We start from the raw sequence: 55482 nt of genomic DNA, 5'->3' as shown, positions 1-55482 counted from the left end.
CCGACGGTAAGCGCTACCTCTGGATGGTCACCGCAATTGATGCTAATGGCGCTATTATTGGGACCAGTCCCGCGAGGGAGATCCATAAACCCTAGGCGTCCTGAGGCCCGTCCCGGGCCTGTGGCCGCCGCCAGCCACAGGGGCTACTCTTGACAGAAGACGATCGAGAGCTGCTGAGCCGAATGGCGAACGGCGACGAGTCGGCGATGGACGAGTTTTATCGCCTCTACGAGGGACGCGTTTTCCGTTTTATTCGTTCCAAATTGAACGATTCCTTCGATGCCTCCGACGTACTCAACGAGGTCATGTTCGAAGTCTGGCGCAGCGCCAGCCGCTTTGAAGGCCGATCCTCGGTGAGCACCTGGGTTCTAGGCATCGCTCACCACAAGGCGATCGACCGGATCCGGCGGCGTAAACCAGGAGAGAGCGTGGAGCTGGATCCGGAGATTGCAGAGGACGAATCTCCCAACGCAGCAGAAACGCTCTCAGCGGCCCAGGATGCGGAACAGGTGCGGCACTGTGTTGATCAACTCTCAGAGGCGCACCGCAGCGTGGTCCATCTGGCTTTCTTCGAAGACCTCCCCTACGGGCAGATCGCCGACATCGTCGGCTGCCCCGAGGGCACGGTGAAGACGAGGATGTTTCACGCGAAAAAGGCACTGATGAAGTGCCTTGCGGGGCTCAAAGAGATGGGATTGTCATGATGGCTGACAACGGAAAAAGAGACGAAAACCTGGACCTGCTACTGCCCTGGTACGTCAACGGCACCTTGGAGGCCGGAGAGCGCCAGGCGGTCGAGGCCTACCTGGAAGAAAGCGCCCACGCGCGCGACGAGGTGGAGCTGCTGCGCCAGCTGCGCCAGCAGGTCAAGGAGCAGGCCTTCGAGAACAGCCCCGGCGAGCTGGGCCTGCAGCGCCTGAAGCGCGAGATCAAGCAGGATGCCGAACAGCAGAAGGGCAGCGCCGACAGGATGACCGGCAAGGTCCTGACCGTCGCCAGTTTCTGGCGCCCCCTGGCCGTCGCCGCCTGCCTGGCGATCGTGGTCCAGGCCGGCGTCATGGTCGGCATGAACACCGGCATGATCCCCACGGGTGGCGACGTAACCATCGCCCGCAAGGCCCCTGCGGTGATGCAGGTGACCTTCGCGCCCGACGCCACCGAGCAGGACATCCGCGAAGTGCTGCAGTCGGCCGGCGCCTCCATCGCCGACGGCCCGACGGCGCTGGGCATCTACAACCTGCGCCTGGTCGACCCCAACGCCACCACGGTTGAGGAAGCCCTCGCCGCCCTGCGGGCCAACGACACGGTCGTCACCTTCGCCGACAGGTACTGACTGCCATGGCCGCCGCGCGCGCAGACCGGCTGTCCCGCCTTCGCGGTGGCCTGCTCGGCGGCCTTCTGGTCGCGGCGCTGGCGGCGGTGCTGCCTGCCCAGAACACCGCAAGGGCGCAGAGCTCCACCAGCGCAGCCCAGCAGCCGGTCATCATGGGGATCGGACATACAGGCTGCCTGGAATTCGGCGACCGCGTGAAGGTGCGCGGCCGCCACCTCGGCCGCGCCGCCGGGCGCCTGCTGGTGATCCGCGATCCGAACATCAGCATCGCCCTGCCGGTCTCCTCCTGGAACAACAGGGTGATCCGCGCCACGCTGCCCAAGAGCAAGAAGCTGGAACGCGGCAAGTGGTACGTCCTGGGCATTCAGGAAGCCCGCACCGGAAACTGGCTGTCCGGCCAGGGCCGCCCGGTGCAGATCTGCGAGCAGGCGGACACCCCCGGCATCGACAAGAACAACTCGGCGCAGGTCGACCCCGGCGCCGACCGCGGCAAGGGCCGCGATCCGCTAGGGCGGGAACCCGAGCCCCGCCGCCCGGCGGGAAGCTCGACCACCCCGCCGCAAGGCGCGCAGCCACAGCCCGGCACGCCCCTGCCGCCGGCCAATCAGCCCGCGGCGACCAATCCCGATATCGTGCCCGACGAGGTGCTGGCCATCACCGCCTCGATCGCCGATGCCACGGCCCTGGCTCAGCAGCTCGCCAATCTCGGCTACGCGGTACGCTCGCTGCAGGAGCTCCCGGCGCTGGGTTTCGCCCTGCTGCGCCTCGGCGTGCCCGGCGGCCAGGACGTGCCGGCGGCGCTCGATAGCCTGCGTCAGACTTTCCCGGCCACCCTGTTTGACGCCAATACGCTCTACGAGCCTGATGCCGCATCGCAGACCGGCGCCGCGCCGCGACACTACGCCAAGGCGCTGATCGGCTGGCCCGACGAGAAGCACGCCTGCGAGACCTCCGTCTATGTCGGACTGATCGACACCGCCGTCGACATCGGCCACGAGGCCTTGGCCGACCGCCAGGTCACGGTGCGAAGTTTCATCGCCGGCGGCGTACCGCCGGCGCCGCCCGACCATGGCACCGCCGTAGCCGCCATCATCGTCGGCGCGCCCGGCACGAGCTCCAGCGGACTCCTGCCCGCCGCCCGCCTTTTCGCGGCGGGAATTTTCTCGTTGCGGGACGACAACCGCATCGTCGGAACCACCGACGCCATCGCCCGCTCGGTCGACTGGCTGGGCCAGCAAGGTGTGCGCGTGGTGAACTTAAGCCTGTCGGGACCCGGCAACCAGGTCATGCGCCTGACCGTAGAGCGCGCCCACCAGAGCGGCATGGTGCTGGTCGCCGCGGCCGGCAACGAGGGGCCCAACGCGGCCCCTGTCTACCCCGCCGGCTATGCGCCGGTGGTGGCCGTCACCGCCGTTGACGCCGCCCTGCAACCCTATTCCGAGGCGAACCACGGCGACTACGTAGACTTGGCGGCGCCGGGCGTCGACGTCTGGAGCGCCCGCGGCGGCAAGGGCGGACGCTACAACAGCGGCACTTCCTTCGCCGCGCCCTTCGTCTCGGCCGCGGCCGCCCTTTCGCTCTCCAAAACGCCGGACGCCCCACCCCAGGCGATCCGCGAGAGCCTGCAACAAAGCGCGCGCGACCTCGGCACGCCGGGGCGCGACAGTACCTTCGGCTGGGGCCTGCTGCAGCCCACCGGCGGCTGCTAGACCCACGCCGGAGCGTCTCCACCACCCTACTAGGCACCGCTCCTGGGACATTTTCCGGGCCGCCCCTGTGGCACCGTAGAACCTTCCTCAGAGAATTCGCCGAGAAAAAGCAGGCGAGGAAACGCCATGAGCAAACCCTTCGACGTCGTTGCAAGCCGCCTGAAAAACATGCTGACGCGGATCTCGGCCAAGGACGCCGATTTCGAGGATCTCTGCGCCCAACATGCGCAGCTCACCGCCGATATCCGCAAGCTCAATCCCCAGGAAGACCCGGCGCACGCCCAGCGTGACGACCAGCTGCGCCGCCGCCGCGCCGACCTGGAGCAGGAGATGTTCGCCATCATGCAGGCGAACACGCGGGTCTGAAGTCGGTATCTAGCCGCTGACGCAGTCGAGCAAGGGGCCGAGCTGGCGGATGCGCGTGCGGATGACGCGGGCCCGGCGCGCGACGTAGTCGCTGGGCGGCACCGGCCGCCATTCCAGGGGGTTGGGCAACACGGCGACGAGTTGCGAGGCCTGGCGCGGCGTCAGGTCCTCGGCAGCACGTTTGAAGTAGTGCTGCGCCGCCGCCTCGATGCCGTAGATGCCCGGGCCCCACTCGGCGATGTTCAGATAGACCTCGAGAATGCGCCGCTTGGGCCAGAGCATCTCGAGCATTGCCGTCAGCGGCACCTCCAGTCCCTTGCGGATGATGCTGCGCGACGGCCAGAGAAAGAGGTTCTTGGCGGTCTGCATGGAGATGGTACTGCCACCGCCGGCGCGCTCCCCCGACGCGTAGGCCTTGGCCGCCGCTTCCAGGGATTGCCAGTCGAAACCGCTGTGCTGGCAGAAGAGATTGTCCTCCGACGCGACCACGGCCTGCCGCAGGTGCGGTGAGATCTCCTTCCACGGCACCCAGTCCTTGTCGAGCCCCTGCCCCTCGACCAGCCGGATCAGCATCAGCGGCGTGACCGGCGGCGGCACTACCCGGTAAAGCAGGATCAATCCCAGGGGCAGCACGACGAAGACCAGCAGCAGCACCAAGATCACGCGCTGGCCCCAACGCCGCAGCCCCTCCGGAAGCGCAGGCAGCTCCGGCAGCGTAGGCCGCCACCGCCACCAGGGCTCGCTCTGGCGGCGGCGCTTCTTTCCGCCACCGCGCCTCGAGGCCTTGCGCGCCGGCCCACGGCGACGCTGGGACTTAGCCAAGTGTCGACTCCTCCTGGCGCTCTGTCCCCTCGCCCCAGCTTTCCCGCCACTTGGCCAGTACTTCCCGCGCAATGGGCCGCGGTAAACGGTCGTACATGCGCAGAACCTCCGCCGCCCGCGCTGGATCCTCGTCGGCGTCGCCGCCGCGCAGCGGATCGGTCAGCAGGAAGATCGAGCCGAAGAGCAGCTTGTCGACGCCGACAGCGCGGCAGACGACCAGCAGGTCTTCGCCCTGGCCGCCGTAGACGACGCGCTGTAGCTGCGGAGTGCGCAGGCCGCTGATCTCCCCGAACAGCAGTTCGAAGAGCGGCAGGTTGCCCTTGCGCAGGGCCTGCACCATAGGATGCGCGGCGGCTTCCGCCTCGCGGACCTGGGGTGTCGCCCCGCCCGCCTGGGCCTCGACGGCCTGGGCCTTGGCCGTGCTGGCCCGCAACGTCGCCTTGGCTTCCGGCGTTATCGGCGGCACGCCGCTCACCTTGATCCGCGCAGCCTCGCCCGGTTCGAGGCGCAGGCGCGGCAGCTCCGGCGGCTCCGGGGCAACCGCAGGGGCCGGCTCCGCCATTCTGGCGCTCTCGGGGGCACTCTCGGGCACCTCGATGATCGGGCGCTGTGGCATGGCGCCGGACGCCGCGGTCGTCAGCAGCAGCGGCGCCTGTGGCTCGTCGACCGCCAGGACCCGCCGCCGCCCCCGCAGCCAAATCAACAGCGCGACAAGGAAGATCACGCCGACGGCAATCATGATGTAAAGCTGGCGCTGCTCGATGCGTGAGAGCATAGGCGCCAGGGCCCCGGGAGACGTGATCTCGGGAGAGGCGGTCTCGGCAGACGTGGCCTCGGCGGCGGTAGGTTCAGTGGGAGGCAGCGCCGCTTCGGATTCGGCTTCCGCTGCGGCCAGGCGCGCACGCTCGGCCGCCAGAGCCCTCTCGAGCCGCCGGGCCTCTTCGCCACGCGCCGCCAGTTGGCGCTCCATATCGGCCAGCCGGCTTTTCAGCGCGCTCAGTTCGCGCACTTCGGCGGAAAGAGATTCGGCGGTGGCCGTCTGCGCGGCGGCGCGCTGTTCGGCATCATCCAGGCGCGCGCGCTCCACGGCCAGGGCCGTTTCAAGGCGCTCCGTCTCAACTTCGCGCGCCGACAAGGTCGCATCCAACTCGGCGACGCGGGCCTCCAAGGCGGCCAGCTCCTGGCGCGCGGTATCAAGCTCTTCTTCGCGCTGGGAAAGAAGTTGTTGCGGGTCGGGTTCGTCAACGGCCTCCGCCGACGGTACCGCCGTTTCGAGAGGCGCCCCGAGGCGAGCCTCCGTCGCGGTCTCTTCCGCCACCTTCTCGGCATTGGCCTGTGCGGCCAGATCGCCCAGGCTGACGCCCGGCGCCGCTGTTTCAGCAGCGGGCGCGATCGAGGGCAGCTTCTCTTCGGACGGACGACCGACACCGCTGCGGACGGCGGCCAGGGCCGAGCGGGGCGCCGTGGCGACCACTTCGGAGGCCGCACGCTCCACCGCGTCGGCCTGGGCCGCCTCGCCCAGCTGGGTCCGGCGCAGGGCCGGATCGAGCAGCAGCCAACCGCGCGTCGCGGCGAAACCGTCGACCTGCGCCACATAGGATTCCCAGTCGCGCTGCAGCCGCTCCACCGGTGCCGGCCCGAAGGTCGCCGCCATGTCGATGCGCAGGCCGCGGACGGTCTCGAAGACCGCGACCTGCCGCCGGGCGATCGCCTGGCGGGCCGCCGGATCGCCCTGGGCGATGCGCTGCATGGCGAGCCAGATGTAGGCGTCCTTGGCCTGGAAGAAGCGCGCCAGCAGCGGCCGCGCCGCGGGGTCCTCGGCCAGCTTGGCGAGGCCGCCGACGGCGCGCAGGTGATCGGCGAGCCAGGGCCAGTCCTGGGACAGGGTGCGCCGCGCCAGGCCCTGCATCAGCACCGGTACCAATTCGTCGCGCAGCTGCGCACTGCCGCGTCGCCAATGCCCGTCGAGATCGCGGTCGATGACGATGCGGTCGTCGTCGAGAAGACCACTGCGGTGCCCCGGCGGCAGATCCCCCAGGATCAAACCGCCCTCCGCCAGCAGGCCACGCAGGATCTCCGCCGTGCCCAGGTAGTTGACGCTGAGTCGCCGCCAGCGGTCCTGTGCCAGGCCGTTCGTTTCGCGCTCGGCGAAGGCGCCGAAGAAGCGGCCCAACTGGTCGAGCTGCGCGAAGGCGTCCTGGAGGTCGTTCGGATAGAGGCGGCCCTCGACCGGCGCCGGGGTATCGAGCGCGACGGTCTGTGCCCCTGGGGCGCCGCTGCCGGAAAGCATCAAGCCGCCGGCCAGCAGGCCCGCCAAAACCGCAAGCCGCCAGCGCGCCCGTCCCTGGGCGACTGCTTCTGCCCCAACTCGAACCCTTTGTGCCGTCCCCATTCCACCTTACTTGGCTGAATTTTTTTCGTGGGAGCGTGGCCTACGTGGCGCTAGCCATCCGTCTTCCGGCCGCCGGCAGCGGCCGGTTGGGCGAAGGCAGCCCCCGCCGCCAACCTAAAACATCCCCGGGGATAGCGGTAGGGAAAGCATAGGGAAATCCCCCTTTTTGGGCCCTCCGCCGGGGCAAAGAAGCGCGCAAAGGGCCTGCCGCTAAAGCGGGTCGGGGCCGAGGAAGGCCCGCAGCTCCGGCGGTCCGGCGGCCTCCAGCAGCGCGCGGGTCGGCCCCGCCGCCAGCACCCGGCCGGCGTGGAGGAAGGCCGACTGCCCGGCGACCCTGAGAGCGTCGTGCGGATTATGGCTGACCAGCACAACGGTAAGTCCCCGTTCGCGCTGCAGCTGGCGCACCAGATCCAGCATCTCCAGGCGCAGGCCCGGGTCGAGCGCGCTGAAGGGCTCGTCCAGCAGCAGCAGGGGCCTTTTCCGCACCAGGCTGCGCGCCAGGGCGACGCGCTGGCGCTGCCCGCCGGAGAGCTGCGCCGGGCGGCGCTTTTCCAGGCCTTCTAGGCCGACCCGCGCCAGGGCCTCGGCCACCGCCGCCCAGTGGGCCGAGTCGAGGCGCAGGCCGGGATCGAGCCCCAGCCCGACATTCTCCCCGGCGTTCAGGTGGGCGAAGAGGTTGTGCTCCTGGAACAGGCTGGTGACCGGACGTTCGGCGGGCTTCCACTCAGTCACATCCGCGCCGCCGATCACCACCCGGCCGGCGAGCGGCTTGTCGAAGCCGGCGATGAGGCTCAGCAGCGTCGACTTGCCCGCCCCGCTCGGCCCCAGCACGGCCAGGCACGCACCCTGCTCCACGGTGAGGTCGAAAACCATCTCCATGTCCTCGTAGCGGAAGGTCAGGCCCTCCACCTGGAGCATGAGCTTCTCAGACATGGGCGCGCCTCTTCAGGCCGCCGAGGCCCCATTCGATGGTCAGGAAGAGCGCCAGGCAGAGCAGCGACAGCACCGCGGCGACGACGGCCGCTTCGCCCATGCGGAAGCCACCCATGGCCTGGTAGAGCAGCAGCGGCAGGGTGGCGAAGTCCTGGCTGCCGAACAGCGCGACGACGCCCAGGTCGCCGAGGGACAGCGTCGCCGCCACCGCCAGGGCCAGGGCCGCCGGGCGCCGCAGGTTCGGCCACTCGACGAGGCGCAGGCGGTTCCAGCCGCCGATACCCAGGCTCTGGCAGAGGCGGTCGTGGCGCTGCGCCTCCTCCATCATCGGCCCACCGAGAAAACGCACCACGAAGGGCAGCGCCATCAGCGCGTTGACCAGGATGACCAGCGGCATGCCCAGCGCGAAGACGTCGGCCACCGGGCGCAGCAGCACGAAGAGGCCGGTGGCCAGCACGAAGGGCGGCACCACGAGGATGAGCGACGCGCAGAGCTCCAGCCGCCCCGCCGCGCCTGGCCGCCCCAGGCGGTGGCGCAGGATACGGCTGGAGACCAGGACGGCGCCGCCCAGCAGCAGGGCGATGACGCCCGCCGAAAGCGCGATCACCAGCGACTGCCCGACGGCGCGCCACAGCCGCGGGTCGATCAGCACCTCGAAGGTCTTGGGATTGAAGCCGGCGACAGCGACGGCGGCGAGCGGCAGCACCACCAGCGCCAGGGCCACGACGATGGCGAGCGTGTCGATCGAGCGGCCCAGCCGGCCGCCACGGTCCGGGCGCTCGTAGATACGCCCCTCGGTGAGCGTCATGCTGCCCGGCACCGCGAGCTGCAGCACCGCCAGCACGATGGCCCCGCAGAGGCCGAGCTGCACCAGCGCCAGGGCGACGGCGCGGCCGAGGTCGAAGTCGAAGCGCAGCGCCTGGTAGACCGCGACCTCCAGGGTGGTCGCCTTGGGCCCGCCGCCGAGGGTCAGCACCACGGCGAAGGACGTGAAGCAGAGCATGAAGACCAGGCCCGCCGCGCCCGGCAGCACCGTGCGCATGGCCGGCCATTCAATGAGGCGGAAGATGTCGCGCGAGCGCAGGCCGTACTGGCTGGCGACACGCCAGGTCTCCGGCGGCACCGCCTCGACGGCCTGCAGCAGGATGCGCGCGATGAAGGGCATGTTGAAGAAGACGTGGCCGATGAGGATGCCGGTCAGGCCGTAGAGGTAGTGCGTCCGCCCAAGCCCCAGCAGCTCCGAGAGGTCGTTCACCCAGCCGGTGCGCCCGTGCACGGCGGCGATGCCGAAGATGGCGACGATGGTGGGGATCACCAGGGAGAGGCTGAACAGCCGCAGCAGCAGGCCGCGTCCGGGAAAGCGGCGCCGCGCCAGGGCGCGGGCGACGGGTATCGCCAGGGCAACGGAGAGCAGCGTCGAGAGCGTCGCCTGGAACAGGGTGAAACGCACCACGCGCCAGAGGTAGGCGTCCCCCAGGTTGCCGGCGAGGTCCAGCCCCGGCGCGGCGAGGCCGAGCGCCGTGAGCGCGCCGCCCACCACCGCCGCCACCAGGGCGAGCGCGATGCCGGCGGGCAACCACCAGGGCATGACAGGCAGACCGGAAGCGGATTACTGGCTGACGGCCTGCAGCCACTCCTCGACCCAGGCCTTGCGCTTGGCCGCCACTTCCTCCGCCGCGAAGAGCAGCGGCTTGGCCGGATCAACCAGCTTGTCGTAGGCCGACGGCAGACCCTCGGGCAGGTCGGTCGCCGGATACATCCACTGCGCCGTGGGGATGTTCTTCTGGAAACCGGGGCTCAGCATGAACTGCAGGAACTGCCGCGCCAGCTCGGGCGTGTCGGTCGACTTCGTCATGGCCGCCACCTCGACCTGCATGTAGTGGCCCTCGGCGAAGGCCGCCGCCTGGTAGCGCTCAACGTCCTCGGCGATCATGTGATAGGCCGGCGAGGTGGTGTAGCTCAGCACCATGGGCGCCTCGCCTTCCAGGAACAGGCCGTAGGCCTCGCTCCAGCCCTTGGTGGTGGTGACGGTCTTCCTGGCCAGCTTGGCCCAGGCCGCCGGGGCCTCGTCGCCGTAGACCGCGCGCACCCAGAGCAGCAGGCCCAGGCCCGGCGTCGAGGTGCGCGGGTCCTCCAGAATGATCTTCAGGTCGTCCGGCGCCTCGACCAATTCCTTCAGGCTGGCCGGCGGGCTGTCGAGGCGCTCCGTGTCGTAGACGAAGGCGAAGTAGCCGTAGTCGAAGGGCAGGAAGGTGTCGTCGTCCCAGGCCACCGGCAGCGCCAGAGCATCCGTCGCCACGCCGTGGGGCGCCAGCAGGCCGCTGTCGCGCGCCTCGGCCAGGATGTTGAGGTCGAGGCCGAGCACGATGTCGGCCTTGTTGTTCTCCCCTTCCAGGCGCAAGCGGCTCAGCACGCCGATGGAGGAGTCGAGCGCGACGAACTCCAGGGTGCAATCGCACTCGGCCTCGAAGGCCTCCTTGATGGCCGGGCCCGGCCCCCAGTCGGAGGTGAAGGCGTCATAGGTGTAAACGGTGAGAGTCTTCTCCGCCGCGTGAGCCGGCAAAGCAGCGGCGGTCACCGCGGCGGCGAAAAGTAAGGTCGAAAAGCGCATCGGTCGCTCCATAGCTCTTATGGGGCGGCTGGCTTTGAGAAACGCGGGTCTGGTAGAGGCCTGTCGCTCAAATCCCTCCGCCGGCATTACCCGGGTCAGGTTCATCGGGTTGTCCGGTCTGCGCCGAACTCTCAGCCCTAAGCCGCTCTGGCTTGCTGGGGCACCCCGTTGAGACACCTCCAACATAGGCCGCCGACCCCGGCGCGGCAAGACGTGCCGCCGCGGAAGTGGTCCGCCGTGAAATCCCCATTTGGCCCTTGCCGGGTGGACCGCCGGACGGCAAGAGAGGGCAGGATTTGCGCAACTCCCCGGGAGCGGACATGACCGCCGGCCTCTACGACCCCCTGGACCACCCCTACGAGACCAACGCCCTGGGCCAGCCGGTCGGCGCTTCCGTGCCCGGCTGGGGCCCCTGCCCGCCGCCGCCGCGCAGCGCCATGGAGGGCCGCTTCTGCCGGGTGGAGCCGCTCGATCCCGCGCGCCACGCGGCCGACCTCTTCGCCGCCAACGGCGCCGATGCCGAGGGACGCAACTGGACCTACCTGACCTACGGCCCCTTCGCGGCGCTGGAGGACTACACAGCCTGGATGGAGCAGACCTGCCTGGGCGACGATCCGCTGTTGCACGCCATCGTCGACAAGGTGAACGGCAAGGCGATCGGCGTCGCCAGCTACCTGCGCATCACCCCGGCCCAGGGTGTCATCGAGGTCGGGCACATCAACTTCAGCCCCGCCTTGCAGCGCACCCCCGCCGCGACCGAGGCCATGTACCTGATGATGGCCCGCGTCTTCGACGAGCTGGGCTACCGCCGCTACGAGTGGAAGTGCAACGCCCTCAACGAGGGCTCGCGCCGCGCGGCGCTGCGCCTCGGCTTCAGCTTCGAGGGCATCTTCCGCCAGGCCATGGTCACCAAGGGCCGCAACCGCGACACCGCCTGGTTCTCGATCCTGGACAGCGAGTGGCCGGCGGCCAAGGCGGCCTTTCAGGCCTGGCTCGACCCGGCGAACTTCGAAGCCGGTGGAAAGCAAAAGCGCGGACTGGCGGAACTCCGCGTCACCAGCCCGTCAGCCTGAGGCGCGGCGCGGTCAGTAGTCCCAGTCCACGTCGAAGTGCTGCACGACGTCGCGGATTTGCTCCGTGGTGAGGCCGACGGGGTTGCCGCCGCGGGTGAGCAGCGCCAGCTTCGCCGTCTCCTCCAGCTCCTCCATGGCGTAGACCGCCGCCTCAAGGTCCTTGCCCGCGACCACCGGGCCGTGGTTGGCGAGCAGCACCGCCGAGCGCCGCCCGGCGAGGCTCTTGACCGCCTCGCCCATGGCCGGGTCGCCGGGGCGGAAATAGGGCAGCAGCTTCACGCGCCCCAGCCGCATGATCGAATAGGCCGTCAGCGGCGGCAGCACGTTTTCGGGATCGGTGTCCGGCAGCATCGACAGCGCCACCGAGTGGGTCGAGTGCAGATGCACCACCGCCCCCGCCTTGTCGCCACGCGTCTCGTAGAAGGCGCTGTGCAGCGGCATCTCCTTGGTCGGCGGATCGCCGTCGACAAGCTTGCCCGCCGCGTCGAAGCGGCTGAGCCGCGCCGGGTCGAGGCGCCCGAAGCTGGACCCGGTCGGGCTCACCAGCAGGCCGCCGTCGGCGGTGCGCGCGGAGATGTTGCCCGAGGCGCCGCCGGTCAGCCCGCGCTCGAAGATCGAGCGCGCGAAGCCGCAGATCGCTTCGCGGAGCCGCGCCTCGTCACTCATTGCTTACCCTCAAGCAGCCGCGCCGCCTTCACGAAGAAGTCGGGCGCGCCGAAGTTGCCCGACTTCAGCGCCAGGGTCAGCGGCTTGCCCTGCAGCTTCAGGGCCGGCACGCCGGGGTCGATCTCCGGTCCGATCTCCAGCGCCTCGGCGCCGAGCCCCTCGACCACCGCGCCGGAAGTCTCGCCCCCCGCGGTGATGAGGCGGGTGACGCCGCCGGCGACGAGGCGCCGCGCGGTCTCGGCGAAGAGCCCCTCGATGGCCTCGGCCACCGCCTCGCGCCCGAAGCACTCCTGCGCCGCCTTTACCGTCGCCGGGTCGGCCGAGGAATAGACCAGCGGCAGCCTGTCACCCTGGCCGAGCAGGAAGCCGGTCAGGGTCGCCGCCGTCACCTCGCCCGTCATCACCGCCTCGGCGGTGATCTCCAGCGCCGGGTGGTCGGCGGCATGGCGCTTCACCTGTTCCACCGTCGCCGTCGAGCAGGAGCCGGAGAGGATCGCGCAAGGCCCCGGGAGCCCCTGCCAGGCCGCGCCGCTGCCGGAGATGAGGCCGGCGGCGCGGAAGTTCTCCGGCAGGCCGAGAGCGACGCCGGAGCCGCCGGTGATGAGCGCCAGGTTCTTTGCGGCGGCGCCGATCTCCATCAGGTCGGCATCGCGGATCGCGTCGACCACGATGAGGTTGCGCCCCGCCGCCTGCTCGCCCGCCAGGGCGGCGCGGATCGCCTCATGCCCCTGCAGCACCGTGACGGCGTCCACGTGGCCGACCTGCTGGCGCGTCTGCGGTTTCAGCCAGCGGCGGATGTCGGCGTCGGTCATGGGCGTCAGGGGATGGTGCTCCATGCCGGACTCGTTCAGCAGCCGGTCCTTCACGAAGAGGTGGCCCTGGTAGATCGAACGGCCCGTCGCCGGAAAGGCCGGGCAGACGATCACCTGCTTCGCGTCCAGCGCCTCGGTCAGGGCGTCGGCCACCGGGCCGATGTTGCCCTCGGGCCGCGAGTCGAAGGTGGAGCAGTACTTGAAGAAGATCTGCCGGCAGCCCTGGGCGCGCAGCCACTCCAGCGCCGCCAGGGACTGCGCCACGGCCTCGCCCGGCGGATTGGTGCGCGACTTCAGCGCCACCACGCCGGCCTCCACGTCGGGCGCCGCGGGCCCCTTGGGCAAGCCGCCGTACTGCACCACCTTCATGCCGCCCTTGGCGAGGGTGTTGGCGAGGTCGGAGGAGCCGGTGAAGTCGTCACCGATGCAGCCGAGCAGCATCACTCCTCTCCCGGCAGGGTGAGGCCCGCGTTGCGGGCATAGATCTTGGCCACCGCCGCATCGTCCTCGCGCCCGTGGCCCGCCCCGGCGGCGGCGAGGAACTGCTGCAGAGCGGCGGCGGTCAGCGGCGCCGAGAAGCGCGCCGTCCGCGCGATGTCGGAGACGATGCCCAGGTCCTTCACGAAGATCTCGACCGCCGAATGGGGCGTGTAGTCGCCGGCGGCGATGTGCGGGCCGCGGTTCTCGAACATCCAGGACGAGCCGGCGCACTTGGAGATCACCTCCACCGTCTTGGCCGGAACAACGCCCTGGGTCATGCCGAAGGTGATGGCCTCCGCCGCCGCGGCGATGTGCACCCCGGCGAGCAGCTGGTTGATCACCTTCATGGCCGAGCCGGGCCCGGCGGCATCGCCCAGCTCGAAGACCGTCTCGGCCATGGCGTCGAGCGCCGGCCGCGCCGCGGCGAAAGCCTCGGGCCGCCCCGAGGCCATGATCGAGAGCTGACCCTGGGCCGCCTTGACCGAGCCGCCGGAGATCGGCGCATCCAGGTAGAGCAGGCCCATCTCCGCCAGCCGGGCCTCGGTCTCCCGCGCATAGGCCGGGGAGACGGTCGGGCTGTTGATCACCACGGCGCCCGGCTTCAGCCTGGCGGCGATGCCGTCCTCGCCAAACAGCACGCTGTCCGACTGCGCCGCGTTGACCACCACGACGACCGCCGCGTCGGCGCTGGCCAGGGCCTCTTCGCGCGGCGTCTGGCTGCCGCCCTGTTCGCGGAAGGCCGCCTCTCGTTCCTTGCTGATGTCGACGCCCAGCGTCTCGATACCGCCTTTGAGGAGGGAGAGCCCCATGCCGAAGCCCATGGAACCCAGACCGACGATCACCGCGTTCATCTCGTTTGCCCTCCCCCCGCAAAGGTACGACGTGCCGCCCGCGGCGGCGCCCAGCCAAAGGCCGATCCTATCTGAAACGCCGGCGCCGGCGAAACTGCGCGCCCGGCCCATCTTCCGGACAATGGCGTCCAGTGCCAGGGCACCTGCCGCGCCCCTGCTTCATTCTCAAACTTGGTGACTACGTACCTCACAGTCAAAGCGGTCCTCCAGGCCTGGTGCCACCGCCGGAACTCAACGCCGAGAGGTGGTAGAAGCGCGACTGGTCGAGACTGTCCATGATGCCGGTTCAATTTGCGAATTCCCTAGGGACTTCAAAACCTATGGTTGCTAGTCTAATGCTGCCGCGGCGACACGGAGATTTGCCCCATGCGAGCCAATCCGAAGAAGCAACACAGCGCTTTCAAGACCACTCGCGACGGTACCAGAATATTCTTTCCCTGGTGGATGCTCGGAGCAGGCTACGAAGTTCCTTCCGAAGCCCTTTGCAAGGAAATCGAGCGCTATCGCCGAATCACAACGTTCCTTGACCTATTCGTCATTGGCTTTACGGCAGCGGCATGGCGTACGCATATGGATGGCGTATTTCGGTATGGCGGCATCTTACTGCTGCTCGCTCTACTGGCCCACTACGTCATAAAGGTCCGAGGCTGGACCCACGGGTTGAAGAAATCTGACGTACCTTTGTTCACCGCCGCCGAGCGGAGGGCCAATATCGCCAACCAGCATCCAGCCAAACCGTGGATCGCGTTGATCTGCGGCCTACTTTTCTTCGCATTTTGCGTGCTGATGCTCGTCCTCACCATAGACACAGGAGACCTCGGCATTACCTTGCTCACAGGCTTCCTGGCACTGATTGGACTTGCGATCTCATGCGCCGGCGTGTGGGCAGTAGTGCTACGCTGGAGGGTCCTGCGCCACCTGGAAGCGGATGTGCCCCAGGACTTAGGCTAATGGGGCATCCTATCTCTTCTTCCTGACGATGGCGTCCAGGGACCAGGGGCCGGGGCCGGCGAAGACCAGGTAGAAGAAGACGAAGCAGTAGAGCAGCGCCGCGTCGCCGCCATTCAGCACCGGGAAGAAACCCTTCGGCGCATGGGCGACGAAATAGGCGACGGCCATGGTCCCCGAGCAGACGAAAGCGGCCGGGCGGGTGAAGAGGCCCAGCACCAGGAGGGCGCCGCCGACCAGCTCGATGACTCCGGCGGCGCCCGGCATCGACATCAACTCCGGCGAATAGCCCGGCGGGAAGTTCAGCAGCTTCATGGTGCCGTGCGCCAGGAAGGCCGCGCCGGAAGCGACGCGCAGCAGGCTGAGGACATGGGGGGACCAGGAAGTCAGCGAGGCCATGGAATCTGCCCTTGTTGTCAGTGGTTTGGCAGGGCTAGCACAGGCGCCCGAGCCGGAGCCAGTAGGACAATTGGGGCAGCCGGTGCAAGAAACCAACCCGCCACGGGCTCCCGGGGCGGCTTCTGCCGCGCGAAACACCGGGAAACGCTTGTAAAATCGGCGCCAAAGCCCCATTTTCCGGGCAGCCCAGGCCCCGAGAGCGCCCTTAAGACCGCCCCTTTGACCCACTAGAGCATGACCAGTCTTTCAGAAGCCGTCGCCCGGCGGCGCACCTTTGCGATCATCTCCCACCCGGACGCCGGGAAAACCACGCTGACCGAAAAGCTGCTGCTGTTCGGCGGCGCGATCCAGTTGGCCGGCGCGGTCAAGGCGCGCGGCGAGCAGCGGCGCGCCCATTCCGACTGGATGAAGGTGGAGCGCGAGCGCGGCATCTCCGTCGCCTCCTCGGTCATGACCTACGACTACGCCGGCAAGACCTTCAACCTGCTGGACACGCCGGGCCACGAAGACTTCTCCGAAGACACCTACCGCACCCTGACGGCGGTGGACTCGGCGGTCATGGTGCTGGACGCCGCCAAGGGCATCGAGGCGCAGACCCTGAAGCTGTTCGAGGTGTGCCGCCTGCGCGACATGCCGATCATCACCTTCGTCAACAAGCTGGACCGCGAGAGCCGCGATCCCTTCGAGCTGCTGGACGAGGTGGAGCAGCGCCTGGCCCTGGACGTCACCCCGGCCTCCTGGCCCATCGGCATGGGGCGCAACTTCCTGGGCTGCTACGACCTGCTGCACGACCGCCTGCTGCTGGTCGAGCGCAGCCGCACCCAGATGGGCGCCGAGGGCGAGTCCTGCGACGGCATCGACGATCCCAAGCTGGACGAGCTGCTGCCCGCCGACGCCGTCGCCAAGCTGCGCGAGGACGTGGAGATGGTGCGCGAGCTCTGCCCCGCCTTCGACAAGCAGTCCTACCTGGAAGGCCACATGACGCCGGTCTACTTCGGGTCGGCGCTGAACAATTTCGGGGTGCGCGAGCTGCTGCAGGGCGTCGCCGACATGGCGCCGCCGCCGCGCCCGCAGCCGACGCAAGGGCGCGAGGTGTCGCCGACCGAGGACAAGATCAGCGGCTTCGTCTTCAAGATCCAGGCCAACATGGACCCCAATCACCGCGACCGCATCGCCTTCTTCCGGCTCTGCTCCGGCCACTTCAAGCGCGGCAGCAAGCTGAAGCATTCGCGCAGCGGCAAGGTGATCAACGTGCACAACCCGGTGCTGTTCCTGGCGCGCGACCGCGAGCTGGCGGAGGAGGCCTGGCCGGGCGACATCATCGGCATTCCCAATCACGGCAACCTGGGCATCGGCGACGCGCTGACCGAGGGCGAAGAGCTGAAGTTCACCGGCATCCCCTCCTTCGCGCCGGAACACCTGCAGGCCGTGCGCCCGATCGACCCGCTGCGCGCCAAGCATCTGGGCCGCGCCCTGCAGCAGCTGGCCGAGGAAGGCGCCGCGCGGGTCATCAAGCCGAACATCGGCGCCGACTGGATCGTCGGCGTGGTCGGCCCGCTGCAGTTCGACGTGCTGGCCGACCGCATCCGCACGGAATACGAGGTGCCGGTGCGCTTTGAGCCGACGGCCCTGCACACCGCGCGCTGGGTGGAGGCCGACGATCCGCTGAAGCTGAAGCGCTTCCTCGACGCCAACCAGGGCGCCATCGGCAGCGACCACACCGGCGCGCCGGTCTTCCTGGCCCGCAACGCCTGGCACCTGGACCGCGCGACCGAGGACAATCCCGACCTGCGCTTCCTCAAGACCAAAGAGCAGATCTGATGCACGGCGAGTCGGGCCCTTTCTGATATGGACGATCGCCTGCCGGCCGAACTGTGGATCAAGGCGCACATCAAGCGCTGCATCGTCGACGGTATCCCGGCGACGGTGGTCCACCGCGGCGAGAAGAACAGCGGCATGCTGATCCTGAAGCTCAACCAGTTGGACCAGGGCGTGAAGGTGCTGAGTCAGACCCGGGACATGGAGGGCGCCATCGCCTGGATGCCGGCGCTGGGTGGCGAACTGGTGGCGGAAGCCGACGCCGATGCCTATATCGAACGGGCGGTCAAACGCGACCCGGACGTCTGGGTGGTGGAGATCGAGGACCGCGACGGTAACCATCCCTTCGAGGGCAAGCTGCTTTAGACGGCGCTCTCCCCGGCAAGGAGGCCCCATGGCACGACGCAGCATCGGACTGAGCGACGCACTTTACGACTATCTGCTGGCGAACTCCCTGCGCGAGCCGGAGATCCTGCGCCGCCTGCGCGAGGAGACCGCGGGCCTGCCCGCCGCCGGCATGCAGATCTCGCCGGACCAGGGCCAGTTCATGGCGCTGCTGGCGCGTCTCATGGGCGCGCGGCGCTGCATCGAGGTCGGCACCTTCACCGGCTATTCCGCCCTGGCTGTGGTCCTGGCCCTGCCGCCGGACGGCCGCCTCATCGCCTGCGACGTGAACGAGAAGACCACTGCTGTCGCCCGACGCTATTGGCAGGAGGCCGGAGTCGCCGAGCGAATCGACCTGCGCCTCGCCCCGGCAGTGGAGACACTGGACGCCCTGATCGCCGCCGGCGGCGCCGGAACCTACGATTTCGTCTTCATCGATGCCGACAAATCCAACTACGATTCTTATTACGAACGCGCACTCGAACTGCTGCGTCCGGGCGGACTCATCGCCGTTGATAATGTTTTGTGGGGTGGCTCGGTAATAGATTCGACTGCAAATGATAGCGATACCGAAGCTATTCGCGCCCTCAATGCAAAAATATCAGTAGACCAACGAGTTAACTGCTCTCTGCTGCCTCTGGGCGACGGAATCATGCTCGCTCATAAACAGAATTCCTAGGCCTTGTAGTCGAAATTTGTCCTAGGTCGTTAACTCATGCTTAAGCAGGTGTTAACAGCATCTTCACTCGCACATGAAAGACTCGTTACATCGGCGAAGAGGTTTCGCTGACCGTCAAACGAAGAATGAGGCTTATCATGTGGAAGATTTTAGCGCTCGGCGCTGGACTCGCCCTCGCTAGCACCAGCGTAGCGATGGCGCAGCCTCAGTGTGATCAGCGAGACTCCGTCCTGCAGGTTCTGCAGCAGAAGTACAAAGAGCAGCCCGTGGCTCTGGGCGTGACCCACAACGGCGGTCTGGTCGAGGTGCTCAGCACCGGCAACGGCACCACCTGGTCGATCATTGTGACGACCCCGCAGGGCATGAGCTGCCTGGTCGCGGCCGGCGAAGGCTGGCGTGCGATGGAACAGGTTGCCCTGGATCCGGAAGCCTAAGACGCTTCCTGCGTACTGTTGAGTGGTACCGGCGCAAGCCGGATGAGGACCCCTTTGTGAGGTCGATGCACTCAGGCTCCTCGAGACATTAGAGTCTCTTAGACGGTTGTTAGAGAGTTCCCGGGAACTTTGTTTTAATTGAATGCTGGATGGATCACCCGGTCACCGGGTTCGATCGCGAGACGTGACGTCGTCCCGGCATTGAGTTCCAGCACAGCCGCCACCGGCTGGCCCGATCTGATCGCCCGCAAGGAATGCGGCACCGTGCGCTGCTCAATGCGCACGATCTTCCCCGCCTCGTCAATGAACAGCATATCCAGCGGGATAAGCGTGTTCTTCATCCACATCGCCCGCTCCTGCGAGCCGCCTTCGAAGAGAAACAGCATGCCCGCCTCCGCGGCCATCTGGCGGCGGAACATCAGCCCCTGAGCGCGCTGATCGGGGGTCTCGGCGATCTCCACCTGAAAGGAATGGTTCTCGCCGGAGGCGGTTTCGATGTTGAGCTCGCCGGTGCCGAAGGCGACCAGCGGCCCGGACTGGGCCAGCGCCGCCCCGGGGAGGGTCATGGCAGCCAGCAGGATGACGAGAGATAAAAGCCGTTTCATGGCGTTAGATGTAACCGCAGCCGTGCGGCGCGTCTAGGGCGCCCGCACCGCGGCGGCGATCTGCCATATTTCCGGGCGCAGCGGCCCGGGACGCGGCGCGTCGGCCAGGGTGGTGAACCAGGCCTCCGGCGGGTTACGGCCCCGGCTGTGGCGCCATTCCAGGGCGCGCAGCACCGCCTCGGCCGCCGCCGGCAGGCGCTCGGGCACCTCGAAGCCATTCAGGGTCGCCCAGACTCCGGCCCAGGCGCGCCCCACGGACCAGGGGTTATAGCCCCCGCCGCCGGTCACCAGCAGGCGCGGCGCCAGCCCCTTGACCTGCGCCACCACCCGCCACAGGGCGCCGTTGGAAAGCGCGAGCTTGCTCAAGGGATCCTCGGCCAGGGCGTCGGCGCCGCACTGCAGGACCAGTGCCTGCGGCGCGAAGCCCTCGATCAACGGCAGCACCGCCGCCTCCATCAGAAAGTCCAGTTCGCTGTCGTTGAAGCCCTCGGGCACCGGCAGGTTGCGCGCCTGCCCGCCCGCGCGGTCGTCGAGTGTCCCCGCCCCCTGCACGGCCCCCGCCTGATCCATGGGCCAGCGGGCGTTCTCGTGGATGGAAAGGGTGAAGACCCGGGGGTCGTCGTGGAAGGCGTCCTGCACGCCGTCGCCGTGGTGGGCGTCGACATCCAGGTAGAAGACCCGTTCCAGGCCGCCGTCGAGCAGCGCCAGGATGGCCAGTGCCGGATCGTTGAAGTAGCAGAAGCCGCTGGCCCGGTCCGGGCGGCCGTGGTGGGTCCCGCTGGCCGGGCTGTAGAGCGCCGCGGCGCCCGCCGCCAGGGTGCGACCGGCCAGAATCGAGGCGCCGCAGGCGGTGGCCGGGCGGCGGAAGACCTCCGGATAGATCGGATTGCCGTTGCGCCCCAGATTGAAGCGGACCTGCTGTTCCGCCGGCAGGTCCTGGTCCGCCTCGGCGCGCTGTACGGCTTCGATGTAGGCCGGGTCGTGGAAGCGCGCCAGTTCCGCCGCCGAGGCGCGCGGGCTGTCGATATAGACCCCGCAAGGATCGCTCTCGGAGGGCAGCCAGCCGAGGGCGCGGCAGAGGTCGATGCAGGTGGAGACCCGGGGGATCGCCAGCGGATGGCGCCCGCCGTAGGTCGAGCGGCGGTAGATCTCGCTGCCGATGAAGCGGGGCCTCGGCTTCAGCGCGGCAATGCTAGTCATCACGCTTCAGCAGCCAGCGCAGGGCAAGCGGTGTCACCAAGGTCGTCACTACCGCCATGAGAACAAGCATCGAAAACAGGCTGCCGACGACACCGTTCTCCGGGCCGGGCGTAAAGACGCCGGCCTCGGCCACTACGCCCAGGATGATCAGCTCGACCGCACCGCGCGCCGACATGCCGACACCTATGGCGCAGGCTTGGCGCCTGTCAAAGCCCAGCAACCGTGCCGGCAGGCCGGCGCCGACCAGCTTCCCGAGGAAGGCGGCGGATATGACCAGCACCAGCAGCAGCGGCTCGGCCACCGCGGCGGCGAGGTCGACCTGGAGTCCGATCGAAACGAAGAACATCGGGCCGAGCACGCCGCTGCATATAGCCGCCAGGACGAGCCGCATGTCTTCATAGGGCCGGCGGCCGATGCGGTGCGGCTCGAAGAACAGGCCGGCCATGAAGGCCCCCATCACCCAGTGCAACCCGAGCGCTTCGGCCAGGATCGCATAGGCGAGGCCGACCGCCACAAGGGCGCTCAATTCCAGCGCCATGACCTTCTCTTCCCGCAGGCGCCCGCTGATATGAGGGTAGACGTGGACGCCGAGGAGGCTGGTCACCGCGAAGAATCCGGCGGCCTTGGCCGCGAGCCACCCGAGACCGGCCAGGTCGACCCCGCCGGCGGTGGTGGCGACCGTCGTCACGGCGGCCAGCAGCAGCAGGCCGAAGACATCGTCGATCAAGGCGGCGGAAAGCACCATGACGCCGAGCCGGTTGTGCAGCAGGCCGAGTTCCTCAAACACCCTTGCCGTGGCGGGGATGGCGGTCACCGAAATGGCCACGCCGACTACCAGGGCCTGAGCCAGCTTCAGTTCCGAGTCCGGAATCGCCCACCACGCCAGAGCGACGCCCAGGGCCAGCGGCAGCAACACGCCGCCCAGCGCCACCAGCAGGGCCCCGCGGGAAGCAGCGAAGACCTCCTTCGGCGCCAATTCAACACCGGCCTGAAGCACCAGGAAGAAGATCGCCAGGGCGGCGATATCGGCCAGGTAGGGGATAGCGTCGTTGGTGGCCACGAAGCCGTTCAGGGGTCCGAGCAGCGCCAGTGCCAGGGCCAGCAAGACCCCGGCGAGAAGCTCGCCCACCGGCGCCGACTGCCCGATGCGCTCCGCCGCCACGCCAAAGATGCGGGCAACCAAGAACAGGCAGAGCAGCCAGGCAATGACCGGCAGCATCCGGGACCTCCTACCCTCTACCCAGCCAAAACATCATCAGCTTCATCGAACTGCGCCGGACTTCAGGGCAGCCGCGCCAGGCGCTCGCCGATCAGGGTGTAGAAACCGGCGGCGTCGATCTGATTTATCACCCTGCAGTTAGGCGGCATGGGGGTGACGTTCCACCAGTCGACGACGGTCATCCCCATGGTCAGCTCCGAGCCGGTCTCGATCTGCACGCTGCAGTCCTTGCCGCCGAAGAGCTCCGGCCGCAGCAGGTAGGCCAGCACGCAGGGATCGTGCAGCGGGCCGCCCTCCGAGCCATACTTTTTCATGTCGAATCGTTCGTAGAAGTCCAACATGGCCGCGGCCGCGGCGCCGGTCCGCGTGCCGAGCGCGCGCAGGGAGTCGATCCACGCCTTCGACATCAGGGCTTTGTGAGTCACATCAATCGGATGCATGGTCAACTTGACGCCCGAAGTGAAGGCCACATGGGCGGCGTGCGGATCGACGTAGATGTTGAATTCGGCGGCCGGGGTGATGTTGCCGCCCTCGAAGAAGCCGCCGCCCATCATGACAATCTCGGCGATGCGCGGGGCGATGTCCGGGGCCTTGATCAGCGCCGTCGCGATATTGGTGAGCGGCCCCAGGGTGCAGAGCGTGATGCTGCCGGCCGGGGCCGCGCGCAGGGTGTCGACGATCCAGTCGACGGCGTGCTGCTTCTGCAGCGGCATGGTGGGGGCCGGCAGGTCGGGGCCGTCCAGGCCGGTCTTGCCGTGCCACGCCTCCGCCGTCACCTGCGGGCGCACCAGCGGGCGGGAACAGCCGGCGAAGACCTTCACCTCCGGCCGCCCGGCCAGCTCGCAGACCTTGCGGGCGTTCTGTTCGGTCAGCGCCAGCGGCACGTTGCCCGCCACCACGGTGATGCCCAGGACCTCGAACTCATCGGACGCCAGGGCCAGCAGGATGGCGATGGCGTCGTCCTGGCCGGGATCGGTGTCGATAATAATAGGTCTGGGACTGGAGACCATGGTCTGCCTTGCACGGCTGTGAGGGGAATCGAGAAGCGGAATCTACCCTCGCGTGAGCTTCCTGGCGATCCCCTTTGCCGGGGTCTGCCGGCGCCTCCGACAGATCACTTGCGGCCTGTGCGATTCGCCCGAGGTGCCTTTGGGTCCAAGATACAGACCACTTTGCGGCGTGGAACGTCGAAGCTGGTCGGATCGTCATACCAAGCTGGTATCCTGGCCATGCTAGCCACACGATTCTGCCGATTCCCGGCCGGTTTGTCTTGACCGGCGCGGCTCCGTCAGTAGGCTCGTTCCGCCTGAAACGGGCAGTCCTTTGGTGGGCCAAAAAACGACAAGACACAGGGAGTTGCTGGCTGAGTGAGAAACCTCACCCTGTTAAAGCGCAGACGGACGCTGCCGGGTCGATGAAGAAGAATCCTGCAGCCACGTTGCGCGGCATGCTGATGCTGCTCTGCTTTCTCGCGGCGGCCTGGGTGCTGTGGTCGGGCCATTTCGATCCGCTGCTGCTCGGCCTCGGTGCCTTTTCGTGCCTGGCGACCTTGGTCATCGTCTGGCGCATGGGCTACTTCAATCGGGAAATCTTCGCGCTGACCATCAGCCTGCGTCTGCTGACCTATTGGGGCTGGCTCATCAAGGAGATCGTCATGTCCAGCCTGGCGGTCACCAAGGTGGTGCTGAACCCGCGCCTGCCGATCAGCGCCCGCTACATCGAGCTCAAGGCCAGCGCAGTCGGCCCTATCGGTCAGGTAATTTTCGCCAACTCCATCACGCTGACCCCCGGAACCCTGACCCTCGACCTGCATCAGGGCGAGTTGAAGGTCCACGCCCTGACCCAGGAAGGCGCCGAAGACCTGATGTCGGGCGAAATGGACCGCCGGGTAGCGAGCCTCGGGGACCGCTGATGATCTACTACGCCGTGATCGTCGCCATCCTCGTAACCATGGCCCTCGCGCTGGCGCGCGCCCTCATCGGGCCCACCGTCTACGACCGCGTGCTGGCGGTGAACATGCTCGGCACCAAGACCGTGCTGCTGCTGGCGGTGGCCGCTTTCTTCATTGGCCGGCCGGACTTTCTCGACTTGGCGTTGACTTACGCCTTGATCAACTTCATCGGCGTGCTGGCGGTGCTCGAGTTCTTCCGGGTGCGTGCCCAGCGCAGCCTGGCCGAAGAAAAAGAGGGGGAGTAGCAGCATGGCCATGGTCGTGGACGTCGCAAGCTGGGTCTTGCTCACCGTCGGGGGCTTCTTCGTGCTGGTCGGCGGCATCGGCGCCCTGCGCATGCCGGACCTCTACACCCGCATGCATGCCGCCAGTGTCACCGACTCGCTGGGCGCAATGCTGGTCCTCGGCGGCCTGGTCCTGCAGGCGGGCATCACTCTTGAGACGGTAAAGCTGGCGGCGATCCTGATCTTCATGCTGTTCACCAGCCCGACCGCCGCCAATGCGCTGGCCAGCGCCGCCCTCCTGGCGGGCATCAATCCGGGACTGGCGAAGCCCTGGCGACAAGAGCCGCGCTCATGACCGTTTTCACCGTCTTCTTCATCATCTTCCTGCTCACCTTGATGGTGATCACCGCGCTGGCGATCGTGCAGACGAAGAACCTTTTCGCCGCCGCCATGCTGTCGGGCATCTTCAGCCTCATGAGCGCGATGATCTTCTTCCTGCTCGATGCGGCCGACGTCGCCTTGACGGAGGCCGCCGTCGGCGCAGGCATCTCAACGGTGCTGTTCCTCGGCGCGCTGGCGCTCACCGCCGAGAACGAGCGGGCCGGCACCGCCGGCCGCGCGGCCGCCCTCGCCGTGGTGACGGTCATCACCGCGGTCCTGGTCTACGCCACCTTCGACATGCCGCGCCTCGGCGACCCGAACGCCCCGGCGCAGCTCCACGTGGCGCCCTGGTATCTGGAGAAGACTCCCGAATACATCGACGTGCCCAACGTGGTCACCGCCGTCCTGGCCAGCTTTCGCGGCTACGACACGCTGGGCGAGACCTTCGTGGTCTTCACCGCGGGCATCGGCGTGCTGTTCCTGCTCGGCAAGGCGCCGGTCGGCCAGCCGAAGGTGTCACCGGCCATGACCTTTGCCGGCAAGACCGGGCTGCGCCACTACCAGATTCCACGGGTGGTCGGCCGCCTGCTGATCCCCTTCATCCTGTTGTTCGCGCTCTACGTCCAGTTCCACGGTGACTACAGTCCGGGCGGCGGCTTCCAGGCCGGCGTCATCGTCGCCGCCAGCGTCGTGCTCTACGCGCTTCTCGAGGGCGAGGAGCAGGCGCGGCAGGCCCTGCCGGCCTGGCTGCTGAGACTGATGGCCGCCACCGGTCCCCTGATCTACGGCTTCACAGGCGTGGCCTGCATGCTGCTGGGCGGCAACTTCCTCGACTACTCGGTACTCGCCCACGACCCGGTGCACGGCCAGCACTACGGCATCCTGGTGATCGAGGCCGGCGTCGGCGTCACGGTCACCGGCGTGCTCATCAGCATCTTCCATTCCTTCGCGGCACGCGGGGCGAAGTGATGGAAATCCTCGAGTTGTACAACTACTGGGTCTTCGCGATCCTGCTGATGATCGGCTTCTATGCGGTCACCGCGAAGCTCAACCTGGTCAAGAAGCTCATCGGGCTGTCTCTGTTTCAGTCCGCGGTGTTCCTGCTCTACATCTCCATGGGCCCGGTCGAGGGCGGCACGGCGCCGATCTTCCACGCGGACGTCACCGGCCGGGTGTTCTCCAACCCGCTGCCGTCGGTCCTGATCCTGACAGCCATCGTGGTCGGAATTTCGACCCTGGCCCTCGGGCTCGCCATCATCGTGCGCATCAAGGAAGCCTACGATTCGGTCGAGGAGAACGAGATCAGGGAGCTTGACCGGCAGTGAGCGTCGAAGCCTACCACCTGGCGGTCCTGCAGGTTGTGGTGCCGCTGCTGTCGGCGCCCTTTGTCGTGCTGCTGCGCCCGCGCGGCCTGGCCTGGGCCGCCGCCAGCGCCGCCAGCGCCATGGCTTTCGCCATCGCCGTCTCGCTGACCGCCGGCGTGCTTTCCGGCGACGAGTACCGCTACGCCGTGGGCGGCTGGGCCGCCCCCTACGGCATCGAGATCAGGGTCGACGCCCTCACCAGCCTCTTGCTCTTGGTGGTCACCGGCGCCTCGCTGGTGGCCCTGCTCGCCGGGCGGCGCAGCCTTGACGTGGACATCGACGACGCGCGCCAGCCGCTGTTCTACGGCGCCTGGATGCTGGCACTGGCCGGCCTTGCCGGCATCGTGGTCTCGGCGGACGCCTTCAATATCTTCGTGTTCATGGAGGTTTCCTCCCTCGCCAGCTACATCCTGATCGCCGCCGGGCCCAACCGGCGCGCGCTGCCGGCGACCTTCAAGTACCTGGTCATGGGCACCATCGGGGCGACCTTCTACCTGATCGGCGTCGGCCTGATCTACATGATGACCGGCACGCTGAACCTCGCCGACATGGCCCAGCGCGTCCACGAGGTCGCCGACCAGAGGCCGGTACTGGCCGCGGCCGGCTTCATCATCGTCGGCCTCGCCCTGAAGGCCGCGGTCTTTCCGCTGCACGCCTGGCTGCCCAACGCCTATACCTACGCGCCACACGCGGTCACCGTCTTCCTCGCGGCCTGTGCGACCAAGGTGCAGATCTACGTGCTGCTGCGTTTCGACTTCCTGGTCTTCCAGGGCAACCTGCCCGGCCACGAGTTCCAGTTCTCCCACTTCCTCATGCCGCTGGCCCTGCTCGCCATCCTGCTGGCCTCCGGCGTGGCGATGATGGAGCGCAACCTGAAGCGCCTGCTCGCCTATTCCTCCGTCGCCCAGATCGGCTATATCATGCTGGGCGTCAGCCTGCTGAGCGCCACCGGCCTCTCGGCCGGCATCATCCACATCTTCAACCACGCGCTCGCCAAGGGCGCGCTCTTCCTCGCCGTCGCCTGCCTGGGCATGCACATCCAGGGGCTCAGGCTCGGCGACCTGGCCGGGGCCGCCAAGCGCATGCCCTGGACCATGGCCGCCTTCGTCATCGCCGGCCTCAGCCTCATCGGCATTCCCGGCACCGCCGGCTTCGTCAGCAAATGGCTGCTGATCTCAGCCGCGCTGGCCGAGGGCAGCCTCGGCATCGCCGTGGTGGCCGTGGTGCTGATCGGCTCGCTGATGGCGGTGGTCTACGTCTGGCGCGTGGTCGAGGCAGCCTACTTCCAGAGCCCGCAGGCAGGGAGCCCGGAGGGCCGGCACGAGGCGCCGCCGATGCTGCTGGTGGTCACCTGGGCCGCGGTGCTCGGCAACGTCTACTTCGGCCTGGCGCCCGGCCTGCCGATCAAACTCTCCCAGGCAGCGGCAGCATCCCTGCTGCAGCACCTGCCATGAGGCCTGACCGCATGAGCCCCCTCGCATGAGCCCCGAAGCCGCCATCCTCGCCGCGATCCTGCTGCCCGCGGCCGGAACCCTCGGCATCCTGCTGGCCGGGCGCTTCAGCGCCAACCTGCGCGAGGCCGTGACCCTCACGACCTCCGTCCTGCTGGCCGCCAACGTGCTGAGCCTGCTGCCCGACGTGCTGGCCGGCGCCCGCCCCGCCGTGCACATCGCCACCTTGGTGCCGGGTATCGATATCGCCTTCGAGGTCGAGCCCCTGGGCATGCTCTTCGCGATCATCGCCTCCGGGCTGTGGATCGTGAACTCGCTGTATTCCATCGGCTACATGCGCGGCAACAACGAGAAGCACCAGACCCGCTTCTACGCTTTCTTCGCCCTCGCCATCGTCGCCGCCATCGGTGTCGCCTTCGCGGCGAACCTCTTTACGCTTTACCTGTTCTATGAAGCGCTGACCCTCTCGACCTATCCGCTGGTGACCCACAAGGGCGATGAGAACTCAGTGCGCTCGGCCCGCGTCTACCTGGGCCTGCTGCTGCTGACCTCCATCGGCCTCTTCCTTCCGGCGGTCATCTGGACCTACGGCGTCGCCGGCACCGGCGACTTTACGGACGGCGGGATCCTGGCGGGGCACATCGCCGGCCCGGCGGTCGGCCTGCTGCTCGGCCTCTATGCCTTCGGCATCGGCAAGGCGGCGATCATGCCGGTGCACCGCTGGCTGCCCGCGGCGATGGTCGCGCCGACCCCGGTCAGCGCCCTGCTGCATGCCGTCGCCGTCGTGAAGGCCGGCGTCTTCAGCATTCTGAAGGTCATCTTCTACGTCTTCGGCGTCGACTTCCTGGCCGCGACCCCCAGCGCCGACTGGCTTCTCTATGCCGCGGCCTTCACCATTCTCGCCGCAAGCCTGGTCGCCCTGCGCCAGCAGAACCTGAAGCGCCTGCTCGCCTACTCGACCTGCTCGCAGCTCTCCTACGTGGTCTTGGCCGCCGCGCTCTTTAAGCCGCTGGCCGAGGTCGGCGCGGTGCTGCACATCGCCGCCCACGCCTTCGCCAAGATCACCCTCTTCTTCGCCGCCGGCGCGATCTACACCGCCTCCAAGAAGACCGAGGTGCACCAGCTGCGCGGCATCGGCCGGCGCATGCCCTGGACCATGGCCGCCTTCACCATCGGCGCGCTCAGTATGATCGGCGTGCCGCCGACCGGCGGTTTCATCTCCAAATGGTACCTGCTGGCCGGCGCCTACGAGGCCGACAACTACGTGGCCATGGCGACCGTCGTGCTCAGCACCGCGCTGAACGCGGGCTACTTCCTGCCGATCATCGTGCTTGCCTGGTTTGCCCGCGAGGAAGCAGCGCCGGGCAGCGTGGGCGCCGCGGCTGCCTCAGGGGTAAAGAAGGACCACGGCGAAGCGCCCTTCCCGGCCGTGCTGGCGCTGACGATCACCGCGGCCCTGACGATCGCCTTCTTCTTCTTCCACCAGCCGGCGCTGCAGCTCGCCAGCGAGATTTCCATGGGGCTGCCCTGATGAAGGCGACGACCACGAGGGGGATACTGTCATGACGAACCCCAAGGACGACCACTGGCTGGTGCGGCCCGCATCGATCCGGCTGCTGTGGTTGATCTTCATCGCAATCCTGCTGCTGACCGTCGGCGTGCAGTTTCTGACCGGCACCGACGGCCACTTCGGCATCGACGGCTGGTACGCCTTCGGCGCCGTCTACGGCTTCCTGTCCTGCCTGATCATGGTGCTCGCCGCCAAGGGCCTGGGCTTCGTCCTGAAGCGGCCCGACGACTACTACGACAAGGATGCCGGCGATGATTGAGGGACTGCCCCCAGCCCTGATCCTCTTCGCCGGCGCCTTGCTGATCGGCCTGACGCGCAGTCACCTGCGCACCGCGGTGATCCTGGTCGCGCCCCTGCTGACTCTCTGGGCGGTCTGGCAGGTGCCCGACGGAACCGTCGCGACGCTTCCTTTCCTCAGCTATGAGCTGACGCCGATCGTCGGCAGTTCGTTGCGCCGGCTCTTCGCAACCGTCTTCGCGCTCATGGCCTTCACCGGCGGCCTCTTCGCCTTCCGTCAGGCGCGCTGGCAGGAGCTCGCCGCCGCCTCTGCCTATGCCGGCGGCGCCATCGGCTGCAGCTTCGCCGGCGACCTCGTCACCCTGTTCGTCTACTGGGAGATCATGGCGCTGTTCTCCACCCTTGTGGTGCTGTGCGGCGGCACGCCGGGCGCGCGCCGCGCCGGTTTCCGCTACGCGGTGATGCACCTCCTCGGCGGCGTGATCCTGATGGTGGGCATCGTCGGCGTCATCATGCAGACCGGCACCCTGGCGGTTCAGCCGCTGCGCGCGGTCGACTTCGCGACCTGGATGGTGCTGATCGGCCTGCTGGTCAACGCCGCCGCGCCGCCGGTGTCGGCCTGGCTGGCCGACTCCTACCCGGAGGCGAGCCCGACCGGATCGGTGTTCCTTTCCGCCTTCACCACCAAGACCGCGGTGCTGGCGCTGATTCTGCTGTTCCCGGGCGAACCGGTGCTGATCGGCGTCGGTCTCTACATGGTGATGTACGGCATCATCTACGCCCTCCTGGAAAACAACGTGCGCCGCATCTTGGCCTACTCGATCGTCAACCAGGTGGGCTTCATGGTCTGCGCCATCGGCATCGGCACCGAGATGGCGCTGAACGGCGCCGCGGCGCACGCCTTCGCCCACATCATCTACAAGGCGCTGCTGCTGATGAGCGCCGGCACGGTGGTCTACCGCACCGGCAAGACCCTCTGCACCGACGTCGGCGGCCTGTTCCGCACCATGCCGCTGACGGCGGCCTGCGGCATCGTCGGGGCGCTGGCGATTTCCGGCTTCCCGCTGACCTCGGGCTTCACCACCAAGACGATGATCTCCGAGGCGGCGGCCATGGAGCATCTCGGCCTGGTCTACATGCTGCTCGCCGCCGCCTCGGCCGGCGTCTTCCTGCATGCCGGCATCAAGTTCCCCTGGTTCGTCTTCTTCCAGAAGGATTCCGGCCTGCGCCCCAAGGACGCGCCCTGGAACATGGGCCTCGCCATGGCCATCTTCGCCGCGCTCTGCATCCTGCTCGGCGTCTACCCGCAGCCGCTCTACGACCTCCTGCCCTATCCGGTCACCTACGTGCCCTACAAGGGCGCCAAGGTCGTCTACTACCTGCAACTTCTGCTGTTCTCCGGCCTCGCCTTCTTCCTGCTGCTGCCGCTGATGCGCCGCACGCTGACGATCAGCCTGGACTGGGACTGGCTGTGGCGGGTCGTCCTGGCACGCGCCGGTGCGGCCGGCTACGGCGCGCTCGGCGCCCTCAGGACGTGGCTGGAGGCGCGGCTGCGCGGCCTGCGGGGGTTGCTGCACCCGCCCACGCGCTCCCTCCTCGCCCCCAAGGACGACGACGATGTGGCGGAAAGCGCCCGCGACGGTCTGCTCGCCCGCGACTGGGCGATCGGGGCCGCCGCCTTGTGGATTGCCGTGCTTTTCATCGGCTACATGGCGGTCTATCTGCTCTGATCGCCCCCGAGCAGCGGGGGTCTTGGCCTCGCGGCGCCGCGCCGTGCCCGTCCTTCTTTCCACCGCCTACCGCAGGTTTATTCTGCAAGGCATTATCGCCCAAAAGACGTGGCGTGACGCTGATATCCGCGCGGAATGTCGGATTTCGGCCCTGGTCCTGACCGCCGGAGTCCCGGCCCGGCCAATTCGCCCGGCCTCATACCCCGGCTGCATCGGCCCAATCGCCGCGCGCTTCGCCGCCAAACGTTCCTGCACTGACGATCGTGCGAACAAGATCTCCACCGCCACGGTCGGCAGACGGCACGCCAGAATCTCCTCCCATACTGCACCGCCACAAAGGCCATAACCGCCATCCAGCGTGCCCGGCACAGCGGCAAATTCTTCAATTCCAGGCTGTTTTTCAGGCCTCTGCGGCAATCGGGACTGTTTGCAGGACTTGCGTCCGAACGCCACCCCTCTATTATTCATGCCAACTGCACGGTTGAAGTTGCAGAAATGAACTAAGCGGAAAATCTGCTTGGAATGAGGGAGGCCATCTATGAAATCCACCAACGCGCCTGTGAAGGCTCGGAAAACGATTGGGGCCCGGACCTTCTCCGGTCTTGTTCTCGCCGGCGCTGCCGCCGGCCTTATCGCTGCCGGCCCGGCCAGCGCCAAGATTGAAGGTGATACCATCATCCTCGGTTCGGCGATCTCGCTGACCGGCAAGTACTCCTCCAACGGCGTCGACACCCAGAACGGCTACAATCTCGCGGTCAAGAAGATCAACGAGATGGGCGGCGTCACCGTCAACGGCAAAAGCTACAAGCTGAAGGTCCAGTACTACGACGACGAATCGACCCCGGCCCGTACCGCCCAGCTGCTGGAGCGCTTGATCGAGCAGGACGGCGTCCAGTACATCCTCGGCCCCTACAGCTCGGCCACGACCATCGCCGCGGCGCCGGTGACCGAGAAGTACCAGGTGCCGATGATCGAAGCCGAAGGCGCCTCGCGCGCTCTGTTCAACAAGGGCTACAGGTACCTCTTCGCGGTGCTGTCGACCTCCGAGCAGTATCTCGCCAGCGCGGTGAGCCTGGCCGCCGAAGTGGCCGAGAAGAACGGCAAGAAGGCCTCCGACGTCCGCGTCGCGATGGTCTTCGAGAACGACGCCTTCTCGCAGGACGTCCGCGCCGGCGTGGTCGAGGACATGAAGAAGTTCGGCATGCAGACCGTCATCGACGACAAGATGCCGGCTGACCTCTCCGACATCTCGGCGACGCTGACCAAGGTGAAGGCCCTGAAGCCGGATCTCCTCGTGATCTCCGGCCACAACAAGGGCGCCGTCACCGCCGCACGTCAGATCAAGGAACTGCAGGTCGACGTGCCGATGATCGCCATGACCCACTGCGAAGGCGCCAAGGTGGTGGCCCAGTTCGGCGCCGCGTCCGACGGCTTCCTCTGCCCGACCCAGTGGGCCGAGACGCTGAGCTACTCCGACAAGTATTTCGGCTCCGCCGCGGACTACGACAAGCTCTTCAAGTCGAGCTACGATGGCTACAAGAACGTGCCCTACCAGTCGGCCCAGGCTTCGGCTGCCGTGATCGTCTGGAAGGAGGCCTTCGAGAGGGCGAACTCCTTCGACACGGACAAGGTGCGTGACGCCATTTCGGCGACGGATATGGAAACTTTCTACGGCCCAATCAAGTTCTCGGAAGCCGGCAACAACATCGCCAAGCCGATGGTGCTGCGGCAGATCCAGGGCGGCGAGTACAAGGTTGTCGCCCCGTCCAAATACGCTTCCGACCCCTTGGTCTGGCCGCGCGAGGCTATGTACTGAGGTTTCGCCCTTCTGCCCCCGCCCAACCGGGCGGGGGCAGTCGCTTTTCCTCCCTAAGGTCCCGGCTTCGTAAGCCGGCCTTGCCGGGCTAGTTCGGGCGAAGGACTCAAATGTTCGACAACATAAACCTGCTTACGCTGGCGCCGGTTCTGAACGTACAGCTGTTGCTGGACGGCCTCTTCATCGGCGCCATCTTCGTGCTTGCCGCCTATGGCCTGGCGCTGGTCTGGGGCGTTATGAACGTCAAGAACCTGGCCCAGGGCGAGTTCGTCATCATGGGCGGCTACCTCGCCTGGCACCTCGGCACCCTGGGGGTCCACCCGATCCTCTCCATGCCGATCGTCATCGTCATCATGTTCGCCTTCGGTTGGGTGCTCTATCTGACGATCATCCGCTATGTGATCACGCGCGACCTCTTCACCTCGCTGCTGGCGACCTTCGGCATCGCGCTGGTGCTGCAGCAGGCGCTCAACCTCGCCTATGGGCCGGAGGTGCGTACCGCCGAATCGGGCTTCCAGACCCACGCCATCCTGGGCGGTCTGGTGACGGTGGCGGAAATCAAGGTCATCTCCTTCTTCCTCTGCATCCTGCTCGCCGCCGCGGTCATCACTTTCATGAAGAAGAGCCGCATGGGTCAGGCGATCCGCGCGACGGCACAGGATGCCCGCGCCGCCAAGATCATGGGCATCGATACCGAGCGGGTCTACGCCTTCACCTACTCCCTCAACGCCGCCATCTGCGGCGCCGCGGGCGTGCTCGTCTCCATGATCTGGGTGATCCAGCCCTTTTACGGCATTCCGCATTCGATCCGCGCCTTCGTGATCGTCACCGCGGCGGGCCTCGGCAACATCCCCGGCGTGATCATCACCGGCCTCGGCCTCGGCGTGGCGGAGCAGTACTCGGGCTTCGTTCTGGGCCTGGAGTTCCAGCAGGCAACGGCCCTGATCCTGCTGCTGCTGGTGCTGATCTGGCGCCAGATCCAGTTGGCGCAGCACAGACAGGTGGTGCAGTAAGCCATGACCAGCGACAACACACTGCATTCGCAAGCCGGCGGTCCGGCCGCCGACAGTGGCAGGATCGAGCTCAATCCCGACCGGACGCCGCTCTACGTCTACGGCCTGATCATGGCCTTCGGCATCGTGGCGCCCTTCATCTTCCCGTCCTACACGACCCAGATCGCGCTGCTGTGGCTGATGATCCTCTTCGCCCTGACCTGGGACATCTGCGGCGGCCAGATGGGCTATAACTCGCTGGGGAACATCTTCTTCTTCGGCGCCGGCATGTACATCTGCGCGGTGGTGCAGGTCGGCATGTTCACCGACGTGGGCACATATACCTCGGCGCGCGGCGGCGAGCAGCTGGTGCTCGACTACGGCGACTATTTCTTCAGTCTCATCGTCGGTACCGGCGTGGCTGCCGTCGGCTGCGTGATCCTCGCGGTCGTCCTTGGGCGCATCGTCTTCGGCCTGCGCGGCCCCTACTTCGCCATCGGCACGCTCGGTCTGGCGCTGGCGGCGCGCGAGCTCGCGAGCACCTGGCAATGGATCGGCGGCGGCAGCGGTATCGCCATGCCGGTCTACCCGGGGCTGCCGCACGAGAAGTCGGTGGTCTTCTACATCATGTTCCTGATGCTGGCGATCCTGACTTTCGTCTTCCTGCGCTGGCTCTATTCGACCCGCTTCGCCCTGGCCATCAACGCCATCCGCGACGACGAGGAAAAGGCCGAGGCGATGGGCATCCACACGCTGCGGCACAAGTTGGTCGCCTGGTCCGTGGCCGCCTTCTTCCTCGGCATGTCCGGGGCGGTCTTCGGCAACCTGACCGGCTTCGTCGAGCCCCTCGAGGTAGCCTTCCCCGCCGCCACCTTCGGCATCTTCATGGTGGTCATGGCGCTGCTGGGCGGCAAGGGCACCCTCTGGGGTCCGGTGATCGGCGCCACCCTCTTCCACATCGTCAAGGAGGTCACCTGGACCTACCTGCTCGGCTGGCAGTGGGTCGCCCTCGGCCTGCTGATCGTCGTCAACGTGGTGTTCTTCCAGGAAGGCATAATGGGCTGGATGCAGCGCAAGTGGCCTGAACGCTTCGGTATCACGGTGGACCAGCGGCTGAGTGCCTCCGCCGGCGGCCCCCAAAGCGCCTCTCAGGGCGCCAAGGAGGCCGGCCAATGAACCCCACGATGATTGCCGTCGAGAAGGTCTCTAAGTCCTTCGGCGGCGTGCGCGCCAACCACGAGGTCTCGATCTCCGTGCCGGAAGGCAAGATCACCGGCCTGATCGGCCCCAACGGCTCCGGCAAGACGACGCTGTTCAACTCCATCGTCGGCTATCACCCGATCGACGGCGGCTCCATCAAGTTCGAGGGCCGGGAGATCTCGAACCTCTTGGTGCCGCAGATCGCCCGCCTGGGTCTGCTGCGCACCTTCCAGCAGACGCGCATCTACGGCGAGATGGATTGCGTGAAAAACATGCTGATCTCGGTACCGCACCGCCACACCACACTGGCCGACATGTTCAGGAGCTACTCCGCCGAGCAGAAGGAAAAGGCCGAGGCCTTGCTGGAATTCGTCGGCCTTTACCAGAAGCGCTTCCTTCTCTCCGGCGACCTCTCTTTCGGCCAGCAGAAGCTGCTGGAGTTCGCCATGGCGCTGATGAACGAGCCCAAGGTGCTGCTGCTGGACGAGCCCACGGCGGGCATCAATCCGACCCTGATCAACGGCCTCATCGACCGCCTCAAGCGAGCCAACGAGGAGTTCGGCATCACGCTTTTCGTCATCGAGCACAACATGCGGGTCATCATGAACCTGGCCGAGCACATCTACTGCCTGGCCCACGGCGAGATGCTGGCCGAAGGTGATCCTGACGAGATCCAAAACGACCAGCGCGTCATCGACGCCTATCTGGGGGCGCACTGATGAGCGACCAAGGACCGAGCAAGCAGATCCGCGGCTATGGCCACGGTGGCGTCGAGACCGTCATCTCGGTCGAGGACGTCAACCGCCAGGCCTCCGAGCTGGCCAAGGAAGGCATCCCGCCCAGCCGCCTGGCGGAGTTGGCCAAGAACGACGACTTCGTGAAGATCGAGGGGCTGCGCGCCGGCTACGGCAAAATGCAGATCCTGCACGAGTTCAATCTGCAGGTCGGCAAGGGACAGTCGCTCTGCCTCATCGGACCCAACGGCGCGGGCAAGTCGACGGTGCTGCACTCCATTTTCGGCTTCACCAACATCTTCGGCGGTGCGGTCAACATCAACGGCAAGAACGTGACCAAGCTGTCGCCCAAGGACAAGCTGCGTTCGGCCGGGGTCGCCTACATCCTGCAGGACAAATCGGTCTTCCCCGGCATGACCGTCGAGGAGAACCTCTGGATGGGCGGCTATCTGATGCACAAACCCACCCAGGCCAAGGAGAAGGCCGAGCAGATCTTCGAGAAGTACCCGCGCCTGGCCGAGCGCCGCAAGCACGCGGCCAAGGTCCTGTCGGGCGGCGAACGCCGGCTGCTGGAGATTTCCCGTGCCCTGGTGATGGACCCGGAGGTGCTGCTGGTGGACGAGCCCTCCATCGGCCTGGAGCCCCGCTTCATCGACATGGTCTTCGAGATCCTGGAGGACCTGCAGAGGGGCGAAGGCAAGACCATCATCATGGTGGAGCAGAACGCCAAGAAGGGGCTGGAATTCGCCGACATCGGCTATGTGCTGGTCTCCGGTGAGCTGGCCATGGCCGACATGGGCGACAGGCTGCTTGAGGACCCGGAGGTCGGACGCCTTTTCCTCGGCGGCTAAGGCAGACAACTCACGAGCGCGGCTGCGCGGCCCTGGTCCTATTGGACCAAGGGGGGACTTGATCCGCGGGCGTGGAACGTCAATTCTGAGCGGAACGAGCGGACGGGAGAGGCAAGGGCCTCCTTCCCGCCTTTTACAGTTTCCAGACGCGGCGGCGCCGCCGCCTGGGACACCACGGGGAAAGGGGTAATCACGAAACCATGCAGATGACCGGCCAATACCGCATCGAAGCACCGCGCGAGACCGTGTGGGAGGCTCTGAACGACGTCGAGGTACTGCGTCTCTGCATCCCGGGTATCGAGGAGATCGAAAAGACCTCCGACACCTCCTTCACCGCCAAGGTACGGGCCAAGGTCGGCCCGGTTTCGGCGCGCTTTGCCGGCGAAGTCACCCTGAGCGACCTGGATCCGCCCAAGGGCTACACCATCTCCGGCGAAGGCAAGGGCGGCGCCGCCGGTTTCGCCAAGGGCGGCGCCAAGGTGAGCCTGGAGGAAGACGGGGCCGCCACCCTGCTGAACTACGACGTCAACGCCCAGGTAGGCGGCAAGCTGGCGCAGATCGGCTCGCGCCTCATCGACGGTACCGCCAAGAAGATGGCCGACGACTTCTTTTCCCGCTTCGCGGAAACCGTGGGCGGCGCGCCGGCCGAAGCGGGGCCCACCCCGGCGGCCCCTGCCGCCGCCCCGCAGCCCGCCGCCCCGCCAGCGGCTCAGGAGCCGGCGCCCGAACCCTCCGACGCGGACGTCGGGGCCGGCGCCTCGCTGGGCGTCTGGGTCACCGGTCTGCTGGTCGCGGTGCTGATCCTGATCGCCATCTTCGCCCTTTGAGCAAGTTCGTCATTGTGATGAAAAATTCATGAAGCCTGCAGGCCGCCCCCCTTGACGTGACTCGCGCGCGGCAACAGACTTCACGGTTCGAGGAATTCATACCGCCTGGCGCCCTGGGGATGCCGCGCGGCCAGAAAAAAACAAGAAAAGCCGGACATTTCGTTCGGAGGTCAAGGAAGGGAGATACTCCATGCCCAGCGTTTCCATGACGGTCAATGGGCGGGCGGTGACAGGCGACGTCGAAGGCCGCACCCTGCTCGTCCAGTTCCTGCGTGAGAACCTGTCGCTCACGGGCACGCACGTCGGCTGCGACACCAGCCAGTGCGGCGCCTGCGTAGTCCATGTCAACGGCGAGTCGGTGAAGAGCTGCACCATGCTGGCGGTTCAGGCCGATGGCGCGGAAGTGACGACCATCGAGGGACTTGCCAAGGACGGCGAACTGCATCCCATGCAGGAGGCTTTCCGCGAGAACCATGGACTGCAGTGCGGCTTTTGCACCCCAGGCATGGTGATGTCGGCCGTCGACCTGCTGCAGAAGAACCCCAACCCCGACGAAGGCGAGATCCGCGAGTGGCTGGAAGGCAACATCTGCCGCTGCACCGGCTACCACAATATCGTCAAGGCCATCCAGACGGCCGCCGCCAGCATGAAGGGGTAGGATCATGTCAGACACCGGAATTGGCGCCAGCGTCAAGCGCAAGGAAGACTTCCGTTTCCTCACCGGCCAGGGCCGCTATACCGACGACATCAACCGTCCGGGCCAGCTCTATGCCTACTTCGTGCGTTCGCCGCACGCCCACGCCAAGATCAAGGGCATCAACAAGGCCGAGGCCGAGAAGAGCCCCGGCGTGCGCGCCGTCTTCATCGGCGCCGACATGGAGGCCGACAACGTCGGCTCCCTGCCCTGCGGCTGGGTCGTGACCGACCGCCATGGCGACCCGCACAAGGCGCCGCCGCATTTTCCGCTGGCCCGCGACAAGGTGCGCTATGTCGGCGACCACGTCGCCGTGGTCATCGCCGAGACCTACGCCCAGGCCAAGGAAGCCGGCGAGACGGTCGAGGTCGACTACGAGGAACTGCCTGCCGCCGCGACCCTGGGAACGGCGCTGAGTTCCAGCGCCCCGCTGGTCCATGACGAGGCGCCCGGCAACCTCTGCTACGACTGGGTCCTGGGCGACGAGGCCGAGGCCGACGCCGCCTTCGCCAAGGCGGCCCACATCACCAAGGTCGACCTGGTGAACAACCGCCTGATCCCCAACGCCATGGAACCGCGCGCGGCGATCGGCGAATACGACGGCGGCACCGACAGCTACACGCTGTATTCGACCAGCCAGAACCCGCACCTGCTGAAACTGATCCTCTGCGCCTTCGTACTCGGCCTGTCCGAGAACAAGCTGCGGGTCATCGCCCCGGACGTCGGCGGCGGCTTCGGCTCGAAGATCTTCTGCTATGCGGAGGAGACCGTCTGCACCTGGGCGGCCAAGAAGGTCAGGGCGCCGGTGAAGTGGACGGGCGACCGCTCGGAGGCCTTCACCTCCGACGCCCACGGCCGCGACCATATCACCCATGCCCAGCTCGCCATGGACGAGAACGGCAAGTTCCTGGGCATGAAGGTCGAAACCACGGCGAACATGGGGGCCTACCTCTCCAGTTTCGCCACCTCCATTCCCACCTACCTCTACGCCACGCTGCTGGCCGGCCAATACACCACGCCGGTGATCTACGTGAACGTGAAATCGGCCTTTACCAATACCGCGCCGGTCGACGCCTACCGCGGCGCCGGGCGGCCGGAGGCGACCTACGTGGTGGAGCGCCTGGTCGAGGTGGCGGCCCGCGAGATGAACATCGACCCGGCGGAAATCCGCCGGCGCAACTTCATCAAGCCGGAGCAGTTCCCCTATCAGACGCCGGTGGCCCTGCAGTACGACATCGGCGACTACGACGCCTCCATGACCAAGGCCCTGGAGATGATCGACTACGACGGCTTCCCGGCCCGCAAGGCGGCCTCCGAGGCCAAGGGCAAGCTGCGCGGCATCGGCTTCTCGGCCTATATCGAGGCCTGCGGCATCGCCCCCTCGGCGGTGGTCGGCTCGCTGGGCGCCGGCGTCGGCCTGTGGGAATCGGCCCAGGTGCGCTTCAACGCCACCGGCACGGTGTCGGTCTTCACCGGCACCCACAGCCACGGTCAGGGCCATGAGACGACCTTCTCGCAGCTGGTCGCCGATACGCTCGGCCTGCCGATCGAGAACGTCGAGGTGGTCCACGGCGACACCGGCTCCATCCCCATGGGCATGGGCACCTACGGCTCGCGCTCGCTCGCGGTCGGCGGCTCGGCCATCTCCAAGGCCTGCGACAAGATCATCGAGAAGTCGAAGAAGATCGCGGCCCACCTGATGGAGGCCTCGGTCGACGACGTGGAGTTCGACAAGGGCACCTTCCGGGTGAAGGGCACGGACAAGGAGAAGTCGATCGCCGAGATCGCCTTCACCGCCTACGTGCCGCACAACTACCCGGAGGACCTGGAGCCGGGCCTGGACGAAACGGCCTTCTACGATCCGCTGAACTTCACCTATCCCTCGGGCGTGCACATCGCCGAGGTGGAGATCGATCCCGCGACCGGCATGACGGAAATCGTCGACTGGGTCGCGGTGGACGACTTCGGCAACGTCATCAACCCCATGGTGGTCGAGGGCCAGGTCCACGGCGGAATTGCCCAGGGCGTCGGCCAGGCGATGCTGGAAAGGGCCGTCTACGACGACGGCGGCCAGCTGCTGACCGGCTCCTACATGGACTACTGCATGCCGCGAGCCGACAACCTGCCGTCCTTCCGCGTCGGCATGACCCAGACCGCCTGCACGCACAATCCGCTGGGGGTCAAGGGCTGCGGTGAAGCGGGCGCCATCGCGGCGCCGGCGGCGACCATCAACGCCATCACCAACGCACTGGGCATCCTGTCCATGGACATGCCGGCAACGCCGGAGAAGGTCTGGCGCCTCGCCAACCAGCATGCCCAGGCCGCGGAATAAGGGGAGAACCGGAAAATGTACGACTTCAATCATCATCGCCCCGCTTCCGTGGAAGACGCCGCCAAGGCGCTGACCGGGGCCAGTGACGGCAAGATCCTGGCCGGCGGCCAGACCCTCATCCCGACCTTGAAGCAGCGTCTCGCCAGCCCCTCCGACATTATCGACCTGGGCGGCATCGCCGCCTTGAAGGGAATCAAGGAGGAAGGCGGCAACATCGTCATCGGCGCCATGACCACTCATGCCACGGTGGCAGGTGACGCCACGGTGAAGGCCAAGATCCCGGCCCTCGCCGCCCTGGCCGACGGCATCGGCGACGCCCAGGTCCGCAACCGCGGCACCATCGGCGGCTCCATCGCCAACAATGATCCGGCGGCGGACTATCCGGCGGGCTTGGTCGGGCTCGGTGCCACGGTCCATACCAACAAGCGGGATATCCCGGCCGACGACTTCTTCCTCGGCATGTTCGAGACGGCCCTGGAGGAGGACGAGATCGTCACCGTCGTGACCTTCCCGGTGCCGGAGAAAGCGGCCTACGCGAAGTTCGCCAACCCGGCCTCGCGCTACGCCATCGTCGGCGTCATGGTCAGCTCGGGACCGGCCGGCGTGCGGGTGGCCGTCACCGGAGCCGGCCCCCGCGCTCTTCCGCCTCGGCGACCCCGAGGCGGCGCTGGGCGGTAGCATTTCGCCCGACGCGGTTGCCAACATCAGCGTGTCCTCCGACGGGCTGAACAGCGATCTCCATGCTTCGGCGGAATACCGCGCCAACCTGGTGGGCGTGATGCTGAAGCGGGCGGTCGCCGCGGCGGGTTGACCCCCTTCCGCAAAAACTGCAGAGAGAATACTGGGGCCGGCCCGCCAGGACCGGCCCCCTTTCTTTTGCGGAATCGCGTTCCCGCGCCTGCTGCGCTAACTTTCCCTTATGTCACAAGGTGATGTCCCTGCGCGGCGCGGCGCCCGCCGCTTCCTGGTGGTCTTCGGCCTGCTTCTGCTGGCCGCCGTCGTCGCGGCCGTCTTGCTGCGCGCGCCCCTCGCCACCCGCGCCGCCGTCGCCTACCTGCAGGACCAGGGTGTCACCGTCCAGGATCTGGAGGTCACAGGCCTAACCCCCGCTGCGGTCACGGCGCGCAACGTCGCCCTGGGCGATGACCGCGAGGTCGCGGCGCAGGAAGTCGCCCTCGCGCTGGCCTGGGAGGGCCTGACGCCGCGGGTGACGCGGGCCGAGATCACCGGGCTGCGGCTGCGCCTCGACGTCACCGGCGAGGCCCCGCTGCTGGGCAGCCTGCAGCCGCTGCTGGAGCACTTCACCGGCGATGCGAAGGAGGCTGCCGGCAGCGCCGGGCCCGCCACGCAGACGCCCTCCACTCCCCCGGCGGTCCCGGTCGTCACGCTGACCGACGCGCAGGTGGACTTCGCCACCCCCTCAGGCGACATGACCGCCGAGCTCACCGGCGTCGTGGAACCCGCCGAAGACGGCGGCCTGCTGGCCAGCAGCACGCTGAACCTCGACAGCCCCCTCGGGCGCTTCCACGCCCAGCTGGAAGGGCGCCGCGATCCCGCCGGCGTCCTGCAGGTCACCGCCGGCCTCAGCGAGGGCTTGCTGAACTGGGAGGGCCTGACGGTCGGCGGCTTCAGCGGACGGCTCTCCGTGGAGGGGCTTGGCGGCGACGCCCCCCAGGCCAGCGCCGACCTGGATCTCAGCGACCTGCGCTACGCGCCGCGCGAGGGAGCACCGCTCGACCTTTCCACCGGACGGCTGCGGATCGTCGGCAACCCGCTGCTGAGCGAAGCGAGCCTGCACCTCAAGGGCGAAGGCGAAGACCTGACGCTCGAGGTCACCGCGAGCGCGCCGCCCGCGGCAGCGGCGCGCCGCGAAGCGCGGCTGACGCTGCAGGGCGAGGTGCGCAGCGCCGGCGGCCTGGCGCGCCTAGTTACCCTGCCCGGCCCGCAGATCACCGCCGGAACCCTGATCGTGCAGGCCGAAGGGCGCAGCGTCCGGAGCGCCGAGGCGGCCCTGCCGCAAACCCTGGAGTCCCTGCTGGCGCAGCTGTCCCAGGCTGAACTGACCCTGAAGGGCGACGCCATCCTGGCCGACGTCAGCCTGGCCGACGGCACCGAGGGCCTCTCCGCGCACCTGCCGCTGGTGGCCGAGAGCAGCGGCCGCACGCTGACCCTCACCCTCAGCCAGGACGCCGCGGTGCGGGTGGAGCACCCGGCCATGGCCAACCTGCGGCGCCTCGGTGCACCAGAGGAGCTGTTGCCGCTCATCACCTCCGGCCTGTCCCTGACTCTCAAAGCCGGCGGCGACCTGCCCTTCGCCATCGCGGCCTCCCCGCCCTGGCCGCCGCGCGAGGCCAAGGTCGCCGTGGCGGCCCAGGGCAGCAGCGACCAGGGCCTGCAGATCACCGCCGCCATCCAGGGCGACGCTACCCTGGGCACAAAGCAGCAGGTGACGGGCTTCAAGGGAAGCGTCGAGGCGAAAGGCGCCCTGAAACGCTACACCCGGGCCGGGCGCGTGGTGGAGAACCTCTCGCTCACCCTGCCCCTCGACGTCGACTTCGGCCCGCAGGGGCTCGACCTTGCGCTGACCCGCGAGGGACGGCTGGCAATGGATCAACTGGGCGGCACCCTGCCGCTGCGCCTGGAAGCCCCCCTGGCGTTCAGCCTCAGCGAAGCCCAGTTCCACGTCGAGCCCGAGGCCGCGGGATACCGCTACCGCCTGCGGGCGGTCGAAAACAACGGCGCGGAGCTGCAGGTCGTTGCCGAGGACACAGCACAGGCGCTGCGCCTCGGCGCGTTTTCCCTTGCCGTCGGCGGGCTGTCCAGCGACAGCGGGGATTTCGAAGCCTGGAGCGAAGTCCACGTCGACAACGTCGAGGTGCCGGATCGCGGACTCACCACCGGCAAGCTGTCCGCCGAGGTCGATTTCGACCGCAGCTTCCGGCCGGCCTCCGGTCGCTTCGGCGTCGTCGCCCTCCAGGCCGCGGTCCCGGACCCCGTGATCGCCCCCTTGATCCTGGACGGCAACTTCTCCCGTCGAGGCGCCGGCTACGACGTCACGGCCCACCTTTGGCTGAGCGATGGGGCCACCGCGCTCGCCGATCTCACCGCCCGCTACGAGGACAGCGGCGCGGCCCGCATCGAAGCCGCCAGCAAGCTTCTCGCCTTCGCACCGGACGGCCTGCAGCCGGCACAGCTCTCCCCGCTGCTGGCGTCCCTCGAGGAGGTGGACGGCACGTTCAACGCCAAGGCCAGTTTCGCCTGGCCGCGCGACCCGGCGGCCGAACAGGGCCGGGTCATCCTCAGCGGGCTGTCCTTCAGCGGCCCTGTGGAGGTGGAAGGCCTGGATCTCTCCTTGACCCTGGACAGCCTGCTGCCCCCGACTGCCAAGCCGGGCCAGCAACTGACCCTCAGGCGCCTGGAAGCCGGCGTGCCGGTGGAGAAGATCGCGGTAGCCTTCTCCATCGCCTCCCCGCCGCGCCTGCGCATTGCGGAGGGTGGCTTCGACCTGGGCGGCGGGCGTTGGCACATCGAGCCGGCGGACCTCGATCCCGCGGCGGCGCAGAACCGGGTCGTCCTGGGCACCGATGCCCTGGACCTCGACACATTCTTCCGCCTCATCGGGGTCGAAGGCCTGGCCGGCAGCGGCACCCTGAAAGGCAAGGTCCCCATCGTCTTCGGCGCCGACGACATCGTCGTCGAGGACGGCCGCTTCGAGGCCCAGGGTCCGGGCCGCCTGTCGTTCCGTTTCGAGGCGCTGCGCTCGGCGCTCGCCGGCGGCGGCGAAACCGTCGAACTGGCAATCCAGGCGCTGGAGGACTTCCACTACGAGAGCCTCTCGGTCACCGTCAACAAGACCGCCGCCAACGACGCCACGGTCCGCCTGTCGACCCTGGGGCAGAACCCGGCGGTGCTGGACGGCCAGCCCTTCCAGTTCAACATCAACCTGGAAAGCAACATTACCAGCGTCCTGGAGGCGCTGCGGCTGGGCTACAGCCTTTCCGACGACGCCCTGCGCCGGGCCTGGAAGCTGGGGGATTGAGCGTCTTGTACGGAGTGGGGATAAACGGCAGTCTTCTTACGAATCACCCGGTAGATCGCATAGCAGCGGCAAGGCTTGGTTGCTATGTTAGCTTTGTGTTTCGGCCCTCTTTCCGAGAGGGTTCCGACAGAAGGGGAGAGACGAATTGAGCAGCTTTAGCGGTCGTGACACCGCTCTGGGGGGAATTCTCCTCTGCTTCGCCATCGCCGCCTGCACCCCAAAGGTCCAGGTTGAAGCGCCGAAGGAGCCGATCACGATAAACCTGAATGTGAAATTGGACGCGGAAGTCCGCGTAAAGATTGAAGAACAGGCGGAAAAGGATATCCAGCAAAACCCGGATATCTTCTAGCAGGCGCTTCTTTCCAGACAAGGCCACGGACAGACCCCAAAGGATCGATCATGACACGGCGTTGGTTCTCACTCCTCTCCCTCCTCATGGCGGCGACGCTGGCGCTGCCGCTGCTCGCCGCCCCGGCTTCGGCGCAGTCCCTGGACGACCTCCGGGCCACCGGCAGAATCGGCGAGCGCTTCGACGGCTTCGCCGTGGCGCGCGATTCCGACCTCAAGGACGCTGTCGTCGAAATCAACGCCAAGCGCCGCGAGATCTACGAAAAGGAGGCCGCCAAGCTGGGCGTCTCCCTGGGCGAGGTCGGCAAGGTCTACGCCGCGAAGATCGTCAAGCAGGTGCCCGACGGCACGTGGATTTTGACAGCCGACGGGGATTGGCTGCAAAAATAGGGGCCGTCCCACCGCGGTCCCACCTCAGATAGAGCGAGTTCTGTTCCCATGGCCGATCGGGCCCCCCTGCCCAATTCCGTTGACGATACCCTGAGCCTGCTGGCGCGCGGCAACTACATCGGCGAGCGCAACCTGGCGACCGTTCTCTTCCTGGCGCTGAAACGCTGCCGGCCGCTGTTCCTGGAAGGCGAGGCCGGCGTCGGCAAGACCGAGATCGCCAAGGTGCTGGCCGAGACCCTGGGCCGCCGGCTGGTGCGCCTGCAATGCTATGAAGGCCTGGACGTCTCCGCGGCAGTCTACGAGTGGAACTACCCGCGCCAGATGGTGGAGATCCGCGTTGCAGAAGCCGCCGGCCAGCAGGACCGCGAGAAACTGAGCGGCGACATCTTCGACGAACGCTTCCTCATCGAGCGGCCGCTGCTGCAGGCGCTGCGCCCCGACGAACGCGGCGCGCCGGTGCTGCTGATCGACGAACTGGACCGCACCGACGAGCCCTTCGAGGCCTTCCTGCTGGAGGTACTCTCCGACTTCCAGATCACCATCCCCGAGCTGGGCACCATCGCCGCCGCCGAGCCGCCGATCGTCATCATCACCTCCAACCGCACGCGCGAGATTCACGACGCCCTGAAACGCCGCTGCTTCTACCACTGGGTCGACTTCCCCAGCGCCGCGCGCGAGCTGGAAATCCTGAAGGTGAAGGCGCCGCAGGTGCCCGCCGAGCTGTCGCGCCAGATCGTCAGTTTCGTGCAGGCGCTGCGCAACGAGGACCTCTTCAAGGCACCTGGCATCGCCGAAACCCTGGACTGGGCCGAGGCCCTTACCCAGCTCGACAAGGTGGCGCTCGACCCCCAGGCCGTGGACGACACCCTGGGCGTGCTGCTGAAGTACCAGGACGACATCGCCAAGATCCAGGGCAGCGAGGCCGCGCGCATCCTCAGCGAGGTGAAGTCGGAGTTGACCGGACTGGCCATGGCCTGAGGTCCGCGGCCCCGCCGGCCGGATCCGGTTTCAAGGAAGCTCGGGGACCGTCGCGCTGCCGGGTAACCGCAGCGGCTCCGCCGCAGGGGCGCCTTTCTCCTCCTCAGGCGACAAGCTGGCGGCCAGCGCCAGCAGCAGCCCTGCCAAGGCCCCCAGGGCCATCCTGAAAGCCAGGCGGTCGCCGCCATAGGGAATGGGGATCAAGCCGTCGCGACTCAGGCTGTCGCGCGGGCCGTGGGAGGGGCAGTTCGGTGTCGCCATATCTCATCTCCTTTGCTGCAGGGCGCATGCCCGCGGTTTCGCTCAGGATGTGCGGCCGCAAACCCCCGGCGACAAACGACATCTCCTCATTCCATGGCCTAGAATTTCTCATAGGCGAGACGCGGGCGCCGCTGGGCGGCGCGGCCCGGCTGCGCTAGGATCGGCCCATGGTGGAAGCACAAGGCAATGCCCCGGAATATGCGGGTCCCGGCGGAGACGGCGGGCGCATGGCGGAGAACATCCTCTACTTCGCCCGCACCCTGCGCGCCGCCGGACTGCCGGTCGGCCCGGGCAAGGTGCTCGACGCCCTGAAGGCGATCGAGGCGGTGGGCCTGGGCCGGCGCGACGACTTTTACTGGACCCTGCACGCGGTCTTCGTGAACCGGCGCGACCAGCAGGAGCTCTTCGACCAAGCCTTCCACGTCTTCTGGCGCAACCCGGAGATCCTGCAGCGCATGATGGCGCTGCTGCTGCCCGACATCACGCCCCTGGCCGGGCAGAAGCCCGACGCGGCCGAGGAGCTGAGCCGCCGCCTGGCCGACGCCATGCGGCCCAAGGACGGTGAAGACCAGGAGCCCGACCGGGAGGAGGAGAAGCAGGAGATCGACGCCGCCCTCACCTTCTCCAGCAAGGAGGTGCTGCAGACCACCGACTTCGAGAAGATGTCGGCGGCCGAACTGGCCGAGGCCAAGCAGGCGATCCAGAACATGCGCCTGCCCATCATGGAGGTGCCGACCCGCCGCTTCCGGCCCGGCGGCGGCCGGCGCGCCGACCTGCGCGCCACCATGCGCGCGGCGCTGCGCCAGGGCGGCGACACCATCCCCCTGCGCTTCAAGAAGCCGCAGCGCCGCCACCCGCCCCTGGTGGTGCTCTGCGACATCTCCGGCTCCATGAGCCGCTACTCGCGCATGCTGCTGCACTTCATGCACGCGGTGACCAACGACCGCGACCGCGTTCACACTTTCGTGTTCGGCACCCGCCTGACCAACATCACCCGCCACCTGCGCCAGAAGGACGTCGACGTGGCCATCGAGAAGGTCGCCGAGAACGTGGTCGACTGGGCCGGCGGCACCCGCATCGGCGCCTGTTTGCACGATTTCAATGTCACCTGGGCGCGGCGGGTGCTGGGCCAGGGCGCCGTGGTGCTGCTGATCTCCGACGGCCTGGACCGCGACAACGCCGAGAGCCTGGAAAGCGAGGTCGAGCGCCTGCACAAGTCCTGCCGGCGGCTGATTTGGCTGAACCCGCTCTTGCGCTACGATGGCTACCAACCAAAATCACTGGGGGCGAAAGCCTTGATCCCGCACGTGGACGACTTCAGGACGGTGCACAACCTGGAAAGCCTGAGCGACCTCTCGCAGGTCCTGAGCCGGCCCGCGATGCGGCGTGAGGAAGGAATGACGACATGGCGAACGGGAACGTGACGACAGGAAAGGCAGAGGACCTGCTGGCCGAGGCCGCGCGCTGGCGCGACGAGGGCCACAAGGTGGCCCTGGCCACGGTGGTGACGACCTGGGGCTCCTCGCCGCGGCCGGTCGGCAGCCAGCTTATCGTCGACGATACCCTGCGCCTGCAGGGCTCGGTCTCCGGCGGCTGCATCGAGGGCGCGGTGGTGCACGAAGCCCAGGCTATCATGGAGGGTGCGCCGCCCAAGCTGCTGGAGTTCGGCGTCAGCGACGAACAGGCCTGGGACGTCGGCCTGGCCTGCGGCGGCACCGTCAAGGTCTTCGTCGAGAACGTCGAATGAAACGCGAGATCCTCGACCGGCTGCAAAAAGCCCGCGCCGCCAAGCAGCCGACGGCGCTGGTCACGGACCTGACCGACGGACGCCAGCTCCTCCAAGCGGACGGGGACAACCTGGGTGAGTTGTCGCTCGACGCCGGCCAGCAGGCCGCGGTGACGGCGGCCATCACCGCCGACCGCAGCGGCCCGCTGCCCGAGCACCCCAACCTCTTCGTCCACGTCTACAATCCGCCGCTGCGCCTGCTGGTGGTCGGCGCCGTGCACATCTCCCAGGCGCTGGTGCCCATGGCGCAGGTGGCCGGCTACGAGGTCATCATCATCGACCCGCGCAAGGCCTGGGCGAACGCCGAGCGCTTCCCCAGCGTGCAGCTCATCGACGACTGGCCCGACGACGCCATGACCGCCCTGGCGCCGGACCACCGCAGCGCCGTGGTGGTGCTGACCCACGATCCCAAGCTGGACGATCCCGCGCTGGGCGTGGTGCTGCGCTCGCCGGCCTTCTATGTCGGCGCCCTGGGCAGCCGCAAGACCCACGCCAAGCGCATCGAGCGCCTGCGCGAACAGGGCCTGGGCGACGACGAGATCTCCCGCATTCATGCACCCATCGGTCTCGCCATCGGCGCCAAGAGCCCGGCGGAGATCGCCATCTCCATCATGGCGCAGATCACCCAGGTGCTGCACGGCGTGCCGCCGCTGGTGAAGGCCGGGCAGCCCGAGGCGGCCCCCAGGGAGATGGTAGGGTGATCTTCGGCCCGACAGCCGTGGCCGAGGCCGAGGACTGCATCCTCGCCCACTCGCTGCGCGGCACCGGCATATCCTTCAAGAAGGGCCGCCGGCTCTCGGCGGAGGACATCATCAGCCTGCAGGCCGCCGGCATCGCGGAGGTCATCGCCGCGCGCCTGGAAGCCGAAGACGTGCACGAGGACGCGGCGGCCACGGAGTTGGCCGAGGCCCTCACCGGCGCCGGACTGACTGCCAGCGCCAGCTTCACCGGGCGTTGCAACCTGATGGTCGCGGAGCGCGGCGTGCTGGTGGCCGAGCGGGCGCGCATCGACGCCTTCAACCTGGTCGACGAGACCATCACCCTGGCGACCCTCGCGCCCTACGACCTGGTCGAGCCGCGCCAGATGGCGGCAACCATCAAGATCATTCCCTTTGCGGTGACCCGACAAGCGCTCGACGCCAGCCTCGCGGTGGCGCGCAGCGGCCCGCCGCTGCTCAGCGTGGCGCCGCTGGCCGCGCGCAGGGTCGGCCTGGTGCAGACGCAGCTTTCGGTGACCAAGGAGAGCGTGCTGGACAAGACCCGGCAGGTGATGGACCAACGCCTTGCCAGGCTCGATTGCCCGGCCACCGTCGAGCGGCGCTGCGCCCACGACAGCGACGCCGTGGCCGAGGAACTGCGGCTACTCGCCGGCGAAGGCTGCGAGATCCTGCTGATGTCCGGCGCCTCGGCCATCGTGGACCGCCGCGACGTGCTGCCCTCAGGCCTGGAGGCGGCCGGTGGCAGCGTCACCCACTTCGGCATGCCGGTCGATCCCGGCAACCTGATCCTGCTCGGCGAGTTGCAGGGACGTCCTGTCGTCGGTCTGCCGGGCTGTGCCCGCTCGCCCAAGGTCAACGGCTTCGACTGGGTGCTGCAGCGCCTCGTCGCCGGCCTCGCGGTGACGCCGCAAGATGTCATGCGCCTGGGCGGCGGCGGCCTGCTGAAGGAGATCGCCGCGCGCGGCCTGCCCCGCGCCGAGGCGGTGGAGACCCAGGACGGCGCGCCGCGCGCCGCGAAGATCGCCGCCGTGGTGCTGGCCGCCGGACAGTCGCGGCGCATGGGCAAGGTGAACAAGCTGCTGGCACAGGTTGACGGCAGGCCGATGGTGACACACGTCCTCGACGCCCTCACCGCCTCCCAGGCGCAGCCGCTCGCGGTGGTGACCGGCCACGACTACACCGCGGTAGAAGCCGCACTGCCGAAGCGCGGCTTCACCCTGGCCCACAATCCCGATTACGCCAGCGGCCTTTCCTCCTCGCTGCGCCGCGGCCTGGCGGCGCTGCCGGAAGACATCGACGGCGTGCTGGTCTGCCTGGGCGACATGCCGCGCGTCTCGCCGGCCGTCCTCAACCGCCTCATCGCCGCCTTCAATCCGCTGGAGGGCCGCGCCATCTGCGTGCCGACCTGGCAGGGCAAGCGCGGCAACCCGGTACTCTTCGCCCGCCGCTTCTTCGCCGAGATGCAGGAGATCGCCGGCGACACCGGCGCCCGCGCGCTGATCGGCGAGCACGCCGACGTGGTCTGCGAAGTGCCGATGGACGACGACGCCGTGCTGCTGGACGTCGACACGCCGGAAGCGCTGGAGGCGCTGGGCGCCCCTTCCGCGTGACGCGGCTGCGTCCCCTTGATGGCAGGTCGATCGCCATGACGCAGGGCTGCCGCTCTGTGGTTGAGAGTTCCTGAGCGATGCAAGTACAAGGCGGTCCGGCATTTGGATGCAGGCCATCGCGTCTAGTTGTTGTACCTTTTCTCGTCTATTCTTTTTCCTACCTGTTCGCCTTCGCGCGCGACGCTCTGAGAAGCGATTTCCGCGCCTAGGTCAGATCGGAGACCGCCGATGAACTATCCCGTTCCCGACAACGAGGCGGAACGTCTCGCTGCGGTCGAAAGCTATCGTGTCACCGATACGCCGCCCGAGATGTCTTACGACGACATCGCCGAACTGGCGGCGCAACTCTGCGCCTGCCCGATTGGATTGATCAATATCATCGCCGACACTCGGGAATGGCTTAAGGCGAAGTACGGCCTGCCGCCGAACCTTGCCTACCTGCCCCGCGGCACCTGCTGCTCAACGGCAATCTGTAACAACGATCTGCTCGAGGTGAAGGATCTCGCTGCGGATGCGCGCTTCTGCGATCAGGCCGCGGTAAAGAACGAGCCACACTTCCGGTATTACTGCGGCATGCCACTGATCAATCAGGAAGGCTATGCTTTGGGGACGGTCTGCGTGTTCGACTTCGAACCGCGGGAGTCTTCCTTTGAGCAGCTTGACTCGCTGCGTCGCCTGGCGCGCGAAACCATGACCCATCTGGAGCTGCGGCGGAAGCTCATCGAGCTTAGCGGCGCCCGCAAGGCACTGGAAGAAGAGAAACAGAAGTCGGAGAAACTGCTCCTCAACATCCTTCCCGCCAAGATCGCCAAGGAGCTAAAGGCCGATGGCGAGGTCGTGCCCCGCTACCATGACAGCGTCACGATCATGTTCACCGACTTCAAAGGCTTCACACGCATTGCGGAGAGTTCCGAGCCGCACACCCTGGTCAACGACCTGCACCAGTATTTTTCCGCTTTCGACGAAATCATCGAGCGGCACAATCTGGAAAAGCTGAAGACGATCGGCGATGCCTATATGTGCGCCGGCGGCCTGCCTGAGGCGAACCGCTCCCATCCGCTCGATACCTGCCAAGCCGCCATCGAAATCCGTGACTTCATGTCTCAGGTGAACCGGCAGCGCCAAAAGATGAAGCTCGTGCCCTGGGAACTGAGGATCGGTATTCATACCGGCCCCGTCATGGCGGGCGTCGTAGGCCGCAAGAAATTCACCTACGACATCTGGGGCGATGCCGTGAACATTGCCGCGCTGATGGAGTCCAACGGCGAGCCCGGCCAAGTCGTGCTGTCCGATGCCACCTACCACCGCGTCAAGGATCAGCTCGACTGCGAGCACCGAGGGATCATCGAAGGCAAGAACAGGGGATCCCTGGACACCTATGTCCTCGTCGGAGAGGCTGCCCGTAGAGCTAGCGCGTCCTGAGGAACTCGATCACCTGGCGCACCACCTCGGGGTCATCCAGGATATCGGTGTGCAATGCCGTGGGGTGCCAGATCGCTTCCTTGGGTTCGATCGCCGCTTCGAAGAGTTTGCGCCCGAAGCGGACCGGCACCACCGGATCGTTCTCGCCGTGCAGGATCAGCAGCGGGCAGCGGATGGTGTGGATGCGCGACTGCGAATCCCAGGGATCGCGGAGCAGCGGGCGCACCGGCAGGTACCAGTAGTGCGCCGCCGCCACGTCGGCGATGGAGCTGGGCGGGGCTTCCAGGACCAGCGCCGAGGGCGGCCGCTCGCTGGCCATCTTCACCGCCACGGCCGTGCCGAGCGATTCCCCGAAATAGACCAGGCGGTCGGCCTCGTAGCCCTGGTGGTGCGCCCAGTCGATGACCGAGCGCGCGTCGGCGGAGAGACCCGCCTCGCTGGGGCGTCCCGGATTGCCGCTGTAGCCGCGGTAGCCGGTGGCGAGCAAGCCGAAGCCGGCCTCGATGAAAGGCCGCATCTTGGCGACGGCGTTGTTCAGGTCGCTGGCGTTGCCGTGGAAAAAGACGATGAGCGGCAGTTCGGGATCGCTGGGCGCATGGAACCAGTGGGTCAGCGTCAGTCCCGGATGGCTGTCCGTCTCGACGCTCTCCAGGCCCGGCAGGTTGTGGTCCTCGACGCGCGGGTTCACGGCGGCGGCCGGATAGATGAGGTTGCGCTGGGCGAGGAACATCACCAGCACGATGAAGACGTAACCGCCTAGCGCTCCCCAGACCCAGACCATCAAGCGTTTCCTCATCTACCCACCAGTTCGTGCAAACCCGAAGCCCCATCGAGACCTACAGCTTAACTGAAAACAATTCACAGTCGTTAACGAACCCAACTATTGCGCGATTTCGCCCCTGAATTCAAAATGGCTGGAATTCGCCGTTTCGCGGCATGGCCTCCTGCGCCTCGGAGCCGCACCACAGCAACCAGGGATGAATCTCATGTGGCGACTCGCTGCGCGCTTGGCCGCAATTCTGGCCTTTTTCGCCCTCAACAACCTTCCAGCTCTAGCCGCATCACCAGCCTATGACGACCCGGAGCAAGTTCTGGATGAGATCTTCAATCCACTGCTCGCGAATGACAGGGAGCCTTTCTCCGAAAAGATGGAAGAGCTCTTCGCCGAGAGCGGCCGGCAGATCGAAAACCTTGTTTTCGACGGGTTCCTCGCCGAGGGAGAGACTTTCGAATACCTGGATCTTCTGCAGGAAGAGGCGCTGGGTAACACTTTCCGCCGATACCTCTACGTGCTGCGCACCTCGACAGAGGACTTCCTGTTCATTCGCGTTTCCCTTGGCAAGGCCTCAAGAGGCTGGGTTGCCTTCGACCTCGATATCAAGAGCGAACTCAGCAAGCTGCTGCCGGATTGGGATGATCCGTGACACCACTCGCCTAAGGCCAGCTATTGGCGCCCTTCGGGAAATCGGCCCGCTGCGGCTTCACCACGCAGAAGCGGTGGCCGCTGGGCGCCTCCATCACCCACCAAGTGCGGACCTGGGCGACCCGCTTGGCGCCCAGGGCCTCCAGGCGCTTCACCTCGGCCTCGATGTCGTCGGCCTCGATGTCCAGGTGCACGCGGCTGGGGTGCGTGACCTTCTGCAGCAGGACAATGGGTTGGCCTTCGGCTTCCTCCAGGTCGCGGTAGTTCTCCTCACCCTCTTCCGGGCTCCGCGGCCGGACGGCCATGCCCAGGGCCGCGCCCCAGAAGGCCGCTTCCCTGTCCAGGTCGTCGGTCTGGCAGTCGATCGCCAGGCAGGCAAGTCGGCTGTGATGCATTCCTATTCCTCTTTCGCTAGCTGGCGTAGCTGCAGTCCTCGGCGTCGAGCAGGCGCTTCAGCGCGGTGAAGTGCGCCTCGGCATAGTGCTGCTCGGCGGCCGGATCCTTGAAGGTGGCCCCGGCGATGTTGTCGCTGACCCGGCGCAGCGGGCGCCCGGTCGAGTGGGCCAGCACCTGCACCTGGCAGGCGCGCTCCAGGTAGTAGAGGTCCTCGAAGGCCTTGGCGATGTTGGGGCCGACCACCACGACGCCGTGGTTGGCGAGGAACAGCACCCGCTTGTCGCCCAGGGCGCCGGCGATGCGCGCGCCCTCCTCCACCTCTGTGGCGATGCCGTTGTAGCTGCCGTCGTAGGCGACGTCGTTGTAGTAGCGCAGCGCGTTCTGGCTGATCGGCTCCAGCGGCGTATCCTCCAGGGAGGTCAGCGTCGTCGCGTAAGGCATGTGGGTGTGCAGCACGCAGGCGGCGCGCGGGTGTTCCCGGTGGATGCGCGAATGGATGCAGAAGGCCGTGGTCTCCAGCTCGCCGCCGCCCTCCAGCACCTTGCCGTCGTGGTCGACCAGCAGCAGATCGCTGGCGGTCAATTGCGACCAGTGCTTGCCGAAAGGGTTCACCAGAAAGGCGTCCGGGCGCTCCGGCGGCGCATAGCTGAAATGGTTGCAGATTCCCTCGTTGAGATCGAAGCGGGCGGCCAGGCGCAGCGCGGCGGCCAGGTCGATGCGTGCCTGGGTCAAGGCGTCATCCATCAGGTCGTTCTCCGTAAGACTGTTTGCGCTATCATAGCCGCAATCCCCCTGTCCGGCCTAGTCTCAGCTAGCCAAAATTGTGTCGCCCCCTGGGGTGGCAGGCTGCCTTCCCGGGTCCTACACTGCCCTCCTTCGACAAGATTCCAAACGACAACGTCTTCAGGGGGAAGCGATGGACGTGCGCGCTGCGGTGGCATTCGAGGCGGGCAAGCCGCTGGAAGTGACGACGGTACAGCTTGAGGGTCCGAAGGAAGGGGAAGTCCTGGTCGAGGTTAAGGCGACGGGGATCTGCCACACCGACGCCTTCACGCTGTCGGGGGAGGATCCGGAGGGTCTGTTCCCGGCGATCCTGGGCCATGAGGGCGCGGGCGTTGTGGTGGACGTTGGTCCCGGGGTGAGGTCCTTGAAGAAGGGCGACCACGTGATCCCGCTCTACACGCCGGAGTGCCGGGAGTGCGAGTACTGCCTCAACCCCAAGACCAACCTCTGCCAGGCGATCCGCTCGACCCAGGGCCAGGGCCTGATGCCGGACGGCACCAGCCGCTTCTCGATCGACGGCAAGCCGGTGCTGCACTACATGGGCTGCTCGACCTTCGCGAACTACTCGGTGCTGCCGGAGATCGCGCTGGCCAAGGTGCGCGAGGACGCACCCTTCGACAAGATCTGCTACATCGGCTGCGGGGTGACCACGGGGGTCGGCGCGGTGGTGAACACGGCCAAGGTTGAGCCGGGTTCCAACGTGGTGGTCTTCGGGCTGGGCGGCATCGGGCTGAACGTGATCCAGGGCGCGCGGCTGGTGGGGGCCGACAAGATCATCGGCGTCGACCTGAACCCGGCCAGGAAGGCGCTGGGCGAGAAGTTCGGCATGACCCACTTCGTCAATCCCAAGGAAGTGGACGGCGACGTGGTCGCCCACCTGGTGGAGCTGACCGGCGGCGGGGCCGACTACTCCTTCGAGTGCATCGGCAACGTGAACACCATGCGCCAGGCCCTGGAGTGCTGCCACAAGGGCTGGGGCGTGTCGGTGATCATCGGGGTGGCCGGCGCGGGCCAGGAGATCGCCACGCGGCCCTTCCAGCTGGTCACCGGACGGGTGTGGAAGGGCACCGCCTTCGGCGGCGCGCGCGGACGCACCGACGTGCCGCAGATCGTCGACTGGTACATGGAGGGCAAGATCAACATCGACGACCTGATCACCCACACCATGCCCCTCGACGAGATCAACAAGGGCTTCGACCTCATGCACGAGGGCAAGTCCATCCGCTCCGTCGTCGTCTA

Annotated in this window: 56 protein-coding genes, 1 pseudogene and 1 riboswitch (1 of these 58 only partly in view); of the genes and pseudogenes, 40 read left to right on the top strand and 17 right to left on the bottom strand. The window is 67.3% G+C overall.

The window, feature by feature from the left end; genetic code table 11:
• The 5 genes from H7X47_RS25085 to H7X47_RS25065 form a co-directional block, all read left to right on the top strand.
• Positions 1–95: the final stretch of a hypothetical protein gene (locus tag H7X47_RS25085; RefSeq protein ID WP_193371528.1), read on the top strand. Its footprint begins 1114 nt before the window's first position; only the last 95 of its 1209 coding nucleotides appear in the window; the start codon falls outside the window, past its left edge; the stop codon is at positions 93–95.
• A gap of 54 nt (positions 96–149) precedes the next feature.
• Positions 150–704, top strand: coding sequence for an RNA polymerase sigma factor (locus tag H7X47_RS25080; protein WP_193371527.1), 555 nt, complete (start codon positions 150–152; stop codon positions 702–704).
• A complete protein-coding gene (locus H7X47_RS25075) occupies positions 701–1333 on the top strand; it encodes a hypothetical protein (RefSeq protein ID WP_193371526.1) in 633 nt (210 codons plus the stop codon). The genes H7X47_RS25080 and H7X47_RS25075 overlap by 4 nt, the downstream gene beginning before the upstream one ends.
• Before the next feature lie 5 nt (positions 1334–1338).
• On the top strand, positions 1339–3042 hold the full coding sequence (locus H7X47_RS25070; RefSeq protein WP_193371525.1) for a S8 family serine peptidase: 1704 nt from the start codon (positions 1339–1341) through the stop codon (positions 3040–3042).
• A gap of 126 nt (positions 3043–3168) precedes the next feature.
• Positions 3169–3408, top strand: coding sequence for a hypothetical protein (locus H7X47_RS25065; protein WP_193371524.1), 240 nt, complete (start codon positions 3169–3171; stop codon positions 3406–3408).
• A 9-nt stretch (positions 3409–3417) separates the two neighbouring features.
• On the opposite strand, the gene mtgA is transcribed toward H7X47_RS25065, so the two are convergent.
• From mtgA to thiB, 5 genes are all read right to left on the bottom strand, one after another.
• Positions 3418–4071, bottom strand: coding sequence for a monofunctional biosynthetic peptidoglycan transglycosylase (gene mtgA / locus H7X47_RS25060; RefSeq protein ID WP_319633684.1), 654 nt, complete (start codon positions 4069–4071; stop codon positions 3418–3420).
• Between the two features lie 151 nt (positions 4072–4222).
• Entirely contained in the window at positions 4223–6547 is a 2325-nt protein-coding gene (locus H7X47_RS25055; protein WP_193371523.1) for a DUF2336 domain-containing protein, read from the bottom strand.
• A gap of 285 nt (positions 6548–6832) precedes the next feature.
• On the bottom strand, positions 6833–7555 hold the full coding sequence (gene thiQ / locus H7X47_RS25050) for a thiamine ABC transporter ATP-binding protein (RefSeq protein WP_193371522.1): 723 nt from the start codon (positions 7553–7555) through the stop codon (positions 6833–6835).
• Entirely contained in the window at positions 7548–9143 is a 1596-nt protein-coding gene (gene thiP, locus H7X47_RS25045; protein WP_193371521.1) for a thiamine/thiamine pyrophosphate ABC transporter permease, read from the bottom strand. Before thiP ends, thiQ begins: the two co-directional genes overlap by 8 nt.
• Before the next feature lie 21 nt (positions 9144–9164).
• Positions 9165–10166, bottom strand: coding sequence for a thiamine ABC transporter substrate binding subunit (gene thiB / locus H7X47_RS25040; protein WP_193371520.1), 1002 nt, complete (start codon positions 10164–10166; stop codon positions 9165–9167).
• A 54-nt stretch (positions 10167–10220) separates the two neighbouring features.
• Positions 10221–10344, bottom strand: a riboswitch (TPP riboswitch).
• A 142-nt stretch (positions 10345–10486) separates the two neighbouring features.
• On the opposite strand from thiB, the gene H7X47_RS25035 reads away from it, so the two are divergent.
• Positions 10487–11239, top strand: a complete 753-nt coding sequence (locus H7X47_RS25035) for a GNAT family N-acetyltransferase (protein ID WP_193371519.1) — start codon at positions 10487–10489, stop codon at positions 11237–11239.
• 12 nt (positions 11240–11251) lie between these two features.
• On the opposite strand, the gene otnC is transcribed toward H7X47_RS25035, so the two are convergent.
• Genes otnC through ltnD form a run of 3 tightly spaced genes read right to left on the bottom strand, consistent with a single transcriptional unit; the run spans position 11252 to position 14159 of the window.
• Entirely contained in the window at positions 11252–11905 is a 654-nt protein-coding gene (gene otnC / locus H7X47_RS25030; RefSeq protein ID WP_193371518.1) for a 3-oxo-tetronate 4-phosphate decarboxylase, read from the bottom strand.
• Positions 11902–13158: a 3-oxo-tetronate kinase gene (gene otnK, locus H7X47_RS25025; RefSeq protein WP_193371517.1), complete on the bottom strand. Its 1257-nt coding sequence runs from the start codon at positions 13156–13158 to the stop codon at positions 11902–11904. Before otnK ends, otnC begins: the two co-directional genes overlap by 4 nt.
• Complete coding sequence (gene ltnD / locus H7X47_RS25020) at positions 13158–14159, bottom strand: L-threonate dehydrogenase (RefSeq protein WP_193371516.1); 1002 nt, start codon at positions 14157–14159, stop codon at positions 13158–13160. The genes otnK and ltnD overlap by 1 nt, the downstream gene beginning before the upstream one ends.
• Positions 14160–14414: 255 nt before the next feature.
• On the opposite strand from ltnD, the gene H7X47_RS25015 reads away from it, so the two are divergent.
• Positions 14415–14999 carry a hypothetical protein gene (locus H7X47_RS25015; protein ID WP_193371515.1) on the top strand — a complete coding sequence of 195 codons (585 nt, stop codon included), beginning with the start codon at positions 14415–14417 and terminating at the stop codon, positions 14997–14999.
• A 9-nt stretch (positions 15000–15008) separates the two neighbouring features.
• Here the strand turns inward: H7X47_RS25015 and H7X47_RS25010 are convergent, their stop codons facing one another.
• Positions 15009–15395 (bottom strand): DoxX family protein, encoded by a 387-nt coding sequence (locus H7X47_RS25010; protein WP_193371514.1) that lies wholly within the window; start codon positions 15393–15395, stop codon positions 15009–15011.
• Positions 15396–15629: 234 nt separating this feature from the next.
• Between H7X47_RS25010 and H7X47_RS25005 the strand changes: the two genes are divergently transcribed.
• From H7X47_RS25005 to H7X47_RS24990, 4 genes are all read left to right on the top strand, one after another.
• Positions 15630–17216 carry a peptide chain release factor 3 gene (locus H7X47_RS25005; RefSeq protein ID WP_193371513.1) on the top strand — a complete coding sequence of 529 codons (1587 nt, stop codon included), beginning with the start codon at positions 15630–15632 and terminating at the stop codon, positions 17214–17216.
• A 27-nt stretch (positions 17217–17243) separates the two neighbouring features.
• Entirely contained in the window at positions 17244–17579 is a 336-nt protein-coding gene (locus H7X47_RS25000) for a DUF1491 family protein (RefSeq protein WP_193371512.1), read from the top strand.
• A 28-nt stretch (positions 17580–17607) separates the two neighbouring features.
• Positions 17608–18276 (top strand): class I SAM-dependent methyltransferase, encoded by a 669-nt coding sequence (locus H7X47_RS24995; protein WP_193371511.1) that lies wholly within the window; start codon positions 17608–17610, stop codon positions 18274–18276.
• A 194-nt stretch (positions 18277–18470) separates the two neighbouring features.
• Positions 18471–18710 carry a hypothetical protein gene (locus H7X47_RS24990; protein WP_227010797.1) on the top strand — a complete coding sequence of 80 codons (240 nt, stop codon included), beginning with the start codon at positions 18471–18473 and terminating at the stop codon, positions 18708–18710.
• Positions 18711–18844: 134 nt separating this feature from the next.
• Here the strand turns inward: H7X47_RS24990 and H7X47_RS24985 are convergent, their stop codons facing one another.
• From H7X47_RS24985 to H7X47_RS24970, 4 genes are all read right to left on the bottom strand, one after another.
• Positions 18845–19315: a DUF192 domain-containing protein gene (locus tag H7X47_RS24985; RefSeq protein ID WP_193371509.1), complete on the bottom strand. Its 471-nt coding sequence runs from the start codon at positions 19313–19315 to the stop codon at positions 18845–18847.
• A gap of 33 nt (positions 19316–19348) precedes the next feature.
• On the bottom strand, positions 19349–20515 hold the full coding sequence (locus H7X47_RS24980; RefSeq protein ID WP_193371508.1) for an acetoin utilization protein AcuC: 1167 nt from the start codon (positions 20513–20515) through the stop codon (positions 19349–19351).
• Positions 20508–21734 (bottom strand): cation:proton antiporter, encoded by a 1227-nt coding sequence (locus H7X47_RS24975; RefSeq protein ID WP_193371507.1) that lies wholly within the window; start codon positions 21732–21734, stop codon positions 20508–20510. Before H7X47_RS24975 ends, H7X47_RS24980 begins: the two co-directional genes overlap by 8 nt.
• A gap of 62 nt (positions 21735–21796) precedes the next feature.
• On the bottom strand, positions 21797–22744 hold the full coding sequence (locus H7X47_RS24970) for a nucleoside hydrolase (RefSeq protein ID WP_193371506.1): 948 nt from the start codon (positions 22742–22744) through the stop codon (positions 21797–21799).
• A 404-nt stretch (positions 22745–23148) separates the two neighbouring features.
• Here H7X47_RS24970 and H7X47_RS24965 point away from each other — a divergent pair, with 404 nt between their 5' ends.
• From H7X47_RS24965 to H7X47_RS24860, 22 genes are all read left to right on the top strand, one after another.
• Positions 23149–23646 (top strand): Na+/H+ antiporter subunit E, encoded by a 498-nt coding sequence (locus tag H7X47_RS24965; RefSeq protein ID WP_193371505.1) that lies wholly within the window; start codon positions 23149–23151, stop codon positions 23644–23646.
• Complete coding sequence (locus H7X47_RS24960; RefSeq protein WP_227010796.1) at positions 23646–23930, top strand: MrpF/PhaF family protein; 285 nt, start codon at positions 23646–23648, stop codon at positions 23928–23930. Before H7X47_RS24965 ends, H7X47_RS24960 begins: the two co-directional genes overlap by 1 nt.
• Before the next feature lie 4 nt (positions 23931–23934).
• A complete protein-coding gene (mnhG, locus tag H7X47_RS24955; protein ID WP_193371504.1) occupies positions 23935–24264 on the top strand; it encodes a monovalent cation/H(+) antiporter subunit G in 330 nt (109 codons plus the stop codon).
• Entirely contained in the window at positions 24261–25259 is a 999-nt protein-coding gene (locus H7X47_RS24950) for a DUF4040 domain-containing protein (protein ID WP_193371503.1), read from the top strand. The genes mnhG and H7X47_RS24950 overlap by 4 nt, the downstream gene beginning before the upstream one ends.
• A complete protein-coding gene (locus H7X47_RS24945) occupies positions 25259–25615 on the top strand; it encodes a cation:proton antiporter subunit C (RefSeq protein ID WP_193371502.1) in 357 nt (118 codons plus the stop codon). The genes H7X47_RS24950 and H7X47_RS24945 overlap by 1 nt, the downstream gene beginning before the upstream one ends.
• Positions 25612–27108, top strand: a complete 1497-nt coding sequence (locus H7X47_RS24940) for a monovalent cation/H+ antiporter subunit D family protein (RefSeq protein ID WP_193371501.1) — start codon at positions 25612–25614, stop codon at positions 27106–27108. Before H7X47_RS24945 ends, H7X47_RS24940 begins: the two co-directional genes overlap by 4 nt.
• A gap of 25 nt (positions 27109–27133) precedes the next feature.
• A complete protein-coding gene (locus H7X47_RS24935) occupies positions 27134–28636 on the top strand; it encodes a monovalent cation/H+ antiporter subunit D family protein (RefSeq protein ID WP_193371500.1) in 1503 nt (500 codons plus the stop codon).
• Between the two features lie 31 nt (positions 28637–28667).
• The gene (locus tag H7X47_RS24930; RefSeq protein ID WP_193371499.1) at positions 28668–28934 is read left to right on the top strand and encodes a hypothetical protein; all 267 of its coding nucleotides are present in this window, start codon (positions 28668–28670) and stop codon (positions 28932–28934) included.
• On the top strand, positions 28927–30642 hold the full coding sequence (locus tag H7X47_RS24925) for a Na(+)/H(+) antiporter subunit D (RefSeq protein ID WP_193371498.1): 1716 nt from the start codon (positions 28927–28929) through the stop codon (positions 30640–30642). The genes H7X47_RS24930 and H7X47_RS24925 overlap by 8 nt, the downstream gene beginning before the upstream one ends.
• 538 nt (positions 30643–31180) lie before the next feature.
• Positions 31181–32458, top strand: a complete 1278-nt coding sequence (locus tag H7X47_RS24920; protein ID WP_193371497.1) for an amino acid ABC transporter substrate-binding protein — start codon at positions 31181–31183, stop codon at positions 32456–32458.
• Between the two features lie 110 nt (positions 32459–32568).
• Entirely contained in the window at positions 32569–33471 is a 903-nt protein-coding gene (locus H7X47_RS24915; protein WP_193371496.1) for a branched-chain amino acid ABC transporter permease, read from the top strand.
• 3 nt (positions 33472–33474) lie between these two features.
• Positions 33475–34626 carry a branched-chain amino acid ABC transporter permease gene (locus H7X47_RS24910; RefSeq protein WP_193371495.1) on the top strand — a complete coding sequence of 384 codons (1152 nt, stop codon included), beginning with the start codon at positions 33475–33477 and terminating at the stop codon, positions 34624–34626.
• Entirely contained in the window at positions 34623–35369 is a 747-nt protein-coding gene (locus H7X47_RS24905; protein ID WP_193371494.1) for an ABC transporter ATP-binding protein, read from the top strand. Before H7X47_RS24910 ends, H7X47_RS24905 begins: the two co-directional genes overlap by 4 nt.
• Positions 35369–36235: an ABC transporter ATP-binding protein gene (locus tag H7X47_RS24900; protein WP_193371493.1), complete on the top strand. Its 867-nt coding sequence runs from the start codon at positions 35369–35371 to the stop codon at positions 36233–36235. The genes H7X47_RS24905 and H7X47_RS24900 overlap by 1 nt, the downstream gene beginning before the upstream one ends.
• A gap of 206 nt (positions 36236–36441) precedes the next feature.
• Entirely contained in the window at positions 36442–37062 is a 621-nt protein-coding gene (locus tag H7X47_RS24895) for an SRPBCC family protein (protein WP_437126591.1), read from the top strand.
• A 190-nt stretch (positions 37063–37252) separates the two neighbouring features.
• A complete protein-coding gene (locus H7X47_RS24890) occupies positions 37253–37720 on the top strand; it encodes a (2Fe-2S)-binding protein (RefSeq protein WP_193371491.1) in 468 nt (155 codons plus the stop codon).
• A gap of 4 nt (positions 37721–37724) precedes the next feature.
• Positions 37725–40088, top strand: coding sequence for a xanthine dehydrogenase family protein molybdopterin-binding subunit (locus H7X47_RS24885; protein WP_193371490.1), 2364 nt, complete (start codon positions 37725–37727; stop codon positions 40086–40088).
• A gap of 15 nt (positions 40089–40103) precedes the next feature.
• Positions 40104–40766, top strand: coding sequence for an FAD binding domain-containing protein (locus tag H7X47_RS24880; protein WP_437126590.1), 663 nt, complete (start codon positions 40104–40106; stop codon positions 40764–40766).
• Between the two features lie 241 nt (positions 40767–41007).
• Positions 41008–44127, top strand: a complete 3120-nt coding sequence (locus H7X47_RS24875) for an intermembrane phospholipid transport protein YdbH family protein (protein ID WP_193371489.1) — start codon at positions 41008–41010, stop codon at positions 44125–44127.
• 145 nt (positions 44128–44272) lie between these two features.
• The gene (locus H7X47_RS24870; protein ID WP_227010795.1) at positions 44273–44476 is read left to right on the top strand and encodes a YnbE family lipoprotein; all 204 of its coding nucleotides are present in this window, start codon (positions 44273–44275) and stop codon (positions 44474–44476) included.
• A gap of 50 nt (positions 44477–44526) precedes the next feature.
• A complete protein-coding gene (locus H7X47_RS24865; RefSeq protein WP_193371488.1) occupies positions 44527–44865 on the top strand; it encodes a YdbL family probable chaperone protein in 339 nt (112 codons plus the stop codon).
• A gap of 48 nt (positions 44866–44913) precedes the next feature.
• Positions 44914–45843, top strand: a complete 930-nt coding sequence (locus H7X47_RS24860) for an AAA family ATPase (RefSeq protein WP_193371487.1) — start codon at positions 44914–44916, stop codon at positions 45841–45843.
• Positions 45844–45873: 30 nt separating this feature from the next.
• On the opposite strand, the gene H7X47_RS24855 is transcribed toward H7X47_RS24860, so the two are convergent.
• Complete coding sequence (locus H7X47_RS24855) at positions 45874–46104, bottom strand: hypothetical protein (RefSeq protein ID WP_193371486.1); 231 nt, start codon at positions 46102–46104, stop codon at positions 45874–45876.
• A 167-nt stretch (positions 46105–46271) separates the two neighbouring features.
• On the opposite strand from H7X47_RS24855, the gene H7X47_RS24850 reads away from it, so the two are divergent.
• The 5 genes from H7X47_RS24850 to H7X47_RS24830 all read left to right on the top strand — a co-directional run bounded on the left by H7X47_RS24850 (position 46272) and on the right by H7X47_RS24830 (position 51641).
• The gene (locus H7X47_RS24850) at positions 46272–47528 is read left to right on the top strand and encodes a vWA domain-containing protein (protein ID WP_193371485.1); all 1257 of its coding nucleotides are present in this window, start codon (positions 46272–46274) and stop codon (positions 47526–47528) included.
• Positions 47510–47851: an XdhC family protein gene (locus H7X47_RS24845; protein ID WP_193371484.1), complete on the top strand. Its 342-nt coding sequence runs from the start codon at positions 47510–47512 to the stop codon at positions 47849–47851. The genes H7X47_RS24850 and H7X47_RS24845 overlap by 19 nt, the downstream gene beginning before the upstream one ends.
• Complete coding sequence (locus H7X47_RS24840; RefSeq protein ID WP_193371483.1) at positions 47848–48591, top strand: XdhC family protein; 744 nt, start codon at positions 47848–47850, stop codon at positions 48589–48591. The genes H7X47_RS24845 and H7X47_RS24840 overlap by 4 nt, the downstream gene beginning before the upstream one ends.
• Positions 48588–50219 carry an NTP transferase domain-containing protein gene (locus H7X47_RS24835; protein ID WP_193371482.1) on the top strand — a complete coding sequence of 544 codons (1632 nt, stop codon included), beginning with the start codon at positions 48588–48590 and terminating at the stop codon, positions 50217–50219. Before H7X47_RS24840 ends, H7X47_RS24835 begins: the two co-directional genes overlap by 4 nt.
• A 228-nt stretch (positions 50220–50447) precedes the next feature.
• A complete protein-coding gene (locus H7X47_RS24830) occupies positions 50448–51641 on the top strand; it encodes an adenylate/guanylate cyclase domain-containing protein (RefSeq protein ID WP_193371481.1) in 1194 nt (397 codons plus the stop codon).
• On the opposite strand, the gene H7X47_RS24825 is transcribed toward H7X47_RS24830, so the two are convergent.
• Positions 51628–52422 carry an alpha/beta hydrolase gene (locus H7X47_RS24825; protein ID WP_193371480.1) on the bottom strand — a complete coding sequence of 265 codons (795 nt, stop codon included), beginning with the start codon at positions 52420–52422 and terminating at the stop codon, positions 51628–51630. The two genes, H7X47_RS24830 and H7X47_RS24825, sit on opposite strands and share 14 nt — an antisense overlap.
• Positions 52423–52627: 205 nt before the next feature.
• Here H7X47_RS24825 and H7X47_RS24820 point away from each other — a divergent pair, with 205 nt between their 5' ends.
• The gene (locus H7X47_RS24820) at positions 52628–53065 is read left to right on the top strand and encodes a hypothetical protein (protein WP_193371479.1); all 438 of its coding nucleotides are present in this window, start codon (positions 52628–52630) and stop codon (positions 53063–53065) included.
• Between the two features lie 10 nt (positions 53066–53075).
• Here H7X47_RS24820 and H7X47_RS24815 read toward each other — a convergent pair whose 3' ends face one another.
• On the bottom strand, positions 53076–53459 hold the full coding sequence (locus H7X47_RS24815; RefSeq protein WP_193371478.1) for a VOC family protein: 384 nt from the start codon (positions 53457–53459) through the stop codon (positions 53076–53078).
• Between the two features lie 16 nt (positions 53460–53475).
• Positions 53476–54219, bottom strand: a pseudogene (locus H7X47_RS24810) (aldolase); the annotation flags it as partial.
• A 157-nt stretch (positions 54220–54376) separates the two neighbouring features.
• Between H7X47_RS24810 and H7X47_RS24805 the strand changes: the two are divergent.
• Positions 54377–55482: S-(hydroxymethyl)glutathione dehydrogenase/class III alcohol dehydrogenase (locus tag H7X47_RS24805; protein ID WP_193371476.1), on the top strand; the 1106-nt coding region annotated here is incomplete at its 3' end.

Origin of the sequence: Pelagibius marinus, assembly GCF_014925385.1 — a bacterium.
In the GTDB taxonomy this organism is placed as follows: domain Bacteria; phylum Pseudomonadota; class Alphaproteobacteria; order Kiloniellales; family Kiloniellaceae; genus Pelagibius; species Pelagibius marinus.
This window is presented reverse-complemented; position numbering and strand designations above follow the sequence as displayed.

Bases quoted from the DNA above. Each gene is read 5' to 3' on its own strand.
- H7X47_RS25015 (WP_193371515.1), top strand. From the start codon at position 14,415: ATGCGAGCCAATCCGAAGAAGCAACACAGCGCTTTCAAGACCACTCGC.
- H7X47_RS24865 (WP_193371488.1), top strand. From the start codon at position 44,527: ATGACACGGCGTTGGTTCTCACTCCTCTCCCTCCTCATGGCGGCGACG.
- H7X47_RS24925 (WP_193371498.1), top strand. From the start codon at position 28,927: ATGATTGAGGGACTGCCCCCAGCCCTGATCCTCTTCGCCGGCGCCTTG.
- H7X47_RS24935 (WP_193371500.1), top strand. From the start codon at position 27,134: ATGAGCCCCGAAGCCGCCATCCTCGCCGCGATCCTGCTGCCCGCGGCC.
- H7X47_RS24985 (WP_193371509.1), bottom strand. From the start codon at position 19,315: ATGAAACGGCTTTTATCTCTCGTCATCCTGCTGGCTGCCATGACCCTC.
- H7X47_RS24855 (WP_193371486.1), bottom strand. From the start codon at position 46,104: ATGGCGACACCGAACTGCCCCTCCCACGGCCCGCGCGACAGCCTGAGT.
- H7X47_RS24990 (WP_227010797.1), top strand. From the start codon at position 18,471: ATGGCGCAGCCTCAGTGTGATCAGCGAGACTCCGTCCTGCAGGTTCTG.
- H7X47_RS24880 (WP_437126590.1), top strand. From the start codon at position 40,104: ATGTACGACTTCAATCATCATCGCCCCGCTTCCGTGGAAGACGCCGCC.
- H7X47_RS24890 (WP_193371491.1), top strand. From the start codon at position 37,253: ATGCCCAGCGTTTCCATGACGGTCAATGGGCGGGCGGTGACAGGCGAC.
- H7X47_RS24850 (WP_193371485.1), top strand. From the start codon at position 46,272: ATGGTGGAAGCACAAGGCAATGCCCCGGAATATGCGGGTCCCGGCGGA.
- H7X47_RS24830 (WP_193371481.1), top strand. From the start codon at position 50,448: ATGAACTATCCCGTTCCCGACAACGAGGCGGAACGTCTCGCTGCGGTC.
- H7X47_RS25000 (WP_193371512.1), top strand. From the start codon at position 17,244: ATGGACGATCGCCTGCCGGCCGAACTGTGGATCAAGGCGCACATCAAG.
- otnC (WP_193371518.1), bottom strand. From the start codon at position 11,905: ATGAGTGACGAGGCGCGGCTCCGCGAAGCGATCTGCGGCTTCGCGCGC.
- otnK (WP_193371517.1), bottom strand. From the start codon at position 13,158: ATGCTGCTCGGCTGCATCGGTGACGACTTCACCGGCTCCTCCGACCTC.
- H7X47_RS24920 (WP_193371497.1), top strand. From the start codon at position 31,181: ATGAAATCCACCAACGCGCCTGTGAAGGCTCGGAAAACGATTGGGGCC.
- H7X47_RS25070 (WP_193371525.1), top strand. From the start codon at position 1,339: ATGGCCGCCGCGCGCGCAGACCGGCTGTCCCGCCTTCGCGGTGGCCTG.
- H7X47_RS24860 (WP_193371487.1), top strand. From the start codon at position 44,914: ATGGCCGATCGGGCCCCCCTGCCCAATTCCGTTGACGATACCCTGAGC.
- H7X47_RS25010 (WP_193371514.1), bottom strand. From the start codon at position 15,395: ATGGCCTCGCTGACTTCCTGGTCCCCCCATGTCCTCAGCCTGCTGCGC.
- H7X47_RS24995 (WP_193371511.1), top strand. From the start codon at position 17,608: ATGGCACGACGCAGCATCGGACTGAGCGACGCACTTTACGACTATCTG.
- H7X47_RS25035 (WP_193371519.1), top strand. From the start codon at position 10,487: ATGACCGCCGGCCTCTACGACCCCCTGGACCACCCCTACGAGACCAAC.
- H7X47_RS24970 (WP_193371506.1), bottom strand. From the start codon at position 22,744: ATGGTCTCCAGTCCCAGACCTATTATTATCGACACCGATCCCGGCCAG.
- thiQ (WP_193371522.1), bottom strand. From the start codon at position 7,555: ATGTCTGAGAAGCTCATGCTCCAGGTGGAGGGCCTGACCTTCCGCTAC.
- thiB (WP_193371520.1), bottom strand. From the start codon at position 10,166: ATGCGCTTTTCGACCTTACTTTTCGCCGCCGCGGTGACCGCCGCTGCT.
- H7X47_RS25005 (WP_193371513.1), top strand. From the start codon at position 15,630: ATGACCAGTCTTTCAGAAGCCGTCGCCCGGCGGCGCACCTTTGCGATC.
- H7X47_RS24905 (WP_193371494.1), top strand. From the start codon at position 34,623: ATGAACCCCACGATGATTGCCGTCGAGAAGGTCTCTAAGTCCTTCGGC.
- H7X47_RS24845 (WP_193371484.1), top strand. From the start codon at position 47,510: ATGGCGAACGGGAACGTGACGACAGGAAAGGCAGAGGACCTGCTGGCC.
- H7X47_RS24910 (WP_193371495.1), top strand. From the start codon at position 33,475: ATGACCAGCGACAACACACTGCATTCGCAAGCCGGCGGTCCGGCCGCC.
- H7X47_RS24895 (WP_437126591.1), top strand. From the start codon at position 36,442: ATGACCGGCCAATACCGCATCGAAGCACCGCGCGAGACCGTGTGGGAG.
- H7X47_RS24980 (WP_193371508.1), bottom strand. From the start codon at position 20,515: ATGACTAGCATTGCCGCGCTGAAGCCGAGGCCCCGCTTCATCGGCAGC.
- H7X47_RS24815 (WP_193371478.1), bottom strand. From the start codon at position 53,459: ATGCATCACAGCCGACTTGCCTGCCTGGCGATCGACTGCCAGACCGAC.
- H7X47_RS24820 (WP_193371479.1), top strand. From the start codon at position 52,628: ATGTGGCGACTCGCTGCGCGCTTGGCCGCAATTCTGGCCTTTTTCGCC.
- H7X47_RS25065 (WP_193371524.1), top strand. From the start codon at position 3,169: ATGAGCAAACCCTTCGACGTCGTTGCAAGCCGCCTGAAAAACATGCTG.
- H7X47_RS24950 (WP_193371503.1), top strand. From the start codon at position 24,261: ATGACCGTTTTCACCGTCTTCTTCATCATCTTCCTGCTCACCTTGATG.
- mnhG (WP_193371504.1), top strand. From the start codon at position 23,935: ATGGCCATGGTCGTGGACGTCGCAAGCTGGGTCTTGCTCACCGTCGGG.
- H7X47_RS24915 (WP_193371496.1), top strand. From the start codon at position 32,569: ATGTTCGACAACATAAACCTGCTTACGCTGGCGCCGGTTCTGAACGTA.
- H7X47_RS25075 (WP_193371526.1), top strand. From the start codon at position 701: ATGATGGCTGACAACGGAAAAAGAGACGAAAACCTGGACCTGCTACTG.
- ltnD (WP_193371516.1), bottom strand. From the start codon at position 14,159: ATGGGCCGGGCGCGCAGTTTCGCCGGCGCCGGCGTTTCAGATAGGATC.
- thiP (WP_193371521.1), bottom strand. From the start codon at position 9,143: ATGCCCTGGTGGTTGCCCGCCGGCATCGCGCTCGCCCTGGTGGCGGCG.
- H7X47_RS24825 (WP_193371480.1), bottom strand. From the start codon at position 52,422: ATGGTCTGGGTCTGGGGAGCGCTAGGCGGTTACGTCTTCATCGTGCTG.
- H7X47_RS24930 (WP_193371499.1), top strand. From the start codon at position 28,668: ATGACGAACCCCAAGGACGACCACTGGCTGGTGCGGCCCGCATCGATC.
- H7X47_RS24965 (WP_193371505.1), top strand. From the start codon at position 23,149: ATGAAGAAGAATCCTGCAGCCACGTTGCGCGGCATGCTGATGCTGCTC.
- H7X47_RS24875 (WP_193371489.1), top strand. From the start codon at position 41,008: ATGTCACAAGGTGATGTCCCTGCGCGGCGCGGCGCCCGCCGCTTCCTG.
- H7X47_RS24885 (WP_193371490.1), top strand. From the start codon at position 37,725: ATGTCAGACACCGGAATTGGCGCCAGCGTCAAGCGCAAGGAAGACTTC.
- H7X47_RS24960 (WP_227010796.1), top strand. From the start codon at position 23,646: ATGATCTACTACGCCGTGATCGTCGCCATCCTCGTAACCATGGCCCTC.
- H7X47_RS24840 (WP_193371483.1), top strand. From the start codon at position 47,848: ATGAAACGCGAGATCCTCGACCGGCTGCAAAAAGCCCGCGCCGCCAAG.
- H7X47_RS24975 (WP_193371507.1), bottom strand. From the start codon at position 21,734: ATGCTGCCGGTCATTGCCTGGCTGCTCTGCCTGTTCTTGGTTGCCCGC.
- H7X47_RS24900 (WP_193371493.1), top strand. From the start codon at position 35,369: ATGAGCGACCAAGGACCGAGCAAGCAGATCCGCGGCTATGGCCACGGT.
- H7X47_RS24945 (WP_193371502.1), top strand. From the start codon at position 25,259: ATGGAAATCCTCGAGTTGTACAACTACTGGGTCTTCGCGATCCTGCTG.